Source organism: Burkholderia sp. AU44665 (genome assembly GCF_030504405.1).
In the GTDB taxonomy this organism is placed as follows: Bacteria; Pseudomonadota; Gammaproteobacteria; order Burkholderiales; family Burkholderiaceae; genus Burkholderia; species Burkholderia semiarida.
The window spans coordinates 112,674-170,344 of sequence record NZ_JAUJRI010000001.1; the positions used below are offsets into that span (position 1 = coordinate 112,674).

Here is a 57,671-nt window from a genome sequence, read left to right on the forward strand (position 1 = left end):
CTTGGCCGGCACCTTGTCCTGCGCGTTCAGGTTGAACTGGCCGGTGATCTTGTTCGTCGCGCGCGGCGCGATGTTGCTGGTCGGCGCCTGCAGCGGCACGGTCTGCGCGGTGTTGATCGCGCCGCCGGCGCCTGCCGCATAGCCCATCAGGTTGCGGCCTTGCGCGTCGACGATCGCGCCGTTCTTGTCGCGGTGGAACGTGCCGTCGCGCGAGTACGTGGTCACGCCGTTGCTCGACATCTGGAAGAAGCCGTTGCCGTTGATCGCGACGTCGAGCGACGACTTCGTCGAATTGATGGTGCCCTGGCCGAAATTCTGTTGCACCGACGCGAGCCGCGTACCGATGCCGATCTGCGTGTTGACCGACGTCGCGACCGAATTCGCGTACATGTCCGCGAAGTTCGCGCGCCCCTGCTTGAAGCCGACCGTGTTTGCGTTCGCGATGTTGTTGCCGATCACGTCGAGGTTGCTCGACGCGCCGGCCAACCCGCTCAAACCCTGCTGATAGCCCATGTTCGTCCCCGTAACGAGCTGGTAGTGAATGCAGTCGTGCGACTGCGCGATGGCCCTCTGGTCCTTCACGGCATCGGTCCGACCGCGAAGTCGAAATATGCCGATTCCCGTTTGAAGGCGATCGTATCGACGGCAACGGTTGGGTCTGTGTAATTTTGTGTAATGAAATTGAATTGATGCGGAAAAGATCGCCTTTGTATGAGAAGCGGGTGGGCGCCAGGCGATGAAAGCCTTATGGGGCGAGGCTTTGGTGATGTGGATTTTCATTTCGCCGATAAGGAGGATGAACTGCCTTCTTATCGACGAATTGAAATTTGTTGGTTCGGGATTGATTGCCGGCTGGGATTATTTGGATTTCCTGCGGCTAATTCTTTAACGGCTGGCGGGGCGGGTCATTGAGGGAGCGTTTGCGATGCTGTCGCCGTGATCCTGCGGTGGACGCGCAGTGAGCACCGAAAGGCCGCGTCATTCGAGCAGGGGGCGGTGCTGTTGCGAGACGGTTTTCGACAGCGCGCGTGGGGGGCGTTCTGGTCGATCGAATGCATGGGCTGCGGCAGGCGGACCCGCCCGACGCGCGCGCCGGCTGGCGACGAATTCGGCCGGAACTCGAGCGCGTGAAGTAAACTACGCGGTTACGACGCACAGACCCGCCGAAAGCGTCGCGTTTCGCGCGACGCTTTTGCATTTCTGCAGCAACTTTATTGACGCTTCCAACCGCGAATCCGAGCCGCGCCCGCGCGCGGCGATAGAGCCAACGATGTCCCGAATTTCCTTGTTTCCGCGTCAGTCCCGTCTGTCGCGCGCCGTGCGTGGGGCGCTGACGATCCTGGCGCTTGGCGCAGCCGCATCGGCGTGGGCAGTCGGCACCGGCGAACTGCCGGCGTCCGCCGCCGGCGCCGCCGCACCGCTTACCGTGACGGTCCAGCCGGGCCAGTCGCTGAACGACATCGCGAAAGCGGCCACGCAATCGCACGACCCGGCCGTGCTCGCGCGCGCCGCCCGTGCGCTGTTCGACGCCAATCCGCAGGCGTTCATGAAGCGCGACGCGAGCCGGCTGAAAGTCGGCGCGACGCTGACCGTGCCCGCGCTCGACGCCACCGGCGCGGCGCTCGTGCCGGCCGGCGCGTCCGCTGCCTCCGGTGCGACGGCCGCTTCCGCGCCCGCCGCCGCATCGGGTGGGGCGGCGATCGCGCAGCACGGCGCATCCGCGCCGCATCCTGGCTCGGCGGTGCAATCCGCGCCGGTGGCGTCGGCCGTGCATGCGGCTCCGGTGAGCGGTGCCAGTGCCGCGGCGGCGGCGGGGGCGGCGGCTTCGATCGGTGCTTCGGCTTCGACCGGTGCTTCGGCTTCGACCGGGGCGGCGGCTTCGATCGGTGCTTCGGCTTCGACCGGGGCGGCGGCCGCACAGGGCGCGTCGGGTGTCGACAGCACGCAGCCGGCGGCGCCCACGGGCGGTGCCAGCGGCCCGCATGTGTGGAGCGGGGCGATCCAGTCGGCGCCGTCGTCCGCGAGCGAGGCGGCGGGGCAGGCGGTGCCGGGCAGCCCGGTTTCCGGCGTGCGCGAACCGGCCGGCGCGGCGCCTGCCGTGGGAGCGTCGCAGCCCCGGCCGTCGAGCTTGCAGCAATTGCTGGCGTTGAAGAATCGCGTGCTGATGGAGTTGCAGAAGCACGGCATCGGCAAACCGGCGACGACGACCGGCGTCGCGCCTGCGCCGGCTCCGGCGCCCGCCGCGCCGCGTCTGGCCGCGAATGACGCGAGTGCGTCGGCCGCCGCATCGACGGTGGACGAAGCCGCGTCGGGTGTGGCAGCCAGCGCACCGCAACCGGCATCGGCTTCCGTGCAACCGATCGCGCCCGTCGCCACACCGGCACGTCGTACCGAACAGATGGACTGGCGCCCGGCCGCCGCGGCCGGTGCAGCCGTGATCGTGCTCGCGGCCGGCTTCGTATGGCGCAAGCGCCGGAAGGGTCGCCGCGCGGACGACGCGGGTGCCGATACGACCGCAGCCGCAGCAGGCGGCGCCGCGGCTGCGGGAGCCGCGCCGACCGTCGAACGTGAACTGCCGATCACGCCCGAAATGCCGGTCGCACGCGATGCGGCGTCCGACATGAATCTCGCCGCGGCCACTGCTGCGGCGGCGGAGGCGGTCGAGCCGCCCGCAGCGGACACATCGACTGCGCCTGAAGTGGCGGCACCGCGCGACGAGTCGCCCGAATTGCCGGCTGCCGTCGCTGCCGTGTCGCCCGCGAACGACGCGATTCCGGTTCCGGCTGAGGCTCCGCCCGACGCAGAACCGGCGGAAAAAACCACTGGCGCCGACAAGCAGGCCGAGCCGACCGAGCCGACCGCCGCATCCGTCGCCCCTTCGACGACCGAAGCACAGCACGCGACGCTGATGCAGAACGCGATCAGCGCGCTCAACAGTCTCGACATGCCGTTGCCGCCGCGGGCGGCGGACGAGCCGTCGTTGACGCCGGAGGCGCTCTCCGCGCGGGCGGCACAGTCCGACACCGGCAAAATCGCAACTAACGGTCAATCCGCCCAGCACCCGCCGATGGGTTCGGATGAAACAACATCGGAACATCCGGTCGACCACGACGACGAGTTCGACCGGGATCCGGACGCGGCGACGCCTGCCGGCCAAGCGGGCGGCCCGCCTGCGGCGACATCGCTGCCGCCGCTCGGCGGCGCGCAGTTCGGCGCGCTGAAGCTCGATTTCGATCTCGACTTGCCGTCCACGCCGGGCGCCGCGCTGCCCGCGCTCACCGCGGACGAGCTCGCGCGCATCGCGCGCAACAAGCTCGACCTCGCGGCCGAATACGTCGAGCTGGGCGATCTGGCCGGCGCGCGGACGCTGCTGCAGGAAGTGGTCGACGCGAACGACGCCGCGACGCGCGACGATGCACGCGCGCTGCTCGCGAAACTGGCGGACGAGGCGTGATGCGGATCGCGCTGGGCATCCAGTACGACGGCGCGGCGTTCTGCGGCTGGCAGGCGCAGCCGCACGGCAAGACCGTGCAGGACCGGCTCGAGCATGCGCTCGCCGAGTTCGCGCGGGTGCCGCTGCACACGACGGTGGCCGGGCGCACCGATACCGGCGTGCACGGGCTCGGGCAGGTCGTGCATTTCGACACGGATCTCGAGCGCGAGGTGTTCTCGTGGGTGCGCGGCACCAACGCGTTCCTGCCGCCGACCGTGTCGGTGCAATGGGCGAAGCCGATGCCGGACACGTTCCATGCGCGCTTCTCGGCGTTCGAGCGCACCTATTACTACGCGCTGTACGTGCATCCCGTGCGTTCGCCGATGCTGGCCGGGCGCGCGGGCTGGATCCACACGCCGCTCGACGACGACGCGATGCGCGCCGCCGCCGCGCACCTGATCGGCGAGCATGATTTTTCGTCGTTCCGGTCGTCGGAATGCCAATCGAAGACGCCGGTCAAACACCTGTATCAGATCGACGTGCGGCGCGCCGGGCATTTCATCCATTTCCGCTTTCGCGCGAACGCGTTCCTGCATCACATGGTGCGCAACCTGATGGGCTGCCTCGTCGCGGTCGGGCGCGGCCGCTATCCGGCCGACTGGCTCGCCGACGTGCTGGCCGGGCGCGACCGCAACCTCGCCGCACCCACGTTCATGGCCGACGGGCTGTACCTCGCCCACGTCGGCTACCCGGCGGAATTCGCCGTCCCGCCCGCGCAGCTCGGCAGCGTGCCGTGGAGCAGCGTCTGGGCCGATCTGGACCCACAATCATGACGGATCACGCCGTGTCCCCTTCGAATTCCGCCGCGGCGGCGGGCGTGCCGCCGCGCACGCGCATCAAGCTGTGCGGGCTGTCGCGGCCCGAGGACGTGCTGCACGCGGCAGCCCTCGGCGCCGATGCGATCGGCCTCGTGTTCTACCCGAAGAGCCCGCGCGCGGTGACGATCGCGCAGGCGGCCGAGCTGGCGAGCCTGGCGCCGCCGTTCGTCTCGGTGGTCGGACTGTTCGTGAATGCGACCGAGGCCGAGATCGAAGCCGTCGTGCGCGACGTGCCGCTCACGGTGCTGCAGTTCCATGGCGACGAGACGCCCGAGCAGTGCGACGCGCTCGGCCGCGCGGCGCGCCTGCCGTGGTTGCGCGCGGTGCGCGTCGGCCCCTCGACGCAGCGTGCCGATTTGGTAGAATCGGCTCTTCATTATTCGAAAGCGCGCGGCCTCCTGTTCGACACCCTGGTGCCGGATTACGGCGGTAGCGGCAAGGTCTTCGATTGGTCTCTTATTCCCGCAGAGCTCGCGCGTCGGGCCGTTTTGAGTGGTGGCTTGAACGCGCAAAACGTCGGTGATGCGATCCGCCAGCTGCGTCCGTTTGCTGTCGATGTCTCCAGTGGCATCGAAGTGGAGGGCGCGAAGGGCGTGAAGGATCACGCCCGGATGGCGGCGTTCGTACGCGCGGTGCGCGAAGCGGACGCCGGGTGATGCAAGCCGGTGCGGCCCCGCAGGCGGGGCGCACCGACCGATCGAGAGAGACACCATGTACAACCTTCCTGATGATCGTGGCCATTTCGGCCCGTATGGCGGCGTGTTCGTCGCCGAGACGCTGATTCACGCGCTGGACGAACTGCGCGCGGCGTATGAAAAGTTCCAGAACGATCCCGATTTCGTCGCCGAATTCGAGCGCGAGTTGAAGCATTTCGTCGGCCGTCCGTCGCCGATCTACCACGCGCAGCGCTGGAGCGAGACGCTCGGCGGCGCGCAGATCTACCTGAAGCGTGAAGACCTGAACCACACGGGCGCGCACAAGATCAACAACGTGATCGGCCAGGCGCTGCTCGCGAAGCGCATGGGCAAGAAGCGCGTGATCGCGGAAACGGGCGCCGGCCAGCACGGCGTCGCGACCGCGACGATCTGCGCGCGCTTCGGGATGGAGTGCGTCGTCTACATGGGCGCCGAGGACGTGCGCCGGCAGGCCGCGAACGTGTACCGGATGAAGCTGCTGGGCGCGACGGTCGTGCCGGTCGAATCGGGTTCGCGCACGCTGAAGGACGCGCTGAACGAAGCGATGCGCGACTGGGTCACGAACATCGAAAGCACGTTCTACATCATCGGCACGGTCGCGGGCCCGCACCCGTACCCGATGATGGTGCGCGACTTCCAGCGCGTGATCGGCGACGAGTGCAAGGTGCAGATGCCCGAACTCGCCGGCCGCCAGCCGGATGCGGTGATCGCCTGCGTCGGCGGCGGGTCGAACGCGATGGGCATTTTCTATCCGTACATCGACGATACGTCGGTGCAGCTGATCGGCGTCGAAGCGGCCGGCGACGGCCTCGACACGGGCCATCACGCGGCGTCGCTGATCGCCGGCAGCCCGGGCGTGCTGCACGGCAATCGCACGTACCTGCTGCAGGACGACAACGGCCAGATCATCGAGACGCATTCGGTGTCGGCGGGCCTCGACTATCCGGGCGTCGGCCCCGAGCACGCATGGCTGAAGGACAGCGGCCGCGCGCAGTACGTGCCGATCACCGACGCGGAAGCGTTGAAGGCGTTCCACGACTGCTGCCGGATCGAGGGGATCATTCCCGCGCTCGAGTCGAGCCACGCGATCGCGTATGGCGTGAAGCTCGCGCCGACGTTGCCGAAGGACAAGATCCTGCTCGTCAACCTGTCGGGCCGCGGCGACAAGGACATGCACACGGTCGCCGAGCGATCGGGCATCGCGCTCTGACCCCGGCCGATGCGTGACCTGATCGAAGAGCCGGGCGGCGGCGCCGCGAGCGAGGCGGAGGCGGTTCAGCCGGCCGCCGCCGTGCCGCGCGCGCTGCCGCCCGGTATCGAACTGCACAACCGCGATTTCCTGACCGATGCCGCGCACTTGCCGGATGCGTCGATCGACCTGATCGTCGCCGATCCGCCGTACGGGCTCGGCAAGGACTACGGCAACGATTCGGACAAGCGTTCGGGCGACGATTTCCTCGCGTGGACGCGCGAGTGGCTCGAACTCGCGATTCCGAAGCTGAAGCCGAGCGGGTCGATGTACATCTTCTGCACGTGGCAGTACGCGCCGGAAATCTTCAGTTTCCTGAAGACGCAACTCACGATGGTCAACGAGATCATCTGGGACCGGCGCGTGCCGAGCATGGGCGGCACGACGCGCCGTTTCACGTCGGTGCACGACAACATCGGCTTTTTCGCGGTTTCCAAAGCGTATTACTTCGATCTCGATCCGGTCCGCATCCCGTACGACGCCGACACGAAGAAGGCCCGCTCGCGCAAGCTGTTCGAAGGCAGCAAGTGGCTGGAGATGGGCTACAACCCGAAGGACGTCTGGTCGGTCTCGCGCCTGCACCGGCAGCACGCGGAGCGCGTCGATCATCCGACCCAGAAGCCGCTGGAAATCATCGAGCGGATGGTGCTCGCAAGCTGCCCGCCGGGCGGCCGCGTGCTCGATCCGTTCATGGGCAGCGGCACGACCGCGGTGGCCTGCGCACGGCAGGGGCGCGACTTCGTCGGCTACGAGATCAACGAAAGCTATTGTGCGATCGCGCACGAGCGCGTGAGCGCGCTCGCCGCGCCGGCGTGCGCGTGAATCGCGCCGCCGCCGAATGCACTGAGGAAAATTGCCATGTCCCGTATTCAGCAGACCTTCGCCGCACTCGCCGAACAAGGCCGTAAGGGCCTGATCCCGTTCATCACGGCCGGGGACCCCGACCCCGCGAAAACCGTCGAATTCATGCACGCGCTCGCCGCCGGCGGCGCGGACGTGATCGAACTCGGCGTGCCGTTCTCGGACCCGATGGCCGACGGCCCGGTGATCCAGCGCTCGTCGGAACGCGCGCTCGCGCGCGGCGTCACGTTGAAGAGCGTGCTCGCCGACGTGAAGCGTTTTCGCGAAACCGACCCCAAAACCCCCGTCGTGCTGATGGGCTATGCGAACCCGATCGAACGGATGGGTGTCGACGCGTTCGCGGCCGAAGCGCACGCGGCCGGCGTCGACGGCGTGCTGGTGGTCGACTATCCGCCTGAAGAGGCGGGCGTGTTCGCCGAAAAGATGCGGGCCGCGCAGATCGATCCGATCTTCCTGCTCGCGCCGACGTCGACCGACGAACGCATCGCCGACGTCGGCAAGATCGCGAGCGGCTACGTGTATTACGTGTCGCTCAAGGGCGTGACCGGCGCGGGAAATCTGGATGTTTCGAGCATTGCAGGTAAAATCCCGGCCATCAAGTCGCGCGTGCCGGTTCCGGTGGGCGTCGGCTTCGGTATCCGCGACGCCGAAACGGCGCGTGCGGTGGCCGAAGTGTCGGACGCCGTCGTGATCGGCAGCCGCCTCGTGCAACTGCTCGAGAGCGCCGCGCCGGAAGGTGCCGCCGCCGCGCTGAAGACGTTCATCGCCGAGCTGCGCGCCGCCCTGGACGGTGCCGGCAACACGGCGCGATAAACACAACACAGGAAGCGGGAACGGGCCGCGTCGGCCCGCCCCGCCACGGAACAGGAAACCATACGATGAGCTGGCTCGACAAACTGTTGCCGCCGAAGATCAAGCAGACCGACCCGAAAAGCCGCAAGGGCATTCCGGAAGGCCTGTGGGTCAAGTGCCCGTCCTGCGAGGCCGTTCTCTATCGCAACGACGTGGACGCGAACCTGCACGTGTGCCCGAAGTGCGATCACCACATGCGCATCGGCGCGCGCGAGCGCCTCGACGGGCTGCTCGATCCGGAAGGCCGCTACGAGATCGGCCAGGAAGTCGTGCCGGTCGACTCGCTGAAGTTCAAGGACAGCCGCAAGTACCCCGATCGTCTGAAGGAAGCGATGGACGAAACCGGCGAGACCGACGCGATGGTCGTGATGGGCGGCGCGATCCATACGCTGCCGGTCGTGGCAGCGTGCTTCGAATTCTCGTTCATGGGCGGCTCGATGGGTTCGGTCGTCGGCGAGCGCTTCGCGCGCGGTGCGCAGAACGCGCTGGAGCAGCACGTGCCGTTCATCTGCTTCACGGCATCGGGCGGCGCACGGATGCAGGAGAGCCTGCTGTCGCTGATGCAGATGGCAAAGACCACCGCGATGCTGACCAAGCTCGCCGAAGCGAAGCTCCCGTTCATCTCGGTGCTGACCGACCCGACGATGGGCGGCGTGTCGGCGAGCTTCGCGTTCCTCGGCGACGTCGTGATCGCGGAGCCGAAGGCGCTGATCGGCTTCGCCGGCCCGCGCGTGATCGAGCAGACGGTCCGCGAGAAGCTGCCGGAAGGCTTCCAGCGCGCCGAATTCCTGCTGAAGACGGGCGCGATCGACATGATCGTCGACCGTCGCAAGATGCGCGACGAGATCGCGCAGTTGCTCGCGCTGCTGCAGCGACAGCCGGCCGACGCGCTGGCCTGACCGGCGCAACGTCGTGACTCCGCGCGTCGCCTGGCTTCTCAGGCGGCGCGCTTTGCTTTTTGGCGTAGTGGCGGTACCGATCCAGATTTGATCCGATGAGCACATTTCCCACTCTCGACGCGTGGCTTTCGCATCTCGAACGCGCGCACCCGGTCGGCATCGACATGGGCCTGACCCGCATCGGGCAGGTCAAGGCGGCGCTGCAGCTCGAATTCGCGTGCCCGGTGATCACCGTCGGCGGCACGAACGGCAAGGGCTCGACCTGCGCGTTCCTCGAGACGATTCTCGTGCGCGCGGGTTACAAGGTCGGCTGCCACACGTCGCCGCACCTGCTCGCATTCAACGAGCGCGCGCGCGTGAACGGGCAGAACGTGACCGACGACGAACTGCTGCCGCACTTCGAGGCCGTCGAAGCCGCGCGCACGTCGCTGGCCGAGCCCGTGTCGCTCACGTATTTCGAATTCACGACGCTCGCGATCCTGCATCTGTTCGCCTCGCGCGGGCTCGACGCGGTGATCCTCGAAGTCGGCCTCGGCGGCCGGCTCGATGCGGTGAACATCATCGACACCGATTGCGCGATCGTCACGAGCATCGACATCGATCACACCGAATACCTTGGCGACACGCGCGAGAAGATCGCGTTCGAGAAGGCGGGGATCTTCCGCGCGGGCAAGCCGGCGATCTGCGGCGATCCGGCCGCGCCGCAGACGCTCGTCGACCACGCCGAAGCGATCGGCGCCGACCTGTGGCTCGTCGGCCGCGATTTCCGCTACGAGGCGCAGGCAGGGGCCGAGCGCCAGCAATGGAGCTACCTCGGCCGCGACAAGCGCTATCCGGCGCTCGCGTATCCGGCGCTGCGCGGCGCGAACCAGCTGATCAACGCGTCGGCCGCGCTCGCCGCGCTCGAGGCGCTGCGCCCGGTGCTGCCGGTGTCCGCGCAGGACATCCGGCTCGGGCTCGCGAACGTCGAGCTGCCGGGGCGCTTCCAGGTGCTGCCCGGCAAGCCGGCGATCGTGCTCGACGTCGCGCACAACCCGCATGCGTCGGCCGTGCTCGAGCAGAACCTCGGCAACATGGGTTTCTTCCCGTACACGTACGCGGTGTTCGGCGCGATGCACGACAAGGACATCGACGGCGTGCTGCAGCACCTGAAGGGCGAGATCGACCACTGGTGCGTGACCGACCTGCCGCTGCCGCGCGCAGCCTCCGCGGAGCAGCTCGAAGCCGCGCTGCGCAAGGCCGGCGTGGAGGAGGGGCCCGATTCGAGCGTGACGCGTTACGCGTCGCCCGCGGAAGCGTTTCGCGATGCACTAAAAAGAGCATCCGAGAATGATAGAATCGTGGTTTTCGGCAGTTTCCATACGGTTGCCGGCGTGCTGGCCTACCGTAAATCGCAGCAACACTGACTGACGGGCAGTTTCGGACTCAGCCATTCATGGGAATTTTCTCGTTCGGCAAGAAAGACGACGACGCGCCCCCGCGGCGCGGCGGTCGCACCGGGGCCTCCCGGAACGTGCGCACGGAGCGCACTGAACGCGTCGAGCGCCGCACGCGCCGCACCGAGCGTCCGGAATCGGACGCACTGCTCCTCGATCCGACCCTTCCTGAAAAGCAACGCGCGCGCCGTCGCCTCGTCGGCGCGATCGCGCTCGTCGTGGCCGCCGTGATCGTGCTCCCGATGGTGCTCGACTCGCACCCGAAGCCGGTCACCGACGACATCGCGATCGACATCCCGAACCGGCCCGCGCACCAGGCGGTCGCGCCGCGCGACGACGACGTGTCCGACGTGCAGGCGGGCGTCGCGCACGACGAACCGCCCGCATCCGACGCGGCCGTGGCGGCCGCACCGGCGCCCGCGCCGAAGGATGTCGCCAAGCCGGCCGCGAAACCCGATACGACCACCACCGCGAGCGTGACGCCGCCGAAGCCCGCGCCGAAGCCGGCCGCTCCGGCGGCGAAACCGGCCGCGCCGAAGCCTGCGCCCGCAACCGTCGCGAATGCCGGCGCCGCGAGCCCGGACGGCGGCGACGCATCGTCGCCGGCGTCGCCGGCCGGTGCGCGCTTCGCGGTGCAGCTCGGTTCGTTCAAGGACGCCGCGACCGCCCGTTCGTGGGCCACCAAGTTGAAATCGGCGGGCGTGCCCGCATATGTCGAGCACAGCAAGCAGGCCGACGGCAGCACGGCTACACTGCTGCGTGCCGGCCCGTTCGCGGATCGTGCGGCGGCATCCGCCGCGATCGCGAAGGTGCGCGAAGCCGGACTGACGCAGTAACGTGCGATGCTGACGGCTTTCGACTACGCTGTATTGGCGGTGATCGCGTTGTCGGCGCTGCGCGGCGCGTGGCGCGGCTTCGTGTCCGAGATTTTCGGGCTGATCGGCTGGATCGCGGCGGTCGTGATCGCGGGCCGCTACGTCGGGCTGGTCGTGCCGTACATTCCGGCGAACTGGCCGGGCGGCGCGCTGACGCAGTGGGTGATCGCCTTCGCGTTGCTCGTGATCGGCGTCGTGCTGGTCGCCGGCGTGGCGAACGCGCTGCTGTCGCGGATCGCGCAGGCGAGCGGCCTGGGCGGCGTCGACCGCTCGCTGGGCATGATGTTCGGGCTCGTCCGCGGCTGTGTGCTGGTGGTGCTGCTGGTCGCGGCGGCCGGGCTGACCGAACTGCCCAAACAGGATTTCTGGCGCAATGCGCTATTGCGTCCTTTTGCCGAACAGGGCGTGCACGAGCTGAAGCAGCTCCTGCCCGACGGCATGGCCCAGTACGTACGCGTGTGACGGCGCGGCCGGGCAGGACGGAACCGATTTTGTCATCTTGAAGGACATGCCATGTGCGGCATCGTAGGCGTTATCTCCCAATCCCCTGTCAATCAGCTGATCTATGACAGCCTGCTGCTGCTGCAGCATCGCGGTCAGGACGCGGCGGGCATCGCGACGGCGGACGGCAGCAATTTCCACATGTACAAGGCGAACGGCATGGTGCGCGACGTGTTCCGCACGCGCAACATGCGCAGCCTGCCCGGCACCTACGGCATCGGCCAGGTACGCTACCCGACGGCCGGCTCGGCGTCGAGCGAGGCCGAGGCGCAGCCGTTCTACGTGAACGCGCCGTTCGGGATCATCCTCGCGCACAACGGCAACCTGACGAACTGGATGCAGCTGAAGGACGAGATGTTCCGGATCGACCGCCGGCACATCAACACCAACTCCGACAGCGAAGTGCTGCTCAACGTGTTCGCACACGAGCTGCAACTGTCGACCACGGGCCTCGAGCTCGACCCGGCGTCGGTGTTCAAGGCGGTCTCGGGCGTGCATCGCCGCCTGCAGGGTTCGTACGCGATCGTGTCGCTGATCGCCGGCTACGGCCTGCTCGCGTTCCGCGACCCGTTCGGCATCCGCCCGCTGTGCATCGGCAAGCTCGAAACCGAGCACGGCACCGAATGGATGGTCGCGTCGGAGTCGGTGGCGGTCGAAGGCATCGGTTTCGAATTCGTGCGTGACCTGGAGCCGGGCGAAGCGGTCTTCATCGACAAGGCCGGCAACTTCCACAGCCAGCAGTGCGCGGAGAACCCGACGCTGAATCCGTGCATGTTCGAATACGTGTATCTGGCCCGTCCGGATTCGTGCCTCGACGGCGTGCCGGTGTACAACGTGCGCCTGCGCATGGGCGACTATCTCGCCGAGAAGATCAAGCGCGAACTGCCGAACGTGCCGATCGACGTCGTGATGCCGATTCCCGATTCGTCGCGCCCGGCCGCGATGCAGGTCGCCGCGAAGCTCGGCGTCGAATACCGCGAAGGCTTCTTCAAGAACCGCTACGTCGGCCGCACGTTCATCATGCCGGGGCAGGCCGTGCGCAAGAAGTCGGTGCGCCAGAAGCTCAACGCGATGAGCATCGAGTTCAAGGACAAGCACGTGCTGATCGTCGACGATTCGATCGTGCGCGGCACGACCTCGCACGAAATCGTGCAGATGGCGCGCGATGCGGGTGCGAAGTCGGTGATCTTCGCGTCGGCGGCGCCGCCCGTGAAATTCCCGAACGTGTACGGCATCGACATGCCGACGCGTGGCGAGCTCGTCGCGCACGGCCGCACCGACGAGGAAGTCGCGAAGATCATCGGCGCCGATCACCTGATCTATCAGGACGTCGACGATCTGCGCCGCGCGGTGCGCGACATCAACCCGAAGCTCGAGCGCTTCGAGGCGTCGTGCTTCGACGGCAACTACATCACCGGCGCCGTGACGCCCGAGTACCTCGATGCGATCGAGCGCGCGCGTCTCACGCCGGCGTCGCAGGCCGATCGCGATACGGCCAGCGATACCGAGCGCTCGCAGATGAACCTGCAACTGTCGGTCGAGTAACGAACGCCGGCGCGCGCTTGGATCGAGGCGTGATAGGATGTGGCCTTGCGTCGATTTGATATCAGCTTGCGGACGCGGGGCAACTTCCCAAAACAGCTAAAGCGAAGGCCGGCGGCAGTCGGCCCGAGTCGATCGCTGTCGTACCGCACCGAAGCCCGCTGATGCCGACGCATAGCGGGCTTTTTGTTTTTGGCCTCGGTTTTGACCGGGTCCGCGCCTCGTGCATGACCGTCGGCGCGGCCATCGAATACGGAAAACGGAACATGGACGACTCCCTCAACTTCGACACGCTTGCCGTGCGCGCGGGCACGCTGCGCAGCGACTTCAACGAGCATTCGGAAGCGCTGTTCCTCACGTCGAGCTTCTGCTTCTCGAGCGCGGCCGACGCGGCCGAGCGCTTCGCGAATTCGGAAGACTATTTCACCTATTCGCGCTTCACGAACCCGACCGTCACCATGTTCCAGGAGCGTCTCGCGGCGCTCGAGGGCGGCGAGGCGTGCATCGCGACGGCGTCGGGCATGGCCGCGATCATGTCGGTCGTGATGTCCGCGCTGCAGGCGGGCGACCACCTCGTCAGCTCGCGCAGCCTGTTCGGCTCGACGCTCGGGATGTTCTCGCAGATCTTCAGCAAGTTCGGGATCACGACGACCTTCGTCGACCCGACCGACCTGAACGCATGGCAGGAAGCCGTGCGGCCGGAAACGAAGATGTTCTTCCTCGAGACGCCGTCGAACCCGCTGACCGAACTCGCCGACATCGAGGCGATCGGCAAGATCGCGAAGGCCGCGAACGCGCTGTTCGTCGTCGACAACTGTTTCTGCAGCCCGGTGCTGCAGCAGCCGCTGAAGCTGGGCGCGGACGTCGTGATGCACTCGGCGACGAAATTCCTCGACGGGCAGGGCCGCGTGCTCGGCGGCGCGCTGGTCGGCTCGAAGGAATTCATCATGGGCAAGGTGTTCCCGTTCGTGCGCAGCGCGGGCCCGACGCTGTCGGCGTTCAACGCGTGGGTGCTGCTGAAGGGGATGGAGACGCTGTCGCTGCGCGTCGAGAAGCAATCGGCGAACGCGCTGGAGATCGCGCGCTGGCTCGACGCGCATCCGGCGGTCGCGCGCGTGTTCTACCCGGGCCTCGAATCGCATCCGCAGCATGAACTCGCGAAGCGCCAGCAGAAGGCGGGCGGTGCAATCGTGTCGTTCGAGCTGAAGGGCGACACGCCGGAGCAGCAGCGCGCGAACGCGTGGCGTGTGATCGACAACACGAAGCTGGTGTCGATTACCGGCAACCTCGGCGACACGCGCACGACGATCACGCATCCGGCCACCACGACGCACGGCCGCATCACGCCGGAAGCGCGTGCGGCGGCGGGGATCACCGAAGGGCTGATTCGCCTCGCGGTCGGGCTCGAGCACGCGGGCGACATTCGCGACGATCTCGCGCGCGGCCTGGACAGCTGAGCGATACGGCCGGTTTTTGCCCGGCACCGATGAAACGGGCCGCTCGAGAGAGCGGCCCGTTGTCGTTTCGGCGCATGCCGTCGTGCGTGTTTTCGCGTTCAGCCAGCGGCGGCGTGCCCGGGCGGTGCCGCACGCATCGCGTCCACCATCCAGCGCAGCGTTTCGTCGAGCGGCGTGATCGGTAGTTCGCCCACCGCGCGCCGCAGCTTGTCGCGCGACCCGCTCAGGCGCTTCACTTCGTTGTGCCGCACGAAGCGCGGATCGATCGTCACGTCGATCACGTAGCCGGCGATGCGCGACAGCATCGCCAGCACTTCCTTCAGCGAATACGCGCGCTCCGAGCAGACGTTGAACGTCTCGCCGGCCGGCGCGGCTTCGATCAGCTTCAGATAGGCGGCCGTCACGTCGCGCACGTCGGAGAAATCGCGGCTCACGTCGAGGTTGCCGAGCGAGATCCGCGGCGCGTTGCCCGCAAAGTGCGCGACGAGCTTCGGCAGCAGATACGCATCGCTCTGGCCGACACCCGTGTAGTTGAACGGCCGCGCGATCACGATCGGCAGCCGGTCGGCCCACAGCTTCGCCGCATATTCCATCGCGAGCTTGCTGACCGCGTAGTCGTTCGCCGGGGCCGGCGCGACGGTTTCGTCGAGCACGCCGGCCGTCGAGTTGCCGTAGACGTTCGCGCTGCTTGCGAGCAGCACCGCCGACGGGCGGCGGTCGAGGCCGTCGAGCGCGGCCAGCAGGTTGCGCGTGCCGACGATGTTGACCGCGTAGGTCTGCGACGGCTCGTCCTGCGCGACATGCGCGCGCGCGGCCAGATGCACGACCGCGTCGGGCCGCGCGTCGGCCGCGGCCGCGCGCATGGCCTGCGCGTCGAGCAGGTCGACGGGCAGCAGCGTGCACTGCGCGAACGCCGGATCGGCGGGGCCGGGCGTGCCGGGCGCGACCGTGCCCCAGACGTCGTAGCCGGCCGCCTGCAGGCGTTCGACCATGTAGCGGCCGGTGAAGCCCGTCAGGCCCGTGACGAACGCACGGCGCGACGGACGCCCGGCCTCAGAACGTGTCATGGTGTTGATTCCGCGTCAAATCCGCTTCGACCATCATCTGGCAAAGTTGTTCGAGCGTCGTCTTCGGTTCCCAGCCGAGTTTGCTTTTCGCCTTGTCCGCGCAGCCGATCAGCAAGTCGACTTCCGCGGGGCGATAGAACTTCGGGTTCACTTCGACGAGCACGTTGCCGGTCGATGCGTCGAGGCCGCGCTCCTGCTCGCCCTTGCCGGTCCATTCGAGCTGGTAGCCGGCCGCCGCGAACGCCATCCGCACGAAGTCGCGCACGGTTTCGGTGCGGTTGGTCGCCAGCACGTAGGTGTCGGGCTCGTCGGCCTGCAGCATGCGCCACATGCCTTCGACGTATTCGAGCGCGAAGCCCCAGTCGCGTTTCGCGTCGAGATTGCCGAGCTCGAGCCGGGTCGCCTTGCCGAGCCGGATCTTCGCGACCGTGTCGGTGATCTTGCGCGTGACGAATTCGCGGCCGCGCAGCGGCGATTCATGATTGAACAGGATCCCGCTGCTGCCGAACAGGCCGTACGACTCGCGGTAGTTCACGGTCATCCAGTGCGCGTACAGCTTCGCGACGCCGTAGGGGCTGCGCGGGTAGAACGCGGTGGTTTCCGTTTGCGGGATCGCCTGCACCTTGCCGAACATCTCGGACGTCGACGCCTGGTAATAGCGGGTCTTCGGGCTCACGACCCGAATCGCCTCGAGCAGGTTCAGCGGGCCGATGCCGGTCACTTCTGCGGTCGTCGCCGGCTGGTCGAACGACACGCCGACGAAGCTTTGCGCGGCCAGGTTGTAGAGCTCGTCCGGCTGCGTGCGTTCGAGCAGGCGCAGGCTCGAGCCCGCGTCGGTCAGGTCGTGTTCGACGAGCGTCAGGTTCGGGTGCGTGTCGACGCCGAGCTCGGCGATGCGCCAGAAATTCACCGAGCTGGTGCGGCGATAGGTGCCGGTGACTTCGTAGCCCTTGTCGAGCAGCAGTTTGGTCAGGTACGCACCGTCTTGCCCCGAAATTCCGGTGATGATGGCCTTTTTACGCGTTTGGCTCATGGCGTTGTCCTGGTAGAAGCGATGGATGATGAGATTCAGGCGGTCGTGCCGGCGGCGGCCGGCAGCGCGCGGCGCGCGGGCCCGCGCGTCAGGCGCCGTTCGAAGCCGTACCAGCTCAGGGTCGCGTACGCGAGCGTGATCGCAAGCGCCAGCGCGGCCGTGACGAAACGGTTCAGGTGCAGCGGCCACAGCGCGTACAGCACGCTCAGGTGGATCAGGTAGACGGTGTAGCTGACGGTGCCGACGTAGACGAGCATCGGGTTCGTCAGCACGCGTTGCACGAGGCCGCGCCCGCGCAGCGCGATCACGACGATCGACGTGCACAGCAGCAGCGAGATGCTGTAGAGCGCCGCGTTCGACAGCGGCGTGTTCGCGGCGCGAAAGCGCGGGAACGACAGGTGCAGCCAGCCGAGGATCGCGAGCGACACGAGCGCGCCGACGATCGCGAGCGGATAGAACGGCTCCAGCGCGCGCCGGTCGCGGCGCAGCACGATCGCGAGCAACGCGCCTGCCGCGAGCAGGTCCATCCGGAACGGCGTCAGGTAGTAGATCGGCCAGAACGAATCGAACCACGGCGTCGCGATCGCGCGCAGCACCGGCGCCGCGACGATCAGCGCGGCGGCGACCCACGGCAGCGCGCGCTCCGAGCACCACAGCACGACGAACGGCCAGAAGATGTAGAACTGCTCCTCGACCGCGAGCGACCACAGCACGTTCAGGCTGTCATGGCCGATGCTGCCGAGCGACAGCCCGATATTGGTCGAGAAGAACGCGAACCACGGCCAGTGCGGCAGCCAGCTCGCGCCGAACAGCAGCGTCGACACCGCCAGCAGCAGCACGTACGGCGGCAGGATGCGGCGCACGCGGCGCGCGTAGAAGTGGCTGAAGTACGACTGCCCGCGCGCCTTGCGATCGAGCAGGATGCCGGTGATCAGCAACCCGCTCAGCACGAAGAACAGATCGACGCCCATCCACAGCGGCGCCTTCAGCGCGTGCTGCAGGAACACGGCGCCCACGGCGATCGCGCGCAGCCCGTCGAGCTGCACGATGCGGCCGTGTTGCGGCGGGGCGAGGTCGGCGGGGCGCGACAGGGCCGTCATCGCGCGGCTCCTTCACGACCCGCATCCGATGCGTGTACGTATTGCATGCCTTTAAATGAAATAGGGAATCGAAAACGATTCTAGGGAAAAGAAATCGGTAAAAAAACGCGCGCCATTTATCTGACGGCAAATACCCGAATGCCGATTATTACGGTCGCGACACGAAAGATTTGCACCGGGCGGCCGCCAGCCGCGGCGCGGGGAGGAATTTTCTACGTGGCGGCGCGGGAAAGGCGGTCGTTATTGCCGTTTCCGGGCCGGATTGACTGCCTGTTCCGGTTCGATATTTCTGGCGGAAACATCCCCAAATATTTCCAAATTTCTTGTGATTATTTTTGCTTGTAACCTGCATCGCGACGTTTGAAACCCATTTAGCGACAGGGCGCAGCCGCCGGCCATCCGAGGCTGCGCCGGTCGCTGTTGCATCGAGTCTGGAGAAGCGCATTGCGACGTCTGATTCTGGTTGGCGTGACGGTATGCGCGGCGCTGCTGACGAGCGCCGTGCCGGCCGAAACGGTGTTGCCCGCGACGACCTCGTGGATCGGCAACACGTTCGGCTATGGCGACGGCAGCTGGACGCAGATCGACATCCGCGCGATCGCGGTGACGCCCGACGGCAAGGTGTATACGAATGCGCCGTGGGACGAGAGCGGCGCCGAGGCGAGCGTCTACCAGGACGGGAAGATGCTTGGCTTCGCCGGTGGCACCCACGGCTGGGGCAACCTCGGCGGCAACGCGATCGCGGTGAACGGCAAGTATGCGTATGTCGCGATCGGCGTCGGCAACGAGCGCGGCCACCTGCAGTCGCCCGGCATCTGGCCGGACAAGGGCAAGCAATGGTTCGGCATCTCGCGGCGCACGATCGGCGACATGAAGCAGCCCGCGCCGTTTCGCGCGGCGCCGCCGGTCGCGCCGGGCGGCCGCGCCGATGCCGGCCGCGCGCGAATGGCCGCCAGCTTCATGATGATGAACGAGGTGCCGGCGCCCGCACGCTCGGAAGTGGGCGACGCGAAGGCGGAAGTGGGCGGCCTCGCGGCCGATGACAAGACGCTGTTCGCGACCAATCCGTCGCGCGACGCGGTGGACGTGTACGACGCGGAGACGATGCAGCGGAAGGGCACGTGGAGCGCGCACGAGCCGGGCCGCATCGCGCTCGCGGGCGACGGCACGCTGTGGCTGCTGACCGATACGCTGGGCGGGCCCGCGCATCTCGTGCACGTGCGGGCCGACGGCCGCAAGCTCGACGACGCGCCGGCGCTGCCGGCAGGCACCGACGCGGTGGACGTGGCGGTCGATGCGAAAGGGCGCGTGCTGGTCGCGGACAACGGGCCGCGCCAGCAGATCCTGATCTTCTCGAAAGGCGCGAACGGCTATGCGCAGTCGGGCTCGCTCGGCGAGCGCGGCGGCATCTTCGCGGGGCCGGTGCCGGGGCGCCCGGGGCCGCAGCGCTTCAACGGGCTGACGGGTGTCGGCGTCGACCGCGCGGGCAACGTCTACGTATCGATGAACGGGATCGGGCCGCGCCACGACACGATCGGCGCGGGGCTCGGCGCGGTGCTGGAAAGCTACACGCCGGACGGCAAGCTGCGCTGGCAGGTGCAGGGGCTGCTGTTCGTCGACGGCGCGTGGCTCGACCCCGCGCGGCCGAACAGCGTGTACACGGGCAACAAGCGCTTCGAGCTCGACCTGTCGAAGCCGCCGGGCCAGGACTGGAAATACGTCGGGTTCCTGTCGAACCGCTTCAAGTATCCGGACGACCCCGTGTTCCACACCGACCAGTATCCGGGCATGCCGATCGCGCGGCGCGTCGACGGCCGCACGTTCCTGTACCTGACCGACATGTACGCCGATCATCTGAAGATCTACCGCTTCGACGCGAAGCGCGACGGCGAGGTCGCGATTCCGTCCGGCCTGATCGCGGGCCGCGCGCGGCCGGTCGACAAGGTGCCGAACAAGCCGCCGGGCGGCGACTGGCTGTGGCGCGACGCGAACGGCAACGGCCGGATCGATGCCGACGAGTCCGAGATCAACACGACGGGCAAGGCGAAGGCGGGCGGCTGGGGCTGGTGGGTCGACACGAAGGGCGACATCTGGCGCACGAGCGACGTGCGCGGCATCCACCGCTTCCAGTACGGCGGCGTCGACAAGGCCGGCAACCCGATCTATTCGTACGACAAGGTCACGACCTACCCGATGCCGCAGCCGTTCACGCAACTGCGCCGGTCGATCTACGACGCGCAGACGGACACGCTGTACGTGACCGGCTACACGGCCGACGCGCCGCCGCAGCCGGGCATCAACAAGGAAGTCGGCCGCGTGCTGGTGCGCTTCGACAAGTGGTCGAGCGGCTCGCCGGTGGTGCGCTACCAGGTTGCGCTGCCATGGCAGCTCGATGCGAAGCCGATCCTCGACCTGATCGGGATCACGGTCGAAGGCCGCTACATCTTCACGGTGGAGCCGGTCGGCAAGATCCACGTGTACGACAAGGAAACCGGCAAGGAAGTGGGCGTGATGAGCCCGGGCGCCGAGGTCGGCAAGGCCTCCGGCTGGGTCGACGTGCCGTTCGGCATCAGCGCGTTCCGGCGCGAGAACGGCGAATACCTCGTGTTCGTCGAGGAGGACGCGCGCGGCAAGGTGCTGATGTATCGCTGGAAACCGTGACGGGCGGCGCGCCGTCGTCGACGTCACTCAAGGCTTAAGCATGGACAAAGGCATACTCAAGAACGTTTCGATCAACTTCATCGGGCTGATCCTGCCGACCTTCGTGTCGCTGGTGACCGTGCCCGCGTACATCCACGCGCTCGGCGTCGAACGCTACGGCGTCGTCAGCCTCGTGTGGACGCTGATCGGCTATTTCGGGATCCTCGATCTCGGGATGAGCATGGCCGCGCAGAACCACATCTCGAAGGCGCTCGCGAGCGGCGACGCCGACGAAAGCGCGCGCGTGTTCTGGAGCGCGTTCTGGCTGAACCTCGGCACCGGCATCGCGGGCGGGCTGCTGATCTATTTCGGCGCGTTCGTCTACACCGCGTATTTCACGAAGGTGTCGGCCGCGATGCAGCACGAGGTGTATCTCGCGCTGCCGTGGCTTGCGCTCGCGATTCCGCTCGCGAACGTGTCGTGGGTGTTCGCCGGCGCGATCAACGGCGCCGAACGGTTCGGCGTGTTCAACACGAACCAGACGATCGGCACGTTCCTGTTCCAGCTGCTGCCGCTCGCCGCCGCGTGGTGGATCGCGCCGAACCTGCAGACGGTGCTCGCCGCGGCCGTCGTCGCGCGGCTGATCGCGGCGGTGATGCTCGGCCAGGCCAGCATCAAGGTGCTCGGCATCCGCCGCATCGATCCGCCGCAGTGGGGTACCGCGAAGGGGCTGTTCAACTTCGGCGGCTGGATGCTGATCGCGAGCACGACCAGCATGATCGCCGACACGCTCGACCGCGTGATGCTCGGCGCCGGCATGGGCGCGAAGTTCGTCACCTACTACACGGTGCCGCAGAACCTCGTCACGCGCCTGAACATGCTGCCGAACGCACTGGTGCGCACGCTGTTTCCGCGCCTGTCGGCGGTCGGCCGCGATCACGCGGATACCCTCGCGCGCCAGTCGCTCGAATTCCTGAACGGCGTGTTCACGCCGGTCGGCATCGTCGCGATCTTCGCGCTCGCGCCGTTCCTCACGCTGTGGGTCGGCGCCGATCTCGCCGCGCATTCGGCGCCGGTCGGCCGCGTGCTCGTGATCAGCGTATGGCTCGTCGGGCAGGCGAGCGTCACACGCATCCTGATCCAGTCGCAGGTCAACCCGGCCCGCGCGGCATTCGCCGGGCTCGTCGAGATGCCGTTCTTCGTCGGCGGCCTGTGGCTCGGCATTCATCACTTCGGGCTGATCGGCGCGGCGGTGGTCGTCGCGGCGCGCGCGCTCGTCGACTACGGCGTGCTGCTGTATCTGTCGGCGATCCGGATGCGCGCGATCGTGCTCGACATGCTCGCCCATCTCGCCTTCCTGCTCGCTAGCCTGTTTCTGGCGCAAGCGTGGCCGGGGCTGGTCCAGTCGATCGGCCTGTGCGCGATCGTGCTGGTGCTGAACGTTGCGTGGTCGCTCACGATGACGCCGGGATTGCGTGCACTCGTGCGCGACCTGTTCGTCCGTCTCAATGCGAGGAGAACTGCATGAATCGCGATCTGGCGGAACACGCCGTCCTGAATCTCGCCACGGCCGACGCCGCCGTGGCCCACGCGGGCGACGCCGCCGCGCTGCACCGCGCGGTGCCGGCCGAACGGGCCGGCGCGCGGCAGCCGGCGCGTGCGCTGCGCGTGGCGATCGTCCACGACTGGCTCGTCACCTACGCGGGCGCCGAGCGCGTGCTCGAACAGATCGTCGCGTGCTTTCCCGACGCGGACCTGTTCAGCCTCGTCGATTTCCTCGACGACCGCGCGTTCGTGCGCGGCAAGCCGGTGACGACGTCGTTCATCCAGAAGCTGCCGTTCGCGCGCACCAAGTACCGCAGCTACCTGCCGCTGATGCCGCTCGCGATCGAGCAGCTCGACGTGTCCGAGTACGACCTCGTGATCTCGAGCAGCCACGCGGTCGCGAAGGGCGTGCTGACCGGGCCGGACCAGGTGCACATCAGCTACGTGCATTCGCCGATCCGCTATGCGTGGGACCTGCAGCACCAGTATCTGGAACAGTCGAATCTCACGCACGGGCCGAAATCGCTGCTCGCGCGGATGATTCTCCATTACATCCGCAACTGGGATACGCGCACCGCGAACGCGGTGGACGGCTTCGTCGCGAATTCCGCGTTCATCGCGCGGCGCATCAAGAAGGTCTACCACCGCGACGCCGCGGTGATCTTCCCGCCGGTCGACGTCGACGCGTTCTCGCTGAACGCGGCGAAGGAGGACTTCTACCTGACCGCGTCGCGGATGGTGCCGTACAAGAAGATCGACCTGATCGTCGAAGCGTTTTCGCGCACGCCCGAGCGCAAGCTCGTCGTGATCGGCGACGGCCCCGAGATGCAGAAAATCCGCGCGAAGGCCGGCCCGAACGTCGAGATCATGGGCTATCAGCCGTTCGCGGTGCTGCACGACCGGATGCGGCGCGCGAAGGCGTTCGTGTTCGCGGCCGAGGAGGATTTCGGGATCTCGGTCGTCGAGGCGCAGGCGTGCGGCACGCCGGTCATCGCGTACGGCAAGGGCGGTGCGCTCGAAACCGTGCTCGACCCGCAGTCGAGCCTGAACCCGACGGGCCTGTTCTTCGACGAACAGACGCCGCACGCGATCGTCGCGGCCGTCGACGATTTCGAGCGCGCGCCGCAGCGCTTCACGCCCAACGCGTGCCGCGCGAACGCGGAGCGGTTTTCCGCCGATACGTTCCGGCAGCGCTTCCTCGACTACGTGGAGCAAGCGCTGCCCGGCTCGACCGCGCGGCGCGGCACGGCCGCGCCGATGCCGGCCGCGCGCGGCCCGGCGACGCTCGTGCTCGATCAGAGCGGCGTGCTCGGCGGCGCCGAGCTGTCGCTGCTCGAGATCATGAAGCACATGCGCGCGAACGCCGACGTGCTGCTGTTCGACGACGGCCCGTTCCGCGCGGCGCTCGACGAGATCGGCGCACGCGTCGACGTGGTCGACCAAGGCGCGCTCGCGGGCGTGCGCAAGCAGGGCGGCGTGTCGTTCGGCGCGGTGAAGCAGCTCGTGCGGCTCGTGCGCGACGTCGCCCGGCGCGCGCGTCGCGCCGAGGTGATCTACGCGAACACGCAACGCGCGATGGTGGTCGCCGCGCTTGCCGGGCGGCTCGCGCGCAAGCCGGTGGTCTGGCATTTGCGCGACATCGTCAGCGCCGACCATTTCGGCGGCAAGCAGTTGCAGGCGATCAAGTACTGCGCGCGGTTCGGCGTCACGCGCGTGATCGCGAACTCCGATGCATCCGCGCAGGCGTTCCGCGCGCTGACGGGCTTCACGCCGCAGCACGTCGACGTCGTGTTCAACGGCATCTCGGCCGAACCGTTCGATGCGCTGGAAGGCGTGAGCCAGGCGGCGCTGCGCGCGCGCCTCGGGTTGCCGACGGACGCATGGCTGGTCGGTTCGTTCAGCCGGCTCGCGCGCTGGAAGGGGCAGCACGTGCTGCTGGAGGCCGCCGCGCGGCATCCCGACATGCACGTGGTGCTGGTCGGCGCGCCGCTGTTCGGCGAGGACGACTATGCGGCGCAACTGCACGAATACGTCGCGCAGCACGGGATGGACGAGCGCGTGCATTTCCTCGGATTCCAGCGCGACGTGGCCGCGTGCATGACGGCCGTCGACGTCGTCGCGCATACGTCGATCACGCCCGAACCGTTCGGGCGGGTGATCGTCGAGGGGATGCTCGCGCGCCGACCCGTCGTCGCGGCGCGTGCGGGCGGCGTCGTCGAGATCATCGAGGACGGCGACAACGGGCTGCTCTGCGAGCCGGGCAACGCGGCCGCGCTGGCCGACGCGCTGACGACGCTCAAGCGCGACGGCGCACTGCGCGAGCGGCTCGTCGCGAGCGGGCGCGCGACCGCGGTGCGGCGGTTCGGGACCGAAACCTACGTGGAGCGGGTCGAGAAGATTCTCTCCGATACGGCGAAGGCCGCCCGGGCCGCGAAAGCGAAGAAATAGCAGCCGGCGCGCGCCGGCGGGAAACGAGCCTCCGTGCGGCGTCGTGCCGTGCGGGGGCTTCGTCTTTCGGCGGGCGAGGCGCCTGGTTGGGGCGGGTTGGCGGGCTCGAGTCCGAGTCGGCGCGAGCTTGGCCGATCGTCATCCGGAACGAGAGCGGGCCGTCGGCAACGTGACGCGAGCAGGACACCGTCGCGGTCGTACCGAGGAAACCGCGCACCGGCGGCTTGCGCGGGCCGTGGCGCGGTCGGCGCGCGGCAGGCTGCCGGTCCCTTGTCGAACCGGCCTGCAACCGCGCGCCAGCCGTGAAAAAGCCCCCGAGCGGCGGGACGCCGCGCGAGGGCTCCGGAGCCGGACGGGCCGGCCGTCCGGCGTCAGACCGCCTGTTCGGGCGTCGACGCGACGACGCGGGCGGCGCGGGTCGGCTTGAAGCTGGCCGACCACATCATCGCCGGCCGTTCGAACATCCGGTAGAACAGGTACGCCACCGGAATCGCGACGGCCATGAACGCGAACGACGGCCAGATCGACAGTTGCAGCTCGGAGTGGAACAGTACCGAGCCGAGGCAGACGAACAGCGGCAGGTGGACGAGATACAGCGAGTAGCTGAAGTCGCCGAACCAGCTCAGCACGCGCAGCGGCGGCGTGGCGCGCGGCGGGCGGGCGAGGGCGCGGTACAGGAAGCACGCGAAGCCTGCCGACCACAGCTGGAACGCGCCGTACTGGCCGAAATGGAACGCGCCGCAGCCGGCGGCGAGCAGCACCGCGGCCGCGACGTACCATGCGCGCGACGGCACGACGGCCGTGCCGCGCGACTGCTGCGCGCGCACGTCGGCGATCCACGCGCCGATCGTCCAGGACAGCCAGTAGGACGTGAAGAACTGCAGGTCGTGCCGTTCGAGCAGCCACGCCGACGCGACGTTGACGAGCGCGACCGCGGCCACGACGGCCGGCATGCCGATGCGCCGGCGCAGCGCGAACAGCAGCGGGTAGATCGCGTAGAACTGCACTTCGAGCGATAGCGTCCACAGCGCGCCGTTCGACCCGTACGTATAGCCGGCAACGCCCTGCAGCGAGAACAGGTTCACGAGGAACGCGACGACGCCGACGTCGCGGATCTTGTGGCTGACCGGCTCGATCTGCAGGCTGACCGCGTCGAGCGCGAGCGTGAACAGCAGCGCGGCGAGCAGCACCGGGTAGATGCGCGCGAAGCGGCGCACCCAGAAGTTCGGCGCGTCGAGCCGGTACGCGGGGTTCGCCGCCAGCTTGAGCGCCGCGTTGCGGTGGATGCAGTAGCCGCTGATCACGAAGAAGATCGGTACGCCGGCAGAGCCCCACGCGAACGGAAAGGTCAGGTAGCCGGCGATCGCGCCGGGGCTCAGCGCGTGGCCGTAAGCATGATGGAAGCTTTGCATGCCGACCCAGACGACCTGGCGGCAGTGGAAATAGGCGACGAGCAGCGCCGCGAAGCCGCGCATCGCGTCGATCACGTGTTCCTTGTGGTCGGCGACGGGCGGCGCGGCCAGAGACGATCCGCTGAAAGCTTGCATGCGATTCGATTCCTTGCGACGGATGGACGGGAAGTTTCATCCAATCGTAATGCGCAAGAATTCCGTCAATGAATAAAAAAATCTCGTCCGGAAATATCGGTATTCCGCATCATGGGTTTATCGATACCTGAAAGCGGTTCCGAGAGCCGCCTGAATTATTTGCCGATTTTTTTCTGATAGTTTGAAGCTCCAGTTGATTGATGCAAGGAGCGGCAAGATGGACATGCATTGGATCGCGAGCGCTGCAGTACTACTGGTCATGGCCGTGCTGTCGGCGTACCGCGAGGCGCTGAAGAACGAACCGATCCGCCCGGGCCTCGAACGGGGCGGCGTGCCCTATATCGAGGAATTCGAATCGTAAGAATTTGTATCCGGAAAATCGGTAATTTGTTTCTGCTCCGGCAATCGGTTCGGCAATATCGACCGGCCTGAAACGATTATATTTTTTTCCGGAATAATTGGGCAATCAGTTCATATCGAAAATGAGCGGAGCGGAATTGGCAGTGCCGTCGATTCTCGATATGCCGTTCGGAACACAATCGCGCCGGGTCGCGGGTCGACGCGGCGCAGACAACGCTATCAGGATGCGAACATGTTGAAAGTCACCAAGGCCGTGTTCCCCGTTGCCGGTCTCGGCACGCGGTTCCTCCCGGCAACGAAGGCGAGCCCGAAGGAAATGTTGCCCGTCGTCGACAAGCCGCTGATCCAGTACGCGGTCGAGGAAGCGATCAACGCCGGTATCACCGAGATGATCTTCGTCACCGGGCGCAGCAAGCGCGCGATCGAGGATCATTTCGACAAGTCGTACGAGATCGAGGCCGAACTCGAGGCACGCGGCAAGGAAAAGCTGCTCGAGCTCGTGCGCGGCATCAAGCCGAGCCACGTGAACTGCTTCTACGTGCGGCAGCCGGAAGCGCTCGGCCTCGGCCATGCGGTGCTGTGCGCGGAGAAGCTCGTGCACGGCGAGCCGTTCGCGGTGATCCTCGCCGACGACCTGCTGCACGGCGAACAGCCGGTGCTCAAGCAGCTCGTCGACGTGTTCGACCACTATCACAGCTCGGTGATCGGGGTCGAGACGATCCCGCGCGAGGACAGCCGCTCGTACGGCGTCGTCGAAGGCCGGGAATGGGAAGAGGACATCATCAAGCTGTCGGGCATCATCGAGAAGCCGGCGCCTGAGGATGCGCCGTCGAACCTCGGCGTGGTCGGCCGCTACGTGTTCATGCCGACGATCTTCGATCATCTGCGCAAGCTCAAGCCCGGCGCGGGCGGCGAACTGCAGCTCACCGACGCCGTCCAGTCGCTGCTCGCGAACGAACAGGTGCTCGCGTATCGCTACTACGGTACGCGTTTCGACTGCGGCAGCAAGCTGGGGTATCTGAAGGCAACCGTGGAGCTCGCGCTCCAGCATCCGGAAGTGAGCCGCGAATTCGAGGCGTACCTGCGTACCTGCCTCCCCGCGCTGGCTGCCGTCGCTTAAGCGGCCGCGCGCTCCGTCGTTTCAGGTGGTGGTTGTTCCGTTGGCCCCGGCCGCTCGCGCGCCGGGGCTTTTTTGTATTTGCGGCGCACGAGCATGGTGCGCGACGTTTGCGTGCGGCGCCGGGAATGGGTGCGGGGTGGTGGCGCGCGACGCGCGAAGTCTGCCGACGCGGCAGGACGTCGTGCGTGAAACCGGTGCCGCGGCATTCGCCGCGTGACCGGATCGGTGGATGGATTGCGCGGTATGCGCGACGCTCGCGCGTCGCGCGGATGTCGCGCGATGACGCATCGCCTGCCATGCCGCCGGGCGTCGTCACCGGTATCGGCGCGTTCCGATCCGGCTCCCGCCGCGCGCCGCGTCGGCGCGCCGTTCAGCGCGGCGACGCGCTCGGCTGTACGGCGAAGTGCCGGGCCAGCATCGCGGCGATCGGCTTCTTGAAGTCGAGCAGCCGCTTTTCGAGATAGCGCCACGACAGGTGCGCGAGCAGTACGGCCAGCGCGAATTGCAGCATTTCCGGCAGCGCGTCGCGGACGAGGTCCGGCATCGGCACGTGCGCGAAGGACGCGGGCAGCGCGCCGAAACGCGCCGGGATCAGGTTGTGGAACAGGTAGAAGCCGTAGCTGATCGTGCCGAGATAGGCGAGCGGCGCGCAGTCGAGCAGCGCGACGACGGGATGCTCGGGCTCGCTGACGATCCACAGCATCAGCGCGCCGAGCGACGCGGACAGGCCGAGATCGGCGAGCCCCGCGACCGCATCGGGCAACGCCGTGCAGGCGGGCAGCGCGAGGAAGAAGGCGACGCCTGCCGCGCCGAGCCAGCCCGGCGGTACGCGGCGCGCGGCGGCCGCGCCGCGATCGGCGAGCGCCATCGCGCCGACGCCGCCGAGCGCGATCAACGCGAAATTCCACGGGGAAAACGCATAGATCAGCACCGGCGATGCGTCCGCCAGGTAGAGCGCGAGATGCGCGACCGCGCACAGCGCGACGGCCGCCACGCCGAGCGCGATGTGGCGCGCGGCGGGCACCGCGAGCAGCGCGAGCGGCGCGATCAGATAGAACTGCTGTTCAACGGCGAGGCTCCAGAAGTGCGACGTGGAGCCCGGCCAGCCATCCTTGACGACGCCGATCCAGTAATTCGACAGGAACGCCGCATGCCACGCGAGCCCGAGGTTGACGCCGCGCTGGTAGAACAGCGCATGCGCGATCGCGAGCGCCGCGAGCAGCAGGTAGTACACGGGAAAGATCCGCAGCGCGCGCTTCGCGAGGAACAGCGCGAGCGCGTGGCGGCGCGTCATGGCGCCGCGCTCGACCGCCTGGCGGTTGCGATGCAGTTCGCCGACGATCAGGAATCCGCTGATGAGGAAAAACGTCCACACGCCAAGCTTGCCGACGTCGATGGCAAGGACGTGGCCCTTGTGGGACAGGAAAACGAGGATGACGGCGAGGGCTCGCAGGCCGTCGAGTCCTTTGACGTATCTGACTTCGCGCATGGAGGCATCCGGGCATTGAGCGGGCCCAGTATAGGTGCGCAAATATCGAACGTAATTCGCGTTCGCCCCATTTGAGCGCCTACGTGAAGGCGTTTTTTCACGCTCGAGCGTCGATGAAGTCGGTCGCGCGCAACAAAACCTGCGGGAAACCCCGCGAAAACGCATAAAAGTACTGCACGAAGCGACAAGGCGCTTGTAGAATCCGGCGTTGAAGCGCGCGCGTTGCACGCTTCGTGTATCCAACGACCACACCTGGTAGGAGAAACATGGCGACTTCCGCAAAAAAGGTGGCCAAGAAGGCTGCCGCACCGGCGACCAAGAAAGTGGCTGCCAAAAAGGCTGCGCCCGCGAAGAAAGTAGTGGCCAAGAAGGCTGTCGCGAAGGCAGCACCGGCTGCTCCGACGCCGCTGAAGGACAAGTTCACGAAGGCATCGCTCGCAACGCACATCGCTGAGCGCGCAGCTGTCGAAGTGAAGGCGGTCAAGGCAGTGCTCGCCGCACTCGAGAACGTCGTGCTGGGCTCGGTTCACAAGAAGGGCGCAGGCGAGTTCACGCTGCCGGGTCTGCTGAAGATCACGGCGCAAGTCGTGCCGGCGAAGAAGAAGCGCTTCGGCAAGGATCCGTTCACGGGCGAAGAGCGCTGGTTCCCGGCGAAGCCGGCCAGCGTGCGCGTGAAGGCACGTGCGCTGAAGAAGCTGAAGGACGCGGCAGCGTAATGCCGCCGCAACGCTGCCGCACGCATGTCGGCAGCCGTTGCGATGTCCCGCGGTCCCCGTACGCGAAAGCGTGCGGGGATTTTTATTGGTGCGCCCGGCAGGCGCACTCACTTGGGGGTGAAAGTCCCTACCGCCTGTTGCGTGCGCATCGTGAGGCCCGCGCATCGTGACTGAATTCGTTCCGTCTGAGATCGCCGGGCAGGTCGCTGTCGCGCGCGCCGCGATCGAGCGGCATCTCGGTGCGACGATGGAAGCGATCCACCTGTTCGGCTCGGCGCTCGACGGCGGCTTGAAACCGCGCAGTGACATCGACCTGCTGGTGACGGTGGCCGTGCGGCCCGACGCAACGGTGCGGCGGGCGCTGATGTTCGACCTGCTCGCTGCGTCGGCGCCTCCCGGTCACGCAGGCGGCATGCGTCCGCTCGAGGTCACCGTCGTCGCGCACGGCGACGTGGCGCCGTGGCGTCATCCGGCGCGGCGCGAACTGCAGTTCGGCGAATGGCTGCGTCGCGACCTGGAAGCCGGCATCGTCGAAGCGCCGCTCGTCGATCACGATCTGGCGATCCTGCTGACGAAGGTGCGGCAGCACGGTGTCGCGCTGGTCGGGCCGCCCGCAGCCGTGCTGTTCGAGCCGGTGCCCCCGCGCGATTTCGGCGCCGCGCTGCTCGCCACCGTTGCGCAGTGGAATGCCGAGCCGGACTGGCGCGGCGACGAGTGCAACGTGGTGCTCGCGCTCGCACGCATCTGGTACAGCGCCGCGACCGGCAGGATCGCGCCGAAGGACGTCGCCGCGGCGTGGGTGCTGGCGCGCTTGCCGGACGCGCACCGGCCGGTCGTGGCGGCCGCGCGTGCCGCCTATCTCGATGGCGAAGCGGGCGCGGCGATCCTGTCCGGCGAACCGCTGGCCGAATTCATCGGCTACGCGCGGCGGACGGTCGAGTCGATGCTGTCTGCGTCGCAGTCGGCGCCAACGATGCACGCTACCGGCTGGCCGGCCAGCGACGGATAGCGAACGCGTGCGAGCCGGCTGCATGCGCAAACGGTCGAGCCGGGTGCGTGCAGGCCAGCCGGCGCGGCGTCACGCCAGCGCGGCCCGACGCGTTTCGTCAGCCCGCGGTGCCCGCAAAGGCGGCCTTCAGCGCGGCGTCGTCGAACTTGGTCATCTGCATCATCGCGGCGGCCACGCGTCCCGCCTTGACCGCGTCGCGATCGGCCATCATCGGGATGAGCGCCTCCGGAACGATCTGCCACGACACCCCATAACGATCCCTCAGCCAGCCGCAGCCGTCGGCCGTGCCGCCGTTGTCGAGCAGGGCGCTCCAGTAGCGGTCGAGTTCCGCCTGGTCCGCGCAACTGACGAGCAGGGAGATCGCGTGGTTGAACGTCTCCGTGCGCGGGTGGCTCATCGCGAAGAACGGTTGCCCGAACAGCTCGAATTCGACCATTCGCGTGCCGTCGGTGCCGGGCACGGCCGTGACGCGCACGACGCGCGAATCCGGAAAGATGCCGGCATAGAAGGCCGCTGCTTCTTCGGCTTGCGTCGAATACCAGAGGAACGGCGTGATCTTCTGAATCGTCATGACGAGTCTCCTGTCTGTATGGGGCCGCGGCAAACCGGATGCCGCCATCGATACGACGGACGACGCCTGCCGAAATCGACACGTGCGACCAACAAGTCGCGCATCGGATGAAGCGGGCGGTGCCGGCTGTGCGGATGGTAGCCGTCGTACGGAGAAATGGCGACCTGCCCGACCATTCGGAAACGGTGTTCCGGGCCGCTGACAGCCGCAAGGTGCCGTTGCCGGCAAGCAGGCATGGAGCGGGGCGCGGTTTGCCCGGCAGCCCGTGCAGCGAATGCCGGCTCGCTCGCCGGAGGCGGACGAAAAAAAGCCAGCCGCGGCCGAAACCGGGGCTGGCTTTCCAGGTCGGCGGCAGGGCGTCGGAGACGCCGTGCACACCGGATACTTCGTTTTTAGAACTTGTGACGCAGGCCGAGTGCGACGATTTCCTGCGAGCTCTTGCCGGCGATGCCGTACGAGCCGATCGACGCTTGCGCTTCGCTGCCGTCGGCGTTGTGGCCGCTTGCGTGCTGATATGCGCCAACCAGGTAGATGTCCGTACGCTTCGACAGCGAGTAGTCCGCGCCGAGCGAAACCTGATGGTACTTGGCGTCGGTCTGGCCGCTACCCTTCGTGTAGATGTAGCCGAGGCCGAGCAGCAGCGGTGCCGATGCCTGGTACGTGACGAATGCGCGACCCGTGTTGTACTTCTGGTTCGTGCCGAAGCCGGAGTTCGCGTCAGCCTTGTACTGTGCGTTGCTGTAGCCGAGGCCGAACGTTACCGGGCCGAATGCATACTGGCCGGCGGCTTGCGCGATGCCGATCGACGATGCCGACGTGTATGCGTTGTTGATGAAGCTGCCCGAACCGTCGAAGATCGCGTCCGACGTGCCGGCCCAGCCGGTGCGCACGCCAGCGGGGCTCAGCGGAGCCGAGTTGTTCGCGTGGAAGTAACCTGCAGCCAGGCCGAGCGGGCCGTTGTTGTAAGCTGCAGCCGCCGCCCACGTCTGACCCTTGCCGGTTGCGCCGGCGACACCGCCGAGTGCGTACATCGCCTCGACCTGAAGGCCTGCCCAGACCGGCGACGTGTACTTGATCGCGTTGCTGACGCGCAGGCTGTTGTCGTTGTTGTCGACGTCGCCCGGCGTGGCGAACACGCTGCCGAAGTAGTTGTCAGCCGTGACCGCCTGGACCAGGTCGACGAGCGGGTCGTACTGGCGACCCAGCGTCAGCGTACCGTACTGGTCGCTTTGCAGGCCGACGAAAGCCTGGCGGCCGAACATGCGCTGGCCTTGGCCCAATGCACCCGTTGCCGAGTTGAAGCCGTTTTCCAACTGGAAGATCGCCTTCAGGCCGCCACCGAGGTCTTCCGAACCCTTCAGGCCGAAGCGGGCGCCTTGCAGGTTGCCGCTACCCATCGACCACGAATTGTTACCTTGACCATCGTTACCGTGAACATAGGTGATCGACGTGTCGATCACGCCATACAGCGTCACGCTCGATTGCGCCTGAGCAGCACCGGCAGCGCCCAGCAGCGCGAGCGAGAGGGTCGAGAGAGCAAGTTTCTTCATCGTTGAGTTTCTCCACGCAAGTGATTCATCGTTATTTGTTGCGGATTGGAGAATAGCTCAGTGCCATACACGCAAGAAAGCTCAAAAAATAAAGTGTCTCGAAAAGGTAACAGCGCGGAAAAGTCCATATATATCAAGCACATCAGCAACTGTTCCTGTTTATGAAACAGTTGACAATTGCTGCGCCGCGATTGTTTCAATCGCTGACGCGCACACCCGTGAACCGCCTGTTTTGGCCCGTTGCAGCAACAAAACGAGGGTATGCAAACGTTTGCCGTTGCAGGTGCATACAGGTCGGCGTGCACAGCATGCGCCGACGCCGCACGAATGCGCGGCGGACACGGGGTTGCAAAGGGGCGAGGCGTGTGCCGGGCGCGCGCGACATCGATGCGCGGCCGTTTGCAGGCGGTGGGTAAATCAGTCGTCGCGCGGGCGATGATCGGCGTGGCCAGGTTGAGCAACTTGAGCCGACCCGGCCGGCGCCGAATCCTCGGTCGGCCGATGCGCATCGCCGCGTGCCGCCGCGAACTCCGCGCCGAGCAGCAGCACGATCGCGGAGAAGTACAGCCACATCAGCAGGACCGCGAACGATCCGGCCGCGCCGAACGCACTGGCGGTGCCCGCATGCGCGAGATACAGCGCGAACAGCTTCTTGCCGCCGGAGAACAGGATCGCGGACACGATGCCGCCGATCGCGGCGTCGCGCCACGCGACGCGCGCGTCGGGCAGGAACTTCATCAGCGACGCGAACGCGGCCGCGAGCACCGCGATGCCGACGAAGAACTGGATGAAGTTGGTGACGACCACGTACGGCGAATCGCCGAGCAGCCACGTGCCGATGAAGGTGATCGCCGTGTCGAGCACGAGCGACACGATCAGCAGGAACGCGACGCCGAGCACCAGCCCGAACGAGATCAGCCGCACGCGCACAAGGCCGAGCATGCTCGACCAGCGGCTTTCGGTGGCCGGCCAGATCACGCTGAGCGCCGCGCTGAGCGACGCGAACGTGGCCGACGCGCCGATCGCGAGCGCGGCGAACGAGATCAGCGTGGCGAGGCCGCCGCGCTCGCCCGCGCGGTGCGCGTTCTGCACGATCGTCTGGATGGAGGCCGCCGCGTCGTCGCCGATCAACTGGTGCGCCTGTTCGAACACCTGGCCGCGCGCGGCGTCGTCACCGTAGAACCAGCCGGCCACCGCGATCACCATCACGAGGGTCGGCGCGAGCGAGAACGCGGAGAAAAACGCGATGCCCGCGGCCATCGCGGAGCAGCGGTCGGACGAGAAGCGCTTGAACGCGGTGAGGGCCCAGTTGGCCTGCTGCTGGGCGAGACGAGTGGCTTCGGAAGTGATCTGTCGTTTCATGACGGTCGGGTTGCGCGCGGAACGCGGATCATCTCGGATTAATCGGACCAATCGGTATTGATCCGAGGATTCGATCATAGTTGCCTGAACTGTCTATAATTCCTTTCAGTTGCACCCCACCCCACAATAACGCCGAGACCATCATGCTACAAATGTCCCGGCGCCAGTTCCTGAAGGTGACGGCCACGTCGCTCGCCGGATCGAGTCTTGCCCTGATGGGCTTTTCTCCGTCCGAAGCGCTGGCCGAAGTCCGGCAGTACAAACTGGCGCGCACCGTCGAAACGCGCAACACCTGCCCTTACTGTTCAGTAGGTTGCGGCATCCTGATGTACAGCCTCGGCGACGGCGCGAAGAACGCGCAGCCGAGCATCATCCATATCGAAGGCGATCCCGACCACCCCGTCAATCGCGGCACGCTGTGCCCGAAGGGCGCGAGCCTGATCGACTTCATCCACAGCCCGAACCGCCTGACGCACCCCGAGTATCGCGCGCCCGGCTCGGACAAGTGGGAACCCATCTCGTGGAACGACGCGCTCGACCGCATCGCGAAGCTGATGAAGGCCGACCGCGACGCGAACTTCGTCGAGACGGCCGAAGACGGCGCGAAGGTCAACCGCTGGCTCACGACGGGCATGCTGGCCGCGTCTGCAGGCAGCAACGAGGTCGGCTACCTGACGCACAAGACCATCCGCAGTCTCGGGATGCTCGCATTCGACAATCAGGCGCGTGTCTGACATGGCCCGACGGTGGCAGGTCTTGCCCCGACGTTTGGCCGTGGAGCGATGACGAACCATTGGGTCGACATCAAGAACGCGGACGTGATTCTCGTGATGGGCGGCAATGCAGCCGAGGCCCATCCGTGCGGTTTCAAGTGGGTAACGGAGGCGAAGGCGCACCGCAAGGCGCGGCTGATCGTCGTCGACCCGCGCTTCACGCGTACGGCCTCGGTGGCCGATTACTACGCGCCGATCCGCACCGGCACCGACATCGTCTTCCTGGGCGGCGTCATCAACTATCTGCTGACGAACGACAAGATCCAGCATGAGTACGTGAAGAACTACACGGACTTCTCGTTCATCGTGCGCGAGGATTTCGCGTTCAACGACGGCATCTATTCCGGCTACGACGCGGAGAAACACGCGTACCCGGACAAATCGAGCTGGGACTACGAACGCGGCGACGACGGCTTCGCGAAGGTCGATCCGACGCTGCAGCATCCGCGCTGTGTATACAACTTGCTGAAGCAGCACTACGCGCGCTATACGGCGGACATGGTCCAGCAGGTCTGCGGCACGCCCAAGGACAAGTTCCTGAAGGTGTGCGAGATGCTCGCGACCACGGCCGTGCCCGGCCGCGCCGGCACGGTGCTGTACGCGCTCGGCTGGACCCACCACTCGATCGGCGCGCAGATCATCCGCACCGGCGCGATGGTGCAGCTGCTGCTCGGCAACATCGGCATCGCCGGCGGCGGGATGAACGCGCTGCGCGGCCACTCGAACATCCAGGGGCTGACCGACCTCGGGCTGATGTCGAACCTGCTGCCCGGCTACATGACGCTGCCGATGCAGGCCGAGCAGGATTTCGACGCGTACATCAAGAAGCGCGTGCAGCAGCCGCTGCGGCCCAACCAGTTGAGCTACTGGAAGAACTACAAGGCGTTCCACGTCAGCTTCATGAAGTCGTGGTGGGGCGACGCGGCCACCGCCGAAAACAACTGGGCGTACGACTACCTGCCGAAGCTGGACAAGCAGTACGACCTGCTGCAGGCGATCGAGCTGATGAATGCCGGCAAGATGAACGGTTACATCTGCCAGGGCTTCAACCCGCTCGCGGCGGCGCCGTCGAAGGTGAAGACGGCGGCCGGCCTCGCGAAGCTGAAGTGGCTCGTGATCATGGATCCGCTCGCGACCGAGACGTCCGAGTTCTGGAAGCATCACGGCGATTACAACGACGTCGATGCGTCGAAGATCCAGACCGAGGTGTTCCGCCTGCCGACCACCTGCTTCGCGGAGGAAAACGGCTCGCTCGTCAGTTCGAGCCGCGTGCTGCAGTGGCACTGGAAGGGCGCGGAGCCGCCCGGCGAGGCGAGGAGCGACCTCGAGATCATGTCGGGGCTGTTCCTGCGCTTGCGCAAGATGTACCAGAAGGACGGCGGCAAGTACCCGGACCCGATCGTGAACCTGACCTGGCCGTACGCGAACCCGGAAAGCCCGACGCCCGAAGAGCTGGCGATGGAGTTCAACGGGAAAGCGCTCGCCGATCTGCCCGATCCGAAGGATCCGGCGAAGACGCTCGTGAAGAAGGGCGAGCAGCTCGCCGCGTTCGCGCAACTCAAGGACGACGGCACGACCGCGAGCGGCTGCTGGATCTTCTGCGGTGCGTGGACGCAGGCCGGCAACCAGATGGCGCGGCGCGACAACGCCGACCCGACCGGCATCGGCCAGACGCTGAACTGGGCGTGGGCGTGGCCGGCGAACCGGCGGATCCTGTACAACCGCGCATCGTGCGACGTCGCCGGCAAGCCGTTCGACCCGACCCGCAAGCTGATCGGCTGGAACGGCAGCGCGTGGAAGGGCGCCGACGTTCCGGACTTCAAGGCGGACGAACCGCCCGAGAACGGGATGGGGCCGTTCATCATGAACCCGGAAGGCGTCGCGCGCTTCTTCGCCCGCGCGGGGATGAACGAAGGTCCGTTCCCCGAGCACTACGAGCCGTTCGAGACGCCGCTCGGCGCGAACCCGCTGCACCCGAACAACCCGCTGGCGCTGAACAACCCGGCCGCCCGCGTGTTCCCGGACGACCGTGCGTCGTTCGGCAAGGTGGCGGACTTCCCGCACGTGGCGACGACCTACCGGCTGACCGAGCATTTCCACTACTGGACCAAGCATGCGCGGCTGAATTCGATCATCCAGCCCGAGCAATTCGTCGAGATCGGCGAAGACCTCGCGAAGGAGGTCGGCGTCGCGCATGGCGAGCGCGTGAAGGTGTCGTCCAAGCGCGGCTACATCGTCGCGGTCGCCCTCGTCACGAAGCGGATCAAGCCGCTGACGGTCGACGGCAAGAAGGTCCAGACGGTCGGCGTCCCGTTGCACTGGGGCTTCAAGGGTCTGACGAAGCCCGGCTATCTCGCCAATACCCTGACTCCGTCCGTGGGCGACGGCAACTCCTATACACCGGAATTCAAGTCGTTCCTGGTGAAGGTCGAAAAGGCGTAAGGGGAAAGAGATGGCATTGCAATCGCTGGATATCAAGCGCGTCTCGGCCACCACGACGCCACCGCCCACGGTGCGCGAACCGGTGACCGGGAGCGTCGCGAAGCTGATCGACGTATCGAAGTGCATCGGCTGCAAGGCATGCCAGACGGCATGCATGGAGTGGAACGACCTGCGCGACGAGGTCGGCACCAACGTCGGCGTGTACGACAACCCGGCCGACCTGAGCGAGCATTCGTGGACGGTCATGCGGTTCTCCGAATACGAGAACCCGGCGGGCGACCTCGAGTGGCTGATCCGCAAGGACGGCTGCATGCACTGCGAGGATCCGGGCTGCCTGAAGGCGTGTCCGTCGCCGGGTGCGATCGTGCAGTACAACAACGGGATCGTCGATTTCCACGAGGAGAACTGCATCGGTTGCGGCTACTGCGTGACCGGCTGCCCGTTCAACGTGCCGCGGATCTCGAAGAAGGATCATCGCGCATACAAGTGCACGCTCTGTTCCGACCGCGTCGCGGTCGGCCAGGAACCGGCCTGCGTGAAGACCTGCCCGACCGGCGCGATCGTGTTCGGCACCAAGGAGGACATGAAGCAGCACGCGGCCGAGCGGATCGAGGACCTGAAGGAGCGCGGCTTCGAGCATGCGGGGCTGTACGACCCGCAGGGCGTCGGCGGCACGCACGTGATGTACGTGCTGCATCACGCCGATAAACCGTCGCTGTACCACGGGCTGCCCGACAATCCGTCGATCAGCCCGATGGTGAAGCTGTGGAAGGGCATCGCGAAACCGCTCGCGGTCGCGGGCCTCGCGCTGACCGCGCTGGCCGGGTTCTTCCACTACACGCGGGTCGGTCCGAACGAGGTCACCGACGACGAAGAAGCCGCCGCCCGGGACGAGGCGCGACGCATCAAGGAGGACGCGAAATGAGCCACGACGACCCCAACCTGATCGTCCGCTACACGCCGAACGAGCGCACGAACCACTGGATCACCGCGATCACGTTCGTGCTGCTCGCGCTGTCCGGGCTCGCGCTGTTCCATCCGTCGATGTTCTGGCTGACCGCGCTGTTCGGCGGCGGCCAGTGGACGCGGATCCTGCATCCGTTCGTCGGCCTCGTGATGTTCGTGTCGTTCGCGATTCTCGTGGTGCGCTTCTGGCACCACAATGCGCTCGACGCGGACGACCGGCAGTGGCTGAAGCAGATCGGCGACGTGCTGACCAACCAGGAAGACAAGCTGCCGCCGGTCGGGCGCTATAACGCCGGGCAGAAGCTGCTATTCTTCACGCTGGTGGCGTGCCTGCTGCTGCTCCTGCTGTCGGGAATCGTGATCTGGCGGCGCTATTTCTCGTTCTACTTCCCGATCGGGGTGATCCGCGCGGCCGCTGTCGTGCATGCCGTGGCGGCCTTCGTGCTGATCGCGAGCATCATCGTGCACATTTACGCGGCGTTGTGGGTGAAGGGTTCGATCGGCGCGATGGTGCGCGGCACCGTCACGCTGGGCTGGGCCCGCAAGCATCACCCGAAGTGGTTCCGTGAAAGCGTGAAGTAGCGCAGCGGAGCGGGGCGGCACGCCGATTGCGGCGGGCCGCCCCGTCAGCCGTCGGAACCGCCCGAAGCGCCGACCTGTCGGCGCTTGTTTTTTTGGAAGATATTGTCGTGACACAACGCATTCTCGAACCGACCGAGATCTCGGCGCTCGATCATTCGGCCATTCCGCGCTTTCGCCTGCCGGAGCGCGCGACCGCGTTCGCGGCGCGCGCCGCGCGGCTGCGCAAGCTTGCCGACCTGAACCCGATCAGCGGCTACCTGCGGCTGATGGCCACCGTCGCCGACGCGCAGCACGCGACGCTGCAGACGCTGGCGCTGCCGCTGCCGTCGAAGGAAGCGATCGCGCGCGCGCAGGAACATTCGATGCCGCTCGTGCCGGCGCTCGACGGCGAGCGCGATGCGCGCTGGCGCGCCGTGCTGTATGAACTGCTCGATCGCGTCGAAGGCGCCGGGCTCGTCAATCCGCCGCTCGCGAAGCTGCTCGACCGGCTGCGCCTGATGGCGCCCGCCGAACTCGACGCGCAGGCCGATGCGATCCTCGCGCTGCGCTTCGCCGAGGTCGACCCGGCCACCGCGCCGTTCCTGATGGCCGCGCTGCAGGTCGCGTGGACGGACCTCGCGAGCCGCGTGACGCCGGCCGACGTGCCGTATCTCGACCAGCCGGGGCTGTGCCCGGTGTGCGGCACCCATCCGGTCGCGAGCGTCGTGCGGGTGGGCGGCCAGTATCAGGGCTACCGCTTCCTGCAGTGCGGGCTGTGCACGACCGAGTGGCACATGGTGCGCACCAAATGCTCGCACTGCGATTCGACGAAGGGCATCGCGTATCACGGGATCGAAGGCGGCAGCGAAGCCATCAAGGCCGAATCGTGCGACGAATGCAAGACCTATCGCAAGATCGGCTATCAGGAGAAGGACTACGAGTTCGAGCCGCTGGCGGACGATCTCGCGAGTCTCACGCTCGACCTGCTGATGAACGAAGCCGGCTACCAGCGCAGTTCGCCGAACCCGCTGCTGTGGCCCGACGTGTCGCGGGAAGCGGATTGACGGCATGGGGCCGGGGCGGTGCGCGAGCGTCGGCCCCGGCCGACTGCGAAGCATGAGACTGGAGCGACAACGACGTGACCGAACCGGGTGTGAATGAATTGAATGCCGTGCTGGCGCGTGTGCCGTCGGTCGAGCGCGTGCTGTCGTCGGCGCCGCTGCAACCGCTCGTCGCCGACCATGGCCGCACGCGCGTGCTGAATGCCGTGCGCGCCGAACTGGAACGCTGGCGCACGGCCGCCCAGCACGATCCCGCGGCGGCCGAGCCGCTCGACGAGCCGCGCATCGCCGCTGCCGTCGCGCGCACGTTGGCCGCGCAGAACGCAGGCGCCGTGCGCACCGTGTTCAACCTGACCGGCACCGTGCTGCACACGAACCTCGGGCGCGCGCTGCTGCCCGATGACGCGGTGCGTGCGGTGGTCGACGCGCTCACGCGGCCCGTCAACCTCGAATTCGATCTCGCCACCGGCCGCCGCGGCGATCGTGACGACCTGATCGACACTTTGCTGTGCGAACTGACGGGCGCGGAAGCCGCGACCGTCGTCAACAACAATGCGGCGGCCGTGCTCCTGACGCTGTCGGCGCTCGCGACGAAGCGGGAAGTGGTCGTGTCGCGCGGCGAGCTGGTCGAGATCGGCGGGGCATTTCGCATTCCCGACATCATGAGCCGTGCCGGCGCGAAGCTGCGCGAGGTCGGCACGACCAACCGCACGCATCTGCGCGACTACGCGGACGCGATCGGCCCGCGTACCGCGCTGCTGATGAAGGTGCACTGCAGCAACTACGCGATCAGCGGCTTCACGAAGGAGGCGACGCTCGCCGAACTCGCACCGCTCGCGCGCGAGCGCGGCGTGCCGGTCGCCGTCGATCTCGGCAGCGGCACGCTGGCCGATCTGACGCAATGGGGGCTGCCGCACGAGACGACCGTGCAGGAAACCGTCGCCGCCGGTGCAAACGTTGTCACGTTCAGCGGCGACAAGCTGCTCGGCGGGCCGCAGGCGGGCCTGATCGTCGGCGATCGCGCGCTCATCGCGAAGATCAAGAAGCATCCGCTCAAACGCGCGCTACGCGTGGGCAAGCTGACGCTCGCGGCGCTCGAACCGGTGCTGCGCCTGTACCAGTCGCCCGAATTCCTGCGCGATCGGCTCACGACGCTGCGCCTGCTGACGCGCCCGCAGCGCGAGATCGCCGAGGCGGCCGAGCGCGTGCGGCCGGCGCTGCAGGCTGCGTTCGGCAGCGGTTTCGACGTGACGGTCGAACCGATGTTCAGCCAGATCGGCAGCGGCGCGCTGCCGGTCGACCAGTTGCCGAGCGCCGGCCTCGTGGTGCGCTCGTCGGACGGCAAGCGCAGCGGTCGCGCGCTCGCGCAGCTCGAGAAACGGCTGCGCGAATGGCCGCGCCCGGTGATCGGCCGCATCGCCGACAACGCGCTACGGCTCGACCTGCGCTGCCTCGAAGCGGCCGACGAAGCGGCGTTCGTCGCGCAGTGCGCGCCGCTCGCGGGGCCCGCTGCATGATCGTCGGGACCGCGGGACACATCGACCACGGCAAGACCACGCTCGTGCGTGCGCTGACGGGCGTCGACACCGATCGGCTGAAGGAAGAGAAGGCGCGCGGCATCTCGATCGAACTCGGTTACGCGTATACGCCGCTCGACAACGGCGACGTGCTCGGCCTGATCGACGTGCCGGGCCACGAGAAGCTGATTCATACGATGGCGGCCGGCGCGTGCGGCATCGACTTCGCGCTCATCGTGATTGCCGCCGACGACGGCGTGATGCCGCAGACGCGCGAGCATCTCGCGATCCTGCAACTGCTCGGCGTCACGCATGGCGCCGTCGCGCTGACGAAATGCGATCGCGTCGATGCCGCGCGCGTCGTCGAGGTGCGCGACGAGATCGCCGCGTGGCTGCACGATTCGACATTGGCCGGCGTGCCGATTTTCGAAACGCGTGCGACCGTTGCCGACGATCCGGGCGTCGCCGCGTTGAAGCAGCACCTGGCCGACGCGGCGATTGCGTGGCGCGCGCGTCGCGACGACGGCCTGTTCCGGCTCGCGGTCGATCGCGTATTTACGCTCGCCGGGCAGGGTACCGTCGTGACGGGCACCGCGTTCGCGGGCCGCGTCGCGACGGGTGACACGCTCGCGATCGTGCGCACGGGCGGCGCGGCCCGCGTGCGCAGCATCCATGCGCAGAACCGGCCGGTCGAGGCTGGCCGCGCGGGCGAGCGTTGCGCGCTGAATCTGGCCGGCGTCGACAAGGCCGACGTCGAGCGAGGCGACACCGTCGCCGATGCGCGGCTCGTCTCGACGTCGCCGCGCCTGGATGTCGAGCTGACGCTGCTCGCGGACGCCGGGTTGACGCTGACCCACTGGGCGCCGCTGCACGTGCATCTCGGCACGCTGCATCGCGTGGCTCATGTCGCGCTGCTCGACGGCGACACGCTCGCGGCGGGCCAGCGGATGCGCGTGCAACTGGTATTCGACGAGCCGGTGTTCGCGCTGCCGGGCGACCGCTTCATCGTTCGCAATCCGCAGGCGACGCGCACCGTCGGCGGCGGCCGGGTGCTCGATCCGTTCGGGCCGGCACGCAAGCGCCGCACGCCCGCGCGCCGCGCGTGGCTCGATGCGCTCGCGGCGTGGCTCGACGAAGGGCGCCTCGACGCACTGCTCGCGCAGGCGCCGCTCGGCATTGCGCGCGCGATGCTCACGCATCTGACGGGCTTTGCGCCGAATGCGCTGGCGTTGCCGGACGACGCGCTGGCGATCGGGCAACGCGATGCCGCGTCGAACGAAGGCGCGGTGGTTTCCCATGCGCACTGGCGTGCGTTGCAGACGCGGGCGGTCGATACGCTGCGCGTGTATCACGAGCGCATGCCCGACGAACAGGGGCTCGACGCCGCACGGCTGCGGCGGATGGCTGCGCCGCTCGTTGGCGATTTGCTGTGGCGCGCGCTCGTCGATGCGCTGGTGGCAGGCGGCGAAGTCGCGCGCAGCGGGCCGTGGCTGCATCTGCCGTCGCATTCGGTAAGCCTCGAGCCGCGCGAGGAAGCGCTCGCGCGGCAACTGCTGCCGCTGATTCACGCGGGGCGCTTCGATCCGCCGTGGGTGCGCGACCTGGCCCGCGATACTGGCGCGGCCGAGGACGCGGTGCGCACGCTGCTGCGCAAGCTCGCGCGGCGCGGCGACGTGCACCAGGTCGTGCGCGACCTGTTCTATCATGCGGACGTCGCGCGCGAACTGGCGGCGCTGGTCGCGCATCTCGCACCGTCGCGCGGCGGCGGGCTCGATGCCGCGACGTTTCGCGACGCGACGGGGCTCGGTCGCAAGCGCGCGATCCAGATTCTCGAGTTCTTCGACCGGGTTGGGTATACTCGCTTCCACCGCGATCTTCACTACCTGCGGCCTGACAGCGGTTGGGTGGGTATTCAGGCGTAGGCGCTCGTTGTTCTTCGGTTTCTTTTCCCGCGGAAGGCATTCGTATCCGGTGGTACGGCTGGACTTCAAATCCAGTTGGGGGTGTCAGACACTCCCGGGTAGGTTCGACTCCTGCTGCCTTCCGCCAGTCATGGCTTCTTGCGCATTCCGGCGCCTTCCGTAAACGCCCTGTAGATCCCACCCGTGAAGTAGCGGTCCGCGCGAAGGAGGGCGGGGCGATGTTCACAATCGTGGTGTCGAGCACGATCATCAGGACGCCCACGCAGCGCACGGCCCGCGCAATCCAGCGTTTCGATTCGTCGATCGATGCGTGATGGACAGCGCCTCCTGCCCGTGGTGATCGCTCCATTTCATGAGCCGACGCCTGCGGACGCGGCATCGGTCGCCGGGCGTGATTCGATGGACGCATCCTGGCCGATGGCCGGGGCGCATCAACCGATGGCGGGCCTTCTTCTACGCCGGGCATAAAGCAAATCCCCTTCCGATACACGGCGAGCCCGCCGGCCTGTCGCACCGATCGCTTCCATCGCCGCGGTCGGTATTCTTCTCCGTTCTCTCTTCGCATCCCGATCGTTCCGTTCGCATCGCGTCGGCAAAAGCCGACCCGATGCAAGAGACTAACCGCCAGGGGACGTCCACCGCACGAGCCGGCAGCTAGCGCGGCACGGCTGGGCGCGGCGCCGCCGTGCGCTTTTTGATTGCAGCACTCCAGCAGACGAGGACATCGTGACTTACACAGGATGCAGGGACGAGATTGCCGGCGGCCTAACCAAGGTGCTGTGGACGGCTTCGCAGCTCGACGACGAAGCCGACTTCGAGGATCTCCTCGAGGCGATCCGCGTGCTTCGGCCCAAGTGGCCCGGGACGGGGACGGTCGCCGCGTGGCGCTACGTCCGGCGCCAGGCATGGGGCGACGCGCGCCGCGTGCTCGAAGACGACGACACCGAAGCGAAGCGCTCGGGGCTTCATACCGCGCTGATGGCGGTGTGTCTGTTCGGCCTCGAAGACCCGCTGTGGCACAGCTATGCACTCAGCGCGGCCGAGCAGCGCGAAAGCATCGAGGGCGCGAAGATCGGCGCGCGTCTGCTCGAGCGTGCCGCCAAGCTCGACGCCAGCGTTCAAGCGCCTGCGTCCACCGACGCGCCGGCGAGCACGCACGGCGGGCCGGCCGACAACGGCGGATTCTCCGCGTCGATGACGTGGGTCCGCGCATGAGTATCCGTTTTCATGTTTTCCGCGCGCCGGGCGATTCGCATTTCAATCGCAGCCTTCGCATCGGTGCGCTTGTAGCAGCGACAGCAACCTAGACTGACTTTGCTTCGTAGTACCCACGGTCACGCAACACTTACCCGACAGGAAGGAAACATCATGAATCTGAACGTTCCGAGTATGACCACTTACCCCACCGATCCGGCGAGCTACCTGCAACGGCTGACCAACGGTGCCTCGGCGAGCTCGACGCAGGACGTGCTCAAGGATCTCATCGGCCTCATCAGCCAGTTGCTCAAGCAGATGCAGACGGGGCAGAACGGGCAGCCCGGCGGCATGCCGGGCGGCGCCGGCGGTGCTGGCGGCATGCCCGGTGGCGGCGCGGGCGCGATGCCCGGCGGTGTGGGCGCCACGCCCGGCGGCATGGGGGGCGCGGGCGCCATGCCGGGCGGCACCGGCGGGATGACGGTGCAAAACGCGGCGGGCGTGCTGGCCTCGTACATGGGGCAGCATGGCATCAACGCGTCGGACCCGAACACGATGTACAAACTCGCGACGAACGCCGACGGCGGCACGCCACCCACGGTGCAGCAAGCGGCGCAGACCATGCTCGCGAACCCGGCTGCCTACCAGCAGATCGACACGCACGACGTGGCGGGCACCGACGGCAAGTCCGCGGTCGGCAATTTCCAATGGGCGGCTCAAGGCGGTCTCGGCGCGGCGGGCAACGCAACGGGTGGCGCGGGCGGCGCGGCGGGGCAGTCGGGGGCGACGGGCGGCTTGCCTGGCACGGGCGGTTTCCCGACGAACACCGGTACGCTGCCGACGACGGGTGGCTTGCCGACGACGGGCGCGACGGCAGGCTTCACACCCGGTACGGGCGACCTCTTGAAGGACGGCAAGCCGCTGCAGATGGCCGACGAGGGCAAGGCGCTGGCCAATTTCAACGCGCAGGACGGCGCCGACTTCCAGGCCATGGAAAGCGCGTTGTCGCACGGCGACGGCAATGCCGCGGCGAAGACGCTCGCCAACGCGGTGAAGTCGGGCAAGCTGAGCCAGTCGGATGCGGCGGCGATCGGTGCACAGCTGCAGCAGACGGCGAACGCGCATGGCGGCGGCAAGATCAGCCACGACGCGAGCAAGGCGCTTTCGGATGCGCTGGGCGGCGCGAACGTGCTGACGCCGGGCAAGACGCGCGCCGCGATTGCCTTCGAGAACATCACCGGCATTCACACGGGTACGATCGCCGGCGTCAGCACGAAGTAACGTCGCCGGCCGTTCAGGCGATCATCCCGATCGGCGACCCGAGCGGCCGCCGATCGGGAGGTGCAGGAAGCAACGATCGGTGACAAGCGGCCACAATCGGCGGCCGCGCTGCGATACACCGCAGCGCGGCCGCTTCGTCGTTTACCCGCGCAACCGATGTCCCGATTCAGCCCTCCATCTGCCGACGAAGGGACGCGTTCAGCGGGCTCCATTCGAGCAAGGCGACGAAGCCGTCCTGCGCGGCGACCACGACCCAGCGCCGGTACTGATGCACGATCTGCCCGGGCTCGTACGTGTGTGCTTCCTGCCACGCGGTGGCGCGCCTTACGTGGACGGTCGTGCCGAAGAGCGGCGCGATCGATTCGACGTTCCCGCAGGCCCGCACGACGCGCATCACCTCGGCCACGGGCCGCGCGAAATCGATCGTGCGCTCGGCATCGGCAACGCGCGGCCAGTAGCTGCCCGCACCTTGCGGACGCCGTTCGTTCCAAAGCCGATCGAAGTCACGGGCCACGCGCGTGGCCAGCCGATGGGCGGCCATCTGCAGCTTCAGTTGCAGCGTCTCGTGCCATTCGTCGGCATCGAGCGGAAAGCATTCGGCATCGACGATCTCCCCGGTATCGAAATCGGCATCGATTCGATGGCAACTGACGCCCCACTCGCGCCGCCCCTCGAGGATCGCGCGCATGGCCGGGTACGGGCCGCGCCCGTCGGGCAGCGGTGACGGATGGAAGTTGGCCGCATGGCGCAGATAGGGCTGCCACGCCGGAATCTTCCAGTTGTAGCCGGCCACGATCAGTGCGTCGCATTGCCGTTCGGCGAGCCGGCGCAGATCGTCTTCGTTCATGCGTGACAGCTGCACCGGAATACGCAGCTTGTCCGCGCGCTCGACGAGTTCGCTATTGAAGTCGAGCCGGTTGTCGACCGGAATCGAGTAGAGCGCCACAGGCTCCCAGCCGGCGGCGACGAACGCGTCGAAGACGACACGCCAGCGATCGAAGCCGGCGAACGCGAATCGCATGATCGGTTCTCCCTTTCGCATTGAAGGTCAGGGCGGCATGGACGGCGATGACGGCCGACGGCCACCCCGCTTCACGGTAAGCGCGCACGGTGGCGGATAGCCCGCGTATCCCGAAGTTTCGTCGAGTGCCGCGAACCGGCGAATCATCGCCGGCTGCGCGCCGCGGCGAGGGCGTCGCGATTGCGCGCGCCGCCGCGCCGCGCGTCAAGACCTCAGCCCGAGGTTTTTCTTGATGAGGTCCTCCGCCGTCTTCGCGGCGGTTGCCGTGAGGCCGGGCTGCCCGATGATGTTGGCGATCTGTTTGAGCCGCTCGCTGTCGGTCAGCGGTACGGCACTCAGGCCGGAAGCCGATGTATCGCGCGGCGCCGGCGCCTCTTGCGGTTTTTCGCGCCGCGCGCGTGCAAGCTGCGAAAGCAGCAGTGCCGCTTCGCCCTTCGGAATGCCGCTGTCCGTCAGCAGCGTGTGCGCGGCGATCAGATCCTGGTTGCGGCTCGCGCGCGGATGGTTGCCCACGATCGCGAGCGCCTGCCTGGCGCGCTGCGAGGCTGATGCATCGACTGCCATGTCGGCACCCGCGAGCGCCGCGAGCGTGGCCGGATCGAGGCGCCCGATGCTCCTGGCGACCATCGACAGAATGTGCTTGACCACGATGTCGCGCTCGGCATCCTTGTGTACCTTCGCCTTGTCTTCGGCGTGCATGCCCGAGATCAAGCGCTTGCCGAACGACGTCGTGCTGTTGGCGTAGCGGCGTGCATCGTCATAGAGCGACGCATAGATACCCGCCTGCGCCTGCGGGCTGCGCAAGTCCGCGGGCAGGCCTTCGTCCGCCGGCCGCGCCTCCATGGCGCGCAGATCGTCGATCTTCGCGCGGCTCGTTTGCAGCGCCGCGCGCAGGCGCTCGTCCTGCGTCTGGCCCGTGTAGTCGTGCGGGGCCAATACCGTGTCGACGTAGCGTTGAATCGTGGCGGCCTTCGCATTGCGCAGGTTTTGCCGTCCTTCGACAAACGGCTTCTTCAAATCGAGCGCTTCCTTGACCGCGTTGGTCAGGTGCCCGGATGCCGCGAGCGGCGCCAGCGCGCCGTGCGAGCCGCCCACGAGCAGCCCGCTTGCCGTCAGGCCGATGGCGGACGTGACCGACTGGTAGAGCGCGCCGTTACGTTGCTTGCCCTTGTTCTCGGCGATGCTCATGGCGGTCAATACGTCGCGGGCATGCTGCGTGAGCGGATGCGCGTCGTCTCGCGCAATGCGCGAGAGCTTGCCGGTGTCGTATTGCCATTGTCCGTTGCCGTTTTTCGTCAGCAGCAGGTTGTCGACCTGGTTGGGCATCGGCGCGCCCGGCGGGCGTTTTTCGGGGTGCTCGAAGCGTTCGACGTCGGCGGCGAGCATCGCCTTGACCTTGTTTTCGTAACGGCGATGGATCGAATGCGCGGCGGCGGCGGCCGAGCCCGAGGCCAGCGCGTTCACGAGGTCGGTGGCGGGCGCCGCGTCGTAGCCGAACTGCCCGTGCGCCGCCGTCGATACGCCGTTCAGGCCGTCTTTCGCGGGCCGCTTGGCGGCGAAGGCCGTCAACGTCATGCCTTTGCGGTTGACGCCCATCGCGTGCGCGAAATCGGCGAAGCGCCGGCCTTTGCCGCCGGCACCCGGCACGAATGCGCCGATGTCGTCCACACCGGGCTTCTGCGGTGCGATAGCCGCGGCGGGCTTGGGCGCAGCGGGCGCGGTGGGCGGACCTTCCGCGCGCGGGCGCTTGCCGAGGCCGCCGAGCGCGTCGATGAGCGCGCCGGCACTCGCGCGCCGGGTTGGCACCGGCGCGGGCTTCGCTCCCGTGGACGGGCCGGGGTCGCTCGGCGTGCGGGTGAGGGCGGCGGATTCGATCGCACGCGACCGGAACTCGATCTTCGGTGGAGCAGCCATGATGTTCTCGGACCAGGAGACAGGATGGACTGGACTGTGCAGGCCGGTCATGACACTCCCGTGAACCGCGCGAAGCGTCGTCCGGATTGACGAAGCAGGTTCGCGGCGGCCTGCCGCCGAGCCGTCTCGCGGGTGTCGCTCATTCGGTTTTCGCGGTGCGGCTTCGCGCGCGCGAACGCGTTCGCATCCGCATTCATTAGATTGGAACGAGGGCCGGCTTCGCGCGGTTCGGTTCCGCGCGTTTCATCGAACGCGCGTTTCTTTCACGATCAAGGAGAAAACGAATGAGCTTCATCGGCAATATTGTGAAAAGCGTGGTCGGGGATGTCACCAAGGCTGCCGGGGATGTCCTTCATGGTGTCGGCAACGCGCTGCACGGCGCGGCGACGTTCGGCAAGGGGCTGCTGAGCGGCAACCCGAAGGAAGCCCTTGCGGGGGCGGGGGCCATTGCGACGGGTGGGCTCGAGGCGCTCGAGGGCGGCACGGCGCTCGCGGAAAACCTGACGCCGGAGGGCGCCGCTACCGCACTCGCATTGGCGGGCGGCAAGGAGGCGGTGCGAACGCTGACCTCGGGCACGGGCGCAGCCTGATGCACGGACGGTGACGAGCATGATGGAGCTTCTTACCGAACTGCCGGCCGATGCGCCGGCCATGGCGCAGGCGATCATCGAGCATATCGAGGCCAACGAGCTGGACGAGGCCGAGGCGCTGCTGGCGCGCATGCACGATGTCTACCCCGAAACGCGCGAGGTGCACGTGTTTGCCGTGACGATCGCGTTGGTGCGCGGGCGTCCGCACGATGCGTGGCAGATCGTGAACGGATTGCCCGACGATCGCGCGCCCGAACTGAAGGCAATCTGCCTGAAAGTCCTCGACGATCCGTCGTGGCATGGCTATGCGACGGCACACGAGGACAGTGCCGATCCCTACGTGCGCCTTGCCATGCGGCGCCTGCTCGAACGAGACTGATGCCCGATTGCACCGCGCCGGATCGAATCGTCGTGCAAGCCGATTCGGCGCAATCGGGCTCTCAGCCTGCCACCCGATAATGATGTACGCGCCTGGACCGCACCAGCCGCGCCTGACGCATCAACGATCGAGCCCGATAGGGCCGACGTCGTGTCCGAGCAAGCGCAACGCTTGCGACATCCTCCCGCTGCCGTCGCTTCGACGAGCCTCCTCATGAATACGGCGCACCGCCGCCAGCGCCATCGCGTCGCAGATTTGATCTGCGTGGGCGCGACCGGGTAGTTCGTAAATTGCCGGCGAGCGGTGTTCTCGCGCGGCAAAAAAATCCCGCCCGGACATCGGGCGGGATCGTGCGAGCTTCAAACGCGCCCGGAGGGCGGACGCGTTCGCGTTCAGAAACCTTGCGCGAGGAATTGCTCGGCGTACTTGTTGCGGTTTTCCATTTGCGGATCGGTGGCCTGTTCGTAGTCCTTGTCCCAGACCAGGGCCGCTTGTTCCGCCGTCGTCGTCTGCTTGATGTCCGTGATCGTCTTGCTGTACGTCGTGTCGAGTTCCTGATTCATGAAGCCGATGTTGGCTTCGAGGCTGCCCGGGTCGAGCCCGTGCTCCTTCGCATAGTTGATTTCGCCCTGTTTGCGTGTGCCGCCCCATTGCGCAAGACCCCAGCCGTTGGCGTTGTCGTCCGCGAAGTTGCCGGAGGGCGCGCCCTTCGCGCCGCCTTGATTGACGTTGCCTTGCAGCCCGCTTTCCTGCTGCAGGTTGCCGAGCACGCCGGCTACCTGCGCGTCGGTCAGGCCGTAGCGCGATTTGAGATCCTGTGCGATGGCGTGCGCGGCGTCGCCGCCCGATACAGTGGGCAGCGTGTTGCCGTGGCTGCCGCCGCCACCGCTTCCACCGCCGCCTATGCCCGGCGCCGCGCCGCTACCGCCCTGGCCGCCACCGCCGCCACTCACGCCAGCGGGTGCGGTGCCGCCGCCGCCGGCATAGGCGGGCGGCGCGGAGTACGAAGGCGTACCGCCGCCGATGCCGCCCACGCCACCCGCATCGCCTGAATTCTGGCTGGAGGGATCGAGAATCTGCTTGATTTCTTCGATGAGCAACTCGAGCAGTTGTGCGAGCTGCGATTCGTTCGTGCCGCCAATGCCGCCGACATCATCGATGCCGTTCAGATAGCCGGCGTTATAGCCTTGTACTGCTGTAGTGGACATGATTTTCTCCGCGTGAGAATGACGGTATTCATCAGCTGCTGATGGAGGGCCGATAGCGGCCGCCCGCGAAACCTAATTTATTGCCCGGCGCTTACAGTGCGTTGACGGATGCGAAGTCGTCGTCGGATTGCCGAACCGCGTGGCGACCGCGATGCCGATGCAAGCGGCTTGCGGCAGGCGAGCCGCCGCGCCACCGATGCGGCCACCTGCGCGAACCCGCGTCGTTTCGCTTGCTCGGCGCACCGCGGTTGCTCAGGCGGTCGTGCGATGCATCACGCCCAGTTCCACCGCGTTGTCGGCGCCGATCGTTCGCCCCTCGTTCGACCGGTTCGACGGGCCCGACGTGCTCGCGGCAAACGGCAGGCATCCCGCGATGATGAGCAGTGCGCCCAACGCGTTCTCCGCGAAGCTCTTGCCGCCGGCGGACCAATCGCCTTTACCCTCCACGGCGTGATTGACCACGGCGGTGGCGGCATAAAGGGAGAGGAACAGGCTGAGACGCGCGATTCCCGCGCCGGCCGCCTTGTCCCCGAGCTGCCTGGCCGTGCTGGTTGCGGAGGTGTCGATCTTGCCCCAGCTCAGGCGCAGCGTCTTCAGTTCATCGAGCGCCTTGCCCGTGAAGCCGTGCGTCGCGATTTCCGAGGCCACGCGTCCCCCGATCGCATCCAGCCCCTCGCCGGCGGCATTCGCCGCCGAATAGCCGAACAGGCCTTTGATCGCTGCGTTGCTCTTCGTGTGGTGAATGAGGCTGTCGACGTAGGACGGGGCCGACCATTGCGAGCTGCCCTGCGCGGTGTTCACGGCGAGCTGGTTTCCGAAATACGGAGCGTCGTTGAGCAGCTGACCTCTGACGGGGTGCTCGTAGCCTGCGTCGTGATTGCCTTCGAGCGGGCGGAACACGTTGATCACGTCGCGCGCCAGGTATGCGTACGATTTGATCGCGCTAGGCAGTATGCTGGAGAGCTGCCCAAGGTGCCCGTTGCCCTCGTCGTTCTTGCCGGTATAGGCTGCGGTGGCCACTGTTGCTATCAGCGCGAAGATCTGCGCACCGTGGCCCGCGTAGGTCTTGTTGTCCGCGGCGCCGGTATGATACTTGTGCAACATCGCGGCCAGGTTGCCCATCGCGGCCGCCGTGAACAGCGTGGCCGTAATGGCGCCGCGTGTTTCGGGCCCGGCACCGGTCTTGTCGAGGACTGCTTCGGCAGCCATCGAGCACAACTCCCGGAAGAGCGTGGCGCCGCCGGTTGCGACGAATTCATGACTGAACGCGTTGACGAGGTTGGCCGTCCACCCTTTGAGCGGTTGCGCGGCGCCGTAGGGATTCCGGGTCAGCATGTCGCCGACGTTCGAGATGAACGACTGGATCTGTCCCGGCCGGGACAGCGCGGCCGACAGGTTGTTGGTGATCGAGGCGGCCGATGCCGGACGTGTGCCCTCGGTCTGCGCGACCGAGATCTCCGCGGGCACCGATGTCGCGGCGGCGGCCAGCGTGCGGGTTTCCGGCGCTACCCGGGACGACGCGCTCGGAACGGTTGCTTCGGGCGGGCTTTCGGAATCCTGAATGTTGATGTCGTGCGCGACGACGTGAGGCGCCGAGAAGCTGGCCGGCTTCGGGGAGAGGGCGCTCCGGGACGCCGTGTCGTGCCCCTTGGGCAACGAAGGTGTGTCGGGCAGGCGCGACGATGAGGCGTCCGCGTGGGAAGGCGTCGTGAAAGTGTTTTTTGTCGGCATCGGTTCGTCTTGCGGTGGCGCGGCGCTCGTCGTTGCCTTTTCTTCGAGCGCGGGCGCCTCTTTCGGGAGCGGCACCGGGCTGGCCGCGCGCGACGTGTCGGGTGTCGATTCGGCCTCGCTCGTCGTCGCGGCTGTCAGCCCCGTGGCCGCCTTCTCGTGCGGCAACGGGCTGCCCGAACGCGACGTGGCCGATTGCGTGTCGGCAGCTTTCGTTTCCACGGTCTCCTGATGTCGAACGGACGCCGCACTGTCGTGCTGCGATGCAGGCGTGTGTGGCTGCGGTTCCTCGTGTACGGGCACTTCTTCGCTCGACTCCCCGCCGCCCGACAAGTTGAGCACCGGTATCGTCCCGTCTTCCAAGGCTGCACGTTGAGCGCCCAGCTCGCCCGAACCGGGCAGCGACCGTGAGCCGCCTTGGCGGCCGATCGCGGAGCCTGACGACGATGCGCGCGTAGGCAGCGAGCTGCGCCTGACCGGCGTAGGCGCCGGCAGCGGCGGCGATGGGAGCTGCTGCGCCGTCCCGGCCGGTTGCGATGTTGTCGAAAGCGGGCCCGGCTGCGCCGGTGCATGGTTGCCGGTGTGCGCCGGAAGGGCGGGTGCATTGCCCAGAGCGCCGAGCAATGCGCCGCCGGAGGGGCGCGGGCCGGTCATCGATGCGCTTCGTTGGCGTGGGGCCGGCGCGGGCTGCGTGTTGTCGCGCGGGAGGTCGAGCGATGATGACCGTACTTGCGTGCTGTTTCTGATCGGCATGACGTTTCCTTTCGGTTGATTTCGATCGTTCGACGTCGCCTCGCGACAAAGGCCCTGATGGACTTTCGCGCTGCCTCATCGCGTCCAGGCGGTCGACGTGCCTCGCCCGTCGATTCCGTCTTCGCGCTTTGCGAACGTGGGTTCTCGTGTTGGAAAGGTAAAACGACATAACGGTGGCAGCCTGCCGATTCCGAAGTGGCGTGCAAAAAAGCGCACGTCGATGCCGGCGCGGTGCTGCGCGTGCGGATCCATTTGCGCGTTTCATCGCATTTGCCGCATGCGCGCTTCGCAATTTCGCTCGCCGCGTCGCGTCGCTTGCGTGGCGCAATGCCGTGGAGCATAAGCTTGGGCTTGCATTCCTCGATATCGCTCCGCGTGAGTGGGATGCGGGGACCGTGCCGCACCGACATCGAGCGATGTTGCTGGCGACGGAAATCGTCATGTCACTCAAGGAGTTCGCCATGAACAACTTAGGAATTCGACCGGGGCTCGTCCAGTCCCGTGTCGCGGAGTTCGAGAAAGGGACGAAGAACGGTGCGACCGACGGCGCGCAAAAACAAGCGCCCGCGCGCACCAAAGGCCAACTGGACGGGCTGTCCAGCTTCAAGGGGGCCGACGGCGCGCCGCCACCTCCGCCTCCGCCGCCGCGCAACTTCGCGAGCCTGCCGGGGCGTGCGGGGAACGTCGGTGCACAGGTGCTGAGTTCGGCGCTGCATGCCGGAAGTCACTTTCTGCCGCCCGGCGTCGCGTCGACTGCAATGCATGCGGCGGGGGACATCGTGCGTCCATCGGCCCTCGGCGCAGGGGACCCCGTGACGCAAATGGCCGCGATGCAAAACGACTTCATGCAGCAGCAAAGCGAGATGACGCGGCTCAACAACGCGAACACGTTGGCGGCCGCCGTCAACCAGCAGTCGCAGGAGCTCACATCGGCGCTGGCGTCGGTGGGTAACAAGGGTGCCAGCAACATTTCGAACGCCGCCAAGGGGCAGTAACGGCTGCGGCGGGCCGCGGCGTTTTCGCGCGCGGCTCGCGAACGCCCCGGTCTGATCGTCCACGCTTCCTGCCTGCCTTGTTCCTGCTTCGTCTGCGCTTGGTGCTTGCCCTGGCGCTCGCCATGCGGGACGATTTCCTCATGCAACGTCGCATTCTCGCTTGATGACGTTCGCTGGCAGCCGGGTCTCCCCGGCTACCCCCTCGTCTTACTGCCCGTCATCCGTCAGCTTCATGCGCTCGACGATTCGTTCCACCGAACGCGCGTAGCGGTCGCGCTCGGCCGGTGTCTCCGAATGGTAGGCACCGATCGCCGCCCAGGTATTCCCGTACTTGACCATCATCTTGTGCAGGTGCCACGCAGCCACGTAGACACTCAGGCATGGGTTCATGAGGTCGTCCGCCGAGACGCCGTAGCGCGACAGCAGCGGAAGGTGAATCGAGTTGATCTGCATCATGCCGTAATCGGTCGAACCGTTCCGGTTGCGATGGAGCGCGTTCGCGTTGCCATGCGATTCTTGCCACGCGATCGCGCGCAGCACGACGGGGCTCACCTGCTGATAGGCTGCGGCCGCCGCAAAGCAGTCGGGAGTCTGGGCGCGCACTTCGGCGGGCCGCGCGGACAGAATGGCAAGCGCCAGCACGAGCGCCGGCTTGGGGGGGAATGGTCGCATCATGGATCATCCGGTAAGAGAAGCGGTGCGGGAATCGCTTCGCACCGACGTGCGAATGAAAACGCCGTCCGACCCACGCATTTGCGTTTCGTCGGACGGCGTTGGCGAAAAAAGCCGTGGGCCGGCCGTGTTGGCGATCGGCGGTGCAGGCGCTTGGGCGCCGCACACCGCTGCCCTCAGCGGCCCATCGTCTCCGACGGCGCTTCCTGGAACACGCGCCGGTAGCCGTTGACCAGCGTCGAACGATGGCGCACGCCCCACTTGTTCGCGACGTCGAGCACGCGCGTGGCCGGTGCGCCGTCGTCGAGCAGATCGCCGCGAATGCGCTCCATCCGCTGGCGCCGGATCAGCTCGCTCGGCGACAGCCCGAGGTGGTTCTTGAACGCTGCCTGCATCGCGCGCTCGGTCACGCCCACATGCGATGCCACTTCGCGCACCGAAAGGTCCTTTTGGTCGAGGTTGTCCATCAGGTAGCGATAGGCGCGGCGGTATTTCGCCGGCAGGCGGGCGCTCACGTCGTCGGAGCGCTGCGCCGTGCGCGACGCCTGCATGTGATCGGCCGCGGCGGCGGGCATCGACATGCTGTCCGCGCGCACGTGCTGAATCGACGCGAGCGCGTAGCGGCCGTAGAACTGCGCGAATTCCTGCGTGCGCATCTGCTGCTGCATGATCTTCGCGCGGCAGTAGAGGTAGTCGAGGTACCAGCGCGCATGCTGGCTGCCTTGCGAATTCGCCGCGCCGGACGCATCGAGCATCGCTTCGGCTAACGGCGTCGCGTGGCCGGCGATCGCGGCCAGCGTGATTTCCAGGCACAGGCTGCGGTGGTAATCGTTGAGGCCGGCCTGGCGACTCCAGCTCACGTATTGCTTGAGCGTTTCGCCCGCGCTCGTCCGGCCGTCGGCCAGCGAAACGAGCCGGCTCAGGTGCGAGAGTCGCTCGGCCAGCAGCGGCAGCACGGTCCCGGCGGGCTGCGAGCCGGGTACCGGTGCCTCGCTCGGCTCGAACTCCGCGATGGCCGAGCGCCAGTAGATGTGGTCGGCGAGTCGCTCCGCACCGTGCAGTTCGTGCTGCGCGAAGAGGTCCCGCCGCAGCGCGTCCACGAGGTAGCTCCAACGGCGATCGCCATGCGTTGCCGCCAGAGCGGCCAGCTCGCCGAGGCGATGGCACGCTGCCTGGATCAAGCCCAGATGAAACGAAACGAGCGTCGCACCGAGGAGGCTGTCGAGACGTTGGCGCGGCGTGGCCGCCTTTTCCTCGCCGACGCGCTTGAAGCAACTGAGCGCGACGTTGAACTGGTTGCGGAACAAGGCTTGCCAGCCGGTATTGCGGCACGACGCGATACGCAGACCGTCGCGATGGGCGCGAATGGCTTTTTGCGCGCGGCGATACGTTTCCTCCGCTTCTTCATGGCGGCCGAGCATCAGCTCGAGGTCGGCGCAGACTTGCAGCTGTGCGTAGCCGGGCTGAGCTTGCGCCGTGTCGGTATCGGCATGGCGTGCGGCGTGGCGGACAGCGTCGAGAAACTGGCCGTGGAGCATTTTCGAGGCGACGTCCGCGGGGGTGTCGTCGAAAGCGAGGGCCGAGGCGGCGGCGAAGTAGATCGTTGAGAACATGTCGTGCTCCTGACTCAATGAGCGATGCGTTAAGCGGCGTGAAACGATTCGTGAAGCCGTGAGCGCATGTTTTCATCGCGGGCCGATTCAGGCGCGTGTTTGTGATGGTTTGTTACCTTCGGTTCGGCATCGGCATGTGCCGGATAGGGCGGTGCCGCGGTGGACTTTCACGCACGAGCGGGCGGCCTGCGTCGCGGCTTTTTGATGATTTGTTACGTTTGCCGCCGCCGTGCGCCGTTTGGCGCGGTGCACGCCGAGCCTGTCCGGATCTTCGTGTGTGACGCATGAACCGACGGCCAGGGGGCCGCTTCATGCCACGCAAACTCGAGTCGCTGCACATGCAGCCTCGGAAGATGATCACGCGCGGCCACTTCCCGTCGGATGAGGCGGCGCTCAAGCTGATCTGGCTGGCGCTGCGCAACGTCTTGGTCAATGGACCAGTTCCCAGCACGATTGGAGCGCGCCGTGAATCAGTTCGCGCTTGTTTATTCAGAAAGATTAAACAATGGAATCTGAATATCAATCCACCTGACGCACGGAATTCCGAATACCTCCTGTACGGCACCCAATTGGCGGCTTGCCCGCGAACGGCGCCATAGCACACGTTTGTATCTGCCATATTTCCAGGGTGGCCATTCCGCGATTCGCGCCTAAACGTCCAAAAAAATTCCGCGGCTGCCACAGCGCCATGCTGGGCGGGGCTTGCGGCGCGAAGGCGACGTTCTCTCGCCAGTGCCTGTATCATCCATGCCGGCCGAGACAGGATGATTTTCCAGGATTATTTTTTTACTTAAAGGTGCGGTGTACGTTGTCGTAAACACCCATTGAGCTGTAGTGCTATCCTTA

At 67.1% G+C, this 57,671-nt stretch carries 45 protein-coding genes, 1 tRNA gene and 2 pseudogenes (1 of these 48 only partly in view); 32 read left to right on the top strand and 16 right to left on the bottom strand.

Annotated elements, in window-relative coordinates; translation table 11 throughout:
• Positions 1-513, bottom strand: partial view of a flagellar hook protein FlgE gene (gene flgE / locus QZM15_RS00515; RefSeq protein ID WP_302105972.1) — the 5' portion only. The gene continues 732 nt to the left of window position 1, outside the view; only the first 513 of its 1,245 coding nucleotides appear in the window; its start codon is at positions 511-513; its stop codon lies beyond the left edge, outside the window.
• A gap of 757 nt (positions 514-1,270) precedes the next feature.
• Here flgE and QZM15_RS00520 point away from each other — a divergent pair.
• The 12 genes from QZM15_RS00520 to QZM15_RS00575 all read left to right on the top strand — a co-directional run bounded on the left by QZM15_RS00520 (position 1,271) and on the right by QZM15_RS00575 (position 14,678).
• Positions 1,271-3,454 (top strand): FimV/HubP family polar landmark protein, encoded by a 2,184-nt coding sequence (locus tag QZM15_RS00520; protein WP_302105562.1) that lies wholly within the window; start codon positions 1,271-1,273, stop codon positions 3,452-3,454.
• Positions 3,454-4,266 (top strand): tRNA pseudouridine(38-40) synthase TruA, encoded by an 813-nt coding sequence (truA, locus tag QZM15_RS00525; RefSeq protein WP_059582759.1) that lies wholly within the window; start codon positions 3,454-3,456, stop codon positions 4,264-4,266. Before QZM15_RS00520 ends, truA begins: the two co-directional genes overlap by 1 nt.
• Positions 4,263-4,967, top strand: coding sequence for a phosphoribosylanthranilate isomerase (locus QZM15_RS00530; RefSeq protein ID WP_302105563.1), 705 nt, complete (start codon positions 4,263-4,265; stop codon positions 4,965-4,967). The genes truA and QZM15_RS00530 overlap by 4 nt, the downstream gene beginning before the upstream one ends.
• 55 nt (positions 4,968-5,022) lie before the next feature.
• Positions 5,023-6,216 (top strand): tryptophan synthase subunit beta, encoded by a 1,194-nt coding sequence (gene trpB / locus QZM15_RS00535; RefSeq protein ID WP_059582753.1) that lies wholly within the window; start codon positions 5,023-5,025, stop codon positions 6,214-6,216.
• Between the two features lie 9 nt (positions 6,217-6,225).
• Positions 6,226-7,077: a site-specific DNA-methyltransferase gene (locus QZM15_RS00540; protein WP_060311227.1), complete on the top strand. Its 852-nt coding sequence runs from the start codon at positions 6,226-6,228 to the stop codon at positions 7,075-7,077.
• Between the two features lie 36 nt (positions 7,078-7,113).
• Positions 7,114-7,929 (top strand): tryptophan synthase subunit alpha, encoded by an 816-nt coding sequence (gene trpA, locus QZM15_RS00545; RefSeq protein WP_059582749.1) that lies wholly within the window; start codon positions 7,114-7,116, stop codon positions 7,927-7,929.
• Positions 7,930-7,994: 65 nt separating this feature from the next.
• Positions 7,995-8,867, top strand: a complete 873-nt coding sequence (gene accD, locus QZM15_RS00550; protein WP_040139428.1) for an acetyl-CoA carboxylase, carboxyltransferase subunit beta — start codon at positions 7,995-7,997, stop codon at positions 8,865-8,867.
• Positions 8,868-8,962: 95 nt separating this feature from the next.
• Positions 8,963-10,273 carry a bifunctional tetrahydrofolate synthase/dihydrofolate synthase gene (gene folC / locus QZM15_RS00555; protein WP_060311225.1) on the top strand — a complete coding sequence of 437 codons (1,311 nt, stop codon included), beginning with the start codon at positions 8,963-8,965 and terminating at the stop codon, positions 10,271-10,273.
• A gap of 29 nt (positions 10,274-10,302) precedes the next feature.
• Positions 10,303-11,139 (top strand): SPOR domain-containing protein, encoded by an 837-nt coding sequence (locus tag QZM15_RS00560; RefSeq protein WP_099317247.1) that lies wholly within the window; start codon positions 10,303-10,305, stop codon positions 11,137-11,139.
• A 6-nt stretch (positions 11,140-11,145) separates the two neighbouring features.
• Positions 11,146-11,640 (top strand): CvpA family protein, encoded by a 495-nt coding sequence (locus tag QZM15_RS00565; RefSeq protein WP_059582742.1) that lies wholly within the window; start codon positions 11,146-11,148, stop codon positions 11,638-11,640.
• A 51-nt stretch (positions 11,641-11,691) separates the two neighbouring features.
• Positions 11,692-13,224, top strand: coding sequence for an amidophosphoribosyltransferase (gene purF / locus QZM15_RS00570; protein ID WP_059582739.1), 1,533 nt, complete (start codon positions 11,692-11,694; stop codon positions 13,222-13,224).
• 263 nt (positions 13,225-13,487) lie between these two features.
• Positions 13,488-14,678 carry an O-succinylhomoserine sulfhydrylase gene (locus QZM15_RS00575; RefSeq protein WP_059583129.1) on the top strand — a complete coding sequence of 397 codons (1,191 nt, stop codon included), beginning with the start codon at positions 13,488-13,490 and terminating at the stop codon, positions 14,676-14,678.
• A gap of 98 nt (positions 14,679-14,776) precedes the next feature.
• On the opposite strand, the gene QZM15_RS00580 is transcribed toward QZM15_RS00575, so the two are convergent.
• From QZM15_RS00580 to QZM15_RS00590, 3 genes are read right to left on the bottom strand one after another with little or no spacing between them, the layout of a single operon-like run.
• Positions 14,777-15,745, bottom strand: a complete 969-nt coding sequence (locus QZM15_RS00580) for an NAD-dependent epimerase/dehydratase family protein (protein WP_302105564.1) — start codon at positions 15,743-15,745, stop codon at positions 14,777-14,779.
• Positions 15,732-16,778 carry a GDP-mannose 4,6-dehydratase gene (gene gmd, locus QZM15_RS00585; RefSeq protein WP_059639179.1) on the bottom strand — a complete coding sequence of 349 codons (1,047 nt, stop codon included), beginning with the start codon at positions 16,776-16,778 and terminating at the stop codon, positions 15,732-15,734. The genes QZM15_RS00580 and gmd overlap by 14 nt, the downstream gene beginning before the upstream one ends.
• Before the next feature lie 35 nt (positions 16,779-16,813).
• A complete protein-coding gene (locus QZM15_RS00590) occupies positions 16,814-17,878 on the bottom strand; it encodes an acyltransferase (RefSeq protein WP_059582731.1) in 1,065 nt (354 codons plus the stop codon).
• Between the two features lie 444 nt (positions 17,879-18,322).
• Between QZM15_RS00590 and QZM15_RS00595 the strand changes: the two genes are divergently transcribed.
• Genes QZM15_RS00595 through QZM15_RS00605 form a run of 3 tightly spaced genes read left to right on the top strand, consistent with a single transcriptional unit; the run spans position 18,323 to position 24,511 of the window.
• Positions 18,323-20,539 carry a hypothetical protein gene (locus tag QZM15_RS00595; protein ID WP_124658362.1) on the top strand — a complete coding sequence of 739 codons (2,217 nt, stop codon included), beginning with the start codon at positions 18,323-18,325 and terminating at the stop codon, positions 20,537-20,539.
• A gap of 40 nt (positions 20,540-20,579) precedes the next feature.
• A complete protein-coding gene (locus QZM15_RS00600) occupies positions 20,580-22,046 on the top strand; it encodes a flippase (protein WP_059582726.1) in 1,467 nt (488 codons plus the stop codon).
• Positions 22,043-24,511 carry a glycosyltransferase family 4 protein gene (locus tag QZM15_RS00605; protein WP_302105565.1) on the top strand — a complete coding sequence of 823 codons (2,469 nt, stop codon included), beginning with the start codon at positions 22,043-22,045 and terminating at the stop codon, positions 24,509-24,511. The genes QZM15_RS00600 and QZM15_RS00605 overlap by 4 nt, the downstream gene beginning before the upstream one ends.
• Positions 24,512-24,882: 371 nt before the next feature.
• Here the strand turns inward: QZM15_RS00605 and QZM15_RS00610 are convergent, their stop codons facing one another.
• A complete protein-coding gene (locus tag QZM15_RS00610; protein WP_059582720.1) occupies positions 24,883-26,058 on the bottom strand; it encodes an acyltransferase in 1,176 nt (391 codons plus the stop codon).
• Positions 26,059-26,275: 217 nt separating this feature from the next.
• Here QZM15_RS00610 and QZM15_RS00615 point away from each other — a divergent pair, with 217 nt between their 5' ends.
• The gene (locus tag QZM15_RS00615; protein WP_006479318.1) at positions 26,276-26,419 is read left to right on the top strand and encodes a hypothetical protein; all 144 of its coding nucleotides are present in this window, start codon (positions 26,276-26,278) and stop codon (positions 26,417-26,419) included.
• 231 nt (positions 26,420-26,650) lie between these two features.
• Positions 26,651-27,538, top strand: a complete 888-nt coding sequence (gene galU, locus QZM15_RS00620; protein WP_006482949.1) for a UTP--glucose-1-phosphate uridylyltransferase GalU — start codon at positions 26,651-26,653, stop codon at positions 27,536-27,538.
• Positions 27,539-27,908: 370 nt separating this feature from the next.
• Here galU and QZM15_RS00625 read toward each other — a convergent pair whose 3' ends face one another.
• Entirely contained in the window at positions 27,909-29,027 is a 1,119-nt protein-coding gene (locus QZM15_RS00625; RefSeq protein WP_302105566.1) for an acyltransferase, read from the bottom strand.
• A gap of 266 nt (positions 29,028-29,293) precedes the next feature.
• On the opposite strand from QZM15_RS00625, the gene QZM15_RS00630 reads away from it, so the two are divergent.
• Positions 29,294-29,743: an HU family DNA-binding protein gene (locus QZM15_RS00630; protein WP_006492882.1), complete on the top strand. Its 450-nt coding sequence runs from the start codon at positions 29,294-29,296 to the stop codon at positions 29,741-29,743.
• A gap of 166 nt (positions 29,744-29,909) precedes the next feature.
• Positions 29,910-30,752: an AadA family aminoglycoside 3''-O-nucleotidyltransferase gene (locus QZM15_RS00635; RefSeq protein WP_302105567.1), complete on the top strand. Its 843-nt coding sequence runs from the start codon at positions 29,910-29,912 to the stop codon at positions 30,750-30,752.
• A gap of 97 nt (positions 30,753-30,849) precedes the next feature.
• Here the strand turns inward: QZM15_RS00635 and QZM15_RS00640 are convergent, their stop codons facing one another.
• The 3 genes from QZM15_RS00640 to QZM15_RS00650 form a co-directional block, all read right to left on the bottom strand.
• Positions 30,850-31,323 carry a VOC family protein gene (locus tag QZM15_RS00640; protein WP_059582714.1) on the bottom strand — a complete coding sequence of 158 codons (474 nt, stop codon included), beginning with the start codon at positions 31,321-31,323 and terminating at the stop codon, positions 30,850-30,852.
• 392 nt (positions 31,324-31,715) lie between these two features.
• On the bottom strand, positions 31,716-32,873 hold the full coding sequence (locus QZM15_RS00645) for a porin (RefSeq protein ID WP_059582711.1): 1,158 nt from the start codon (positions 32,871-32,873) through the stop codon (positions 31,716-31,718).
• Between the two features lie 417 nt (positions 32,874-33,290).
• A complete protein-coding gene (locus QZM15_RS00650; RefSeq protein ID WP_124859375.1) occupies positions 33,291-34,235 on the bottom strand; it encodes a YihY/virulence factor BrkB family protein in 945 nt (314 codons plus the stop codon).
• Between the two features lie 143 nt (positions 34,236-34,378).
• Here QZM15_RS00650 and fdnG point away from each other — a divergent pair, with 143 nt between their 5' ends.
• From fdnG to QZM15_RS00695, 9 genes are all read left to right on the top strand, one after another.
• Entirely contained in the window at positions 34,379-37,450 is a 3,072-nt protein-coding gene (fdnG, locus tag QZM15_RS00655; protein WP_148093013.1) for a formate dehydrogenase-N subunit alpha, read from the top strand.
• Between the two features lie 10 nt (positions 37,451-37,460).
• The gene (fdxH, locus tag QZM15_RS00660) at positions 37,461-38,375 is read left to right on the top strand and encodes a formate dehydrogenase subunit beta (protein ID WP_059639188.1); all 915 of its coding nucleotides are present in this window, start codon (positions 37,461-37,463) and stop codon (positions 38,373-38,375) included.
• Positions 38,372-38,998 (top strand): formate dehydrogenase subunit gamma, encoded by a 627-nt coding sequence (locus tag QZM15_RS00665; protein ID WP_006488816.1) that lies wholly within the window; start codon positions 38,372-38,374, stop codon positions 38,996-38,998. The genes fdxH and QZM15_RS00665 overlap by 4 nt, the downstream gene beginning before the upstream one ends.
• 107 nt (positions 38,999-39,105) lie before the next feature.
• Positions 39,106-40,041, top strand: a complete 936-nt coding sequence (fdhE, locus tag QZM15_RS00670) for a formate dehydrogenase accessory protein FdhE (protein WP_179231769.1) — start codon at positions 39,106-39,108, stop codon at positions 40,039-40,041.
• A 74-nt stretch (positions 40,042-40,115) separates the two neighbouring features.
• The gene (selA, locus tag QZM15_RS00675) at positions 40,116-41,555 is read left to right on the top strand and encodes an L-seryl-tRNA(Sec) selenium transferase (RefSeq protein WP_099317255.1); all 1,440 of its coding nucleotides are present in this window, start codon (positions 40,116-40,118) and stop codon (positions 41,553-41,555) included.
• Positions 41,552-43,477, top strand: coding sequence for a selenocysteine-specific translation elongation factor (gene selB, locus QZM15_RS00680; protein WP_302105568.1), 1,926 nt, complete (start codon positions 41,552-41,554; stop codon positions 43,475-43,477). The genes selA and selB overlap by 4 nt, the downstream gene beginning before the upstream one ends.
• A 31-nt stretch (positions 43,478-43,508) precedes the next feature.
• A tRNA-Sec gene (locus QZM15_RS00685) sits at positions 43,509-43,604 on the top strand.
• A 599-nt stretch (positions 43,605-44,203) separates the two neighbouring features.
• Positions 44,204-44,692 (top strand): HrpB1 family type III secretion system apparatus protein, encoded by a 489-nt coding sequence (locus tag QZM15_RS00690; RefSeq protein WP_059582696.1) that lies wholly within the window; start codon positions 44,204-44,206, stop codon positions 44,690-44,692.
• Between the two features lie 153 nt (positions 44,693-44,845).
• Complete coding sequence (locus tag QZM15_RS00695) at positions 44,846-45,952, top strand: hypothetical protein (protein ID WP_060009478.1); 1,107 nt, start codon at positions 44,846-44,848, stop codon at positions 45,950-45,952.
• A 166-nt stretch (positions 45,953-46,118) separates the two neighbouring features.
• Here the strand turns inward: QZM15_RS00695 and QZM15_RS00700 are convergent, their stop codons facing one another.
• Positions 46,119-46,973, bottom strand: a complete 855-nt coding sequence (locus QZM15_RS00700; protein WP_059582691.1) for a methionyl-tRNA formyltransferase — start codon at positions 46,971-46,973, stop codon at positions 46,119-46,121.
• Between the two features lie 204 nt (positions 46,974-47,177).
• On the bottom strand, positions 47,178-48,938 hold the full coding sequence (locus QZM15_RS00705) for a hypothetical protein (protein ID WP_302105569.1): 1,761 nt from the start codon (positions 48,936-48,938) through the stop codon (positions 47,178-47,180).
• A gap of 233 nt (positions 48,939-49,171) precedes the next feature.
• Between QZM15_RS00705 and QZM15_RS00710 the strand changes: the two genes are divergently transcribed.
• Both QZM15_RS00710 and QZM15_RS00715 read left to right on the top strand, forming a co-directional pair.
• Positions 49,172-49,477 carry a hypothetical protein gene (locus tag QZM15_RS00710; RefSeq protein ID WP_059582687.1) on the top strand — a complete coding sequence of 102 codons (306 nt, stop codon included), beginning with the start codon at positions 49,172-49,174 and terminating at the stop codon, positions 49,475-49,477.
• A 61-nt stretch (positions 49,478-49,538) separates the two neighbouring features.
• The gene (locus tag QZM15_RS00715; protein ID WP_244110501.1) at positions 49,539-49,856 is read left to right on the top strand and encodes an HrpB1 family type III secretion system apparatus protein; all 318 of its coding nucleotides are present in this window, start codon (positions 49,539-49,541) and stop codon (positions 49,854-49,856) included.
• Positions 49,857-49,868: 12 nt separating this feature from the next.
• Here the strand turns inward: QZM15_RS00715 and QZM15_RS00720 are convergent.
• The 3 genes and pseudogenes from QZM15_RS00720 to QZM15_RS00730 all read right to left on the bottom strand — a co-directional run.
• Positions 49,869-50,157 (bottom strand): annotated as a pseudogene (locus QZM15_RS00720) (IS3 family transposase); the annotation flags it as partial.
• A gap of 91 nt (positions 50,158-50,248) precedes the next feature.
• Positions 50,249-51,064 carry a phage tail tip lysozyme gene (locus QZM15_RS00725; protein WP_099317267.1) on the bottom strand — a complete coding sequence of 272 codons (816 nt, stop codon included), beginning with the start codon at positions 51,062-51,064 and terminating at the stop codon, positions 50,249-50,251.
• Positions 51,065-51,316: 252 nt separating this feature from the next.
• Positions 51,317-53,545: a hypothetical protein gene (locus QZM15_RS00730; RefSeq protein WP_302105570.1), complete on the bottom strand. Its 2,229-nt coding sequence runs from the start codon at positions 53,543-53,545 to the stop codon at positions 51,317-51,319.
• 440 nt (positions 53,546-53,985) lie between these two features.
• Here QZM15_RS00730 and QZM15_RS00735 point away from each other — a divergent pair, with 440 nt between their 5' ends.
• Positions 53,986-54,540 carry a hypothetical protein gene (locus QZM15_RS00735; protein ID WP_226231624.1) on the top strand — a complete coding sequence of 185 codons (555 nt, stop codon included), beginning with the start codon at positions 53,986-53,988 and terminating at the stop codon, positions 54,538-54,540.
• Between the two features lie 207 nt (positions 54,541-54,747).
• On the opposite strand, the gene QZM15_RS00740 is transcribed toward QZM15_RS00735, so the two are convergent.
• Positions 54,748-55,215 (bottom strand): lytic transglycosylase domain-containing protein, encoded by a 468-nt coding sequence (locus QZM15_RS00740; RefSeq protein WP_060311204.1) that lies wholly within the window; start codon positions 55,213-55,215, stop codon positions 54,748-54,750.
• A gap of 173 nt (positions 55,216-55,388) precedes the next feature.
• Positions 55,389-56,825, bottom strand: a complete 1,437-nt coding sequence (locus QZM15_RS00745; RefSeq protein WP_059582676.1) for a helix-turn-helix transcriptional regulator — start codon at positions 56,823-56,825, stop codon at positions 55,389-55,391.
• Positions 56,826-57,148: 323 nt separating this feature from the next.
• Here QZM15_RS00745 and QZM15_RS00750 point away from each other — a divergent pair.
• Positions 57,149-57,341, top strand: a pseudogene (locus tag QZM15_RS00750) (IS256 family transposase); the annotation flags it as partial.
• Positions 57,342-57,671: the final 330 nt, after the last annotated feature.

Bases quoted from the DNA above. Each gene is read 5' to 3' on its own strand.
- QZM15_RS00520 (WP_302105562.1), top strand. From the start codon at position 1,271: ATGTCCCGAATTTCCTTGTTTCCGCGTCAGTCCCGTCTGTCGCGCGCC.
- truA (WP_059582759.1), top strand. From the start codon at position 3,454: ATGCGGATCGCGCTGGGCATCCAGTACGACGGCGCGGCGTTCTGCGGC.
- QZM15_RS00530 (WP_302105563.1), top strand. From the start codon at position 4,263: ATGACGGATCACGCCGTGTCCCCTTCGAATTCCGCCGCGGCGGCGGGC.
- trpB (WP_059582753.1), top strand. From the start codon at position 5,023: ATGTACAACCTTCCTGATGATCGTGGCCATTTCGGCCCGTATGGCGGC.
- QZM15_RS00540 (WP_060311227.1), top strand. From the start codon at position 6,226: ATGCGTGACCTGATCGAAGAGCCGGGCGGCGGCGCCGCGAGCGAGGCG.
- trpA (WP_059582749.1), top strand. From the start codon at position 7,114: ATGTCCCGTATTCAGCAGACCTTCGCCGCACTCGCCGAACAAGGCCGT.
- accD (WP_040139428.1), top strand. From the start codon at position 7,995: ATGAGCTGGCTCGACAAACTGTTGCCGCCGAAGATCAAGCAGACCGAC.
- folC (WP_060311225.1), top strand. From the start codon at position 8,963: ATGAGCACATTTCCCACTCTCGACGCGTGGCTTTCGCATCTCGAACGC.
- QZM15_RS00560 (WP_099317247.1), top strand. From the start codon at position 10,303: ATGGGAATTTTCTCGTTCGGCAAGAAAGACGACGACGCGCCCCCGCGG.
- QZM15_RS00565 (WP_059582742.1), top strand. From the start codon at position 11,146: ATGCTGACGGCTTTCGACTACGCTGTATTGGCGGTGATCGCGTTGTCG.
- purF (WP_059582739.1), top strand. From the start codon at position 11,692: ATGTGCGGCATCGTAGGCGTTATCTCCCAATCCCCTGTCAATCAGCTG.
- QZM15_RS00575 (WP_059583129.1), top strand. From the start codon at position 13,488: ATGGACGACTCCCTCAACTTCGACACGCTTGCCGTGCGCGCGGGCACG.
- QZM15_RS00580 (WP_302105564.1), bottom strand. From the start codon at position 15,745: ATGACACGTTCTGAGGCCGGGCGTCCGTCGCGCCGTGCGTTCGTCACG.
- gmd (WP_059639179.1), bottom strand. From the start codon at position 16,778: ATGAGCCAAACGCGTAAAAAGGCCATCATCACCGGAATTTCGGGGCAA.
- QZM15_RS00590 (WP_059582731.1), bottom strand. From the start codon at position 17,878: ATGACGGCCCTGTCGCGCCCCGCCGACCTCGCCCCGCCGCAACACGGC.
- QZM15_RS00600 (WP_059582726.1), top strand. From the start codon at position 20,580: ATGGACAAAGGCATACTCAAGAACGTTTCGATCAACTTCATCGGGCTG.
- QZM15_RS00605 (WP_302105565.1), top strand. From the start codon at position 22,043: ATGAATCGCGATCTGGCGGAACACGCCGTCCTGAATCTCGCCACGGCC.
- QZM15_RS00610 (WP_059582720.1), bottom strand. From the start codon at position 26,058: ATGCAAGCTTTCAGCGGATCGTCTCTGGCCGCGCCGCCCGTCGCCGAC.
- QZM15_RS00615 (WP_006479318.1), top strand. From the start codon at position 26,276: ATGGACATGCATTGGATCGCGAGCGCTGCAGTACTACTGGTCATGGCC.
- galU (WP_006482949.1), top strand. From the start codon at position 26,651: ATGTTGAAAGTCACCAAGGCCGTGTTCCCCGTTGCCGGTCTCGGCACG.
- QZM15_RS00625 (WP_302105566.1), bottom strand. From the start codon at position 29,027: ATGCGCGAAGTCAGATACGTCAAAGGACTCGACGGCCTGCGAGCCCTC.
- QZM15_RS00630 (WP_006492882.1), top strand. From the start codon at position 29,294: ATGGCGACTTCCGCAAAAAAGGTGGCCAAGAAGGCTGCCGCACCGGCG.
- QZM15_RS00640 (WP_059582714.1), bottom strand. From the start codon at position 31,323: ATGACGATTCAGAAGATCACGCCGTTCCTCTGGTATTCGACGCAAGCC.
- QZM15_RS00645 (WP_059582711.1), bottom strand. From the start codon at position 32,873: ATGAAGAAACTTGCTCTCTCGACCCTCTCGCTCGCGCTGCTGGGCGCT.
- QZM15_RS00650 (WP_124859375.1), bottom strand. From the start codon at position 34,235: ATGAAACGACAGATCACTTCCGAAGCCACTCGTCTCGCCCAGCAGCAG.
- fdxH (WP_059639188.1), top strand. From the start codon at position 37,461: ATGGCATTGCAATCGCTGGATATCAAGCGCGTCTCGGCCACCACGACG.
- QZM15_RS00665 (WP_006488816.1), top strand. From the start codon at position 38,372: ATGAGCCACGACGACCCCAACCTGATCGTCCGCTACACGCCGAACGAG.
- selB (WP_302105568.1), top strand. From the start codon at position 41,552: ATGATCGTCGGGACCGCGGGACACATCGACCACGGCAAGACCACGCTC.
- QZM15_RS00695 (WP_060009478.1), top strand. From the start codon at position 44,846: ATGAATCTGAACGTTCCGAGTATGACCACTTACCCCACCGATCCGGCG.
- QZM15_RS00700 (WP_059582691.1), bottom strand. From the start codon at position 46,973: ATGCGATTCGCGTTCGCCGGCTTCGATCGCTGGCGTGTCGTCTTCGAC.
- QZM15_RS00705 (WP_302105569.1), bottom strand. From the start codon at position 48,938: ATGACCGGCCTGCACAGTCCAGTCCATCCTGTCTCCTGGTCCGAGAAC.
- QZM15_RS00710 (WP_059582687.1), top strand. From the start codon at position 49,172: ATGAGCTTCATCGGCAATATTGTGAAAAGCGTGGTCGGGGATGTCACC.
- QZM15_RS00715 (WP_244110501.1), top strand. From the start codon at position 49,539: ATGGCGCAGGCGATCATCGAGCATATCGAGGCCAACGAGCTGGACGAG.
- QZM15_RS00725 (WP_099317267.1), bottom strand. From the start codon at position 51,064: ATGTCCACTACAGCAGTACAAGGCTATAACGCCGGCTATCTGAACGGC.
- QZM15_RS00730 (WP_302105570.1), bottom strand. From the start codon at position 53,545: ATGCCGATCAGAAACAGCACGCAAGTACGGTCATCATCGCTCGACCTC.
- QZM15_RS00735 (WP_226231624.1), top strand. From the start codon at position 53,986: ATGTCACTCAAGGAGTTCGCCATGAACAACTTAGGAATTCGACCGGGG.
- QZM15_RS00740 (WP_060311204.1), bottom strand. From the start codon at position 55,215: ATGATGCGACCATTCCCCCCCAAGCCGGCGCTCGTGCTGGCGCTTGCC.
- QZM15_RS00745 (WP_059582676.1), bottom strand. From the start codon at position 56,825: ATGTTCTCAACGATCTACTTCGCCGCCGCCTCGGCCCTCGCTTTCGAC.